The 57,671-nt window shown below is 43.6% G+C and carries 49 protein-coding genes (2 of these 49 only partly in view); 14 read left to right on the top strand and 35 right to left on the bottom strand.

The features are described from left to right. Positions 1 to 964: the 3' portion of a DUF2914 domain-containing protein gene (locus ACT3ID_RS05525; RefSeq protein WP_491540997.1), read on the top strand. The gene continues 128 nt to the left of window position 1, outside the view; 964 of the gene's 1,092 nt are visible here — the last part of the coding sequence; the start codon falls outside the window, past its left edge; the stop codon is at positions 962 to 964. A 95-nt stretch (positions 965 to 1,059) separates the two neighbouring features. Continuing rightward, positions 1,060 to 1,497 carry an FKBP-type peptidyl-prolyl cis-trans isomerase gene (locus ACT3ID_RS05520; RefSeq protein WP_491540996.1) on the top strand — a complete coding sequence of 146 codons (438 nt, stop codon included), beginning with the start codon at positions 1,060 to 1,062 and terminating at the stop codon, positions 1,495 to 1,497. A 55-nt stretch (positions 1,498 to 1,552) separates the two neighbouring features. On the opposite strand, the gene ACT3ID_RS05515 is transcribed toward ACT3ID_RS05520, so the two are convergent. Then, complete coding sequence (locus ACT3ID_RS05515; RefSeq protein ID WP_491540995.1) at positions 1,553 to 2,179, bottom strand: O-methyltransferase; 627 nt, start codon at positions 2,177 to 2,179, stop codon at positions 1,553 to 1,555. A gap of 378 nt (positions 2,180 to 2,557) precedes the next feature. Between ACT3ID_RS05515 and ACT3ID_RS05510 the strand changes: the two genes are divergently transcribed. From ACT3ID_RS05510 to ACT3ID_RS05490, 5 genes are all read left to right on the top strand, one after another. Next, positions 2,558 to 3,475, top strand: a complete 918-nt coding sequence (locus ACT3ID_RS05510; protein WP_491540994.1) for a tyrosine recombinase XerC — start codon at positions 2,558 to 2,560, stop codon at positions 3,473 to 3,475. A 22-nt stretch (positions 3,476 to 3,497) separates the two neighbouring features. Then, positions 3,498 to 3,797, top strand: coding sequence for a ribosome hibernation-promoting factor, HPF/YfiA family (hpf, locus tag ACT3ID_RS05505; protein WP_491540993.1), 300 nt, complete (start codon positions 3,498 to 3,500; stop codon positions 3,795 to 3,797). 6 nt (positions 3,798 to 3,803) lie between these two features. Further along, a complete protein-coding gene (hprK, locus tag ACT3ID_RS05500) occupies positions 3,804 to 4,832 on the top strand; it encodes an HPr(Ser) kinase/phosphatase (RefSeq protein ID WP_491540992.1) in 1,029 nt (342 codons plus the stop codon). A 125-nt stretch (positions 4,833 to 4,957) separates the two neighbouring features. Beyond that, entirely contained in the window at positions 4,958 to 5,932 is a 975-nt protein-coding gene (locus ACT3ID_RS05495; protein ID WP_491540991.1) for a peptidoglycan DD-metalloendopeptidase family protein, read from the top strand. A 106-nt stretch (positions 5,933 to 6,038) separates the two neighbouring features. Continuing rightward, the gene (locus tag ACT3ID_RS05490) at positions 6,039 to 7,421 is read left to right on the top strand and encodes a M28 family metallopeptidase (RefSeq protein WP_491540990.1); all 1,383 of its coding nucleotides are present in this window, start codon (positions 6,039 to 6,041) and stop codon (positions 7,419 to 7,421) included. 195 nt (positions 7,422 to 7,616) lie between these two features. Here the strand turns inward: ACT3ID_RS05490 and ACT3ID_RS05485 are convergent, their stop codons facing one another. After that, positions 7,617 to 8,303, bottom strand: coding sequence for a TrmH family RNA methyltransferase (locus tag ACT3ID_RS05485; RefSeq protein WP_491540989.1), 687 nt, complete (start codon positions 8,301 to 8,303; stop codon positions 7,617 to 7,619). 82 nt (positions 8,304 to 8,385) lie between these two features. Here ACT3ID_RS05485 and ACT3ID_RS05480 point away from each other — a divergent pair, with 82 nt between their 5' ends. Further along, positions 8,386 to 8,829: a CBS domain-containing protein gene (locus ACT3ID_RS05480; RefSeq protein WP_491540988.1), complete on the top strand. Its 444-nt coding sequence runs from the start codon at positions 8,386 to 8,388 to the stop codon at positions 8,827 to 8,829. On the opposite strand, the gene ACT3ID_RS05475 is transcribed toward ACT3ID_RS05480, so the two are convergent. Together ACT3ID_RS05475 and ACT3ID_RS05470 are read right to left on the bottom strand one after the other, a co-directional pair. Beyond that, entirely contained in the window at positions 8,830 to 9,507 is a 678-nt protein-coding gene (locus ACT3ID_RS05475; RefSeq protein ID WP_491540987.1) for a response regulator transcription factor, read from the bottom strand. Positions 9,508 to 9,606: 99 nt separating this feature from the next. After that, complete coding sequence (locus ACT3ID_RS05470; protein ID WP_491540986.1) at positions 9,607 to 10,296, bottom strand: alpha/beta hydrolase; 690 nt, start codon at positions 10,294 to 10,296, stop codon at positions 9,607 to 9,609. Between the two features lie 181 nt (positions 10,297 to 10,477). Between ACT3ID_RS05470 and bioB the strand changes: the two genes are divergently transcribed. Next, positions 10,478 to 11,482, top strand: a complete 1,005-nt coding sequence (gene bioB / locus ACT3ID_RS05465) for a biotin synthase BioB (RefSeq protein WP_491540985.1) — start codon at positions 10,478 to 10,480, stop codon at positions 11,480 to 11,482. A 25-nt stretch (positions 11,483 to 11,507) separates the two neighbouring features. Here bioB and ACT3ID_RS05460 read toward each other — a convergent pair whose 3' ends face one another. Then, positions 11,508 to 11,798 (bottom strand): hypothetical protein, encoded by a 291-nt coding sequence (locus tag ACT3ID_RS05460; RefSeq protein WP_491540984.1) that lies wholly within the window; start codon positions 11,796 to 11,798, stop codon positions 11,508 to 11,510. Between the two features lie 221 nt (positions 11,799 to 12,019). Here ACT3ID_RS05460 and ACT3ID_RS05455 point away from each other — a divergent pair, with 221 nt between their 5' ends. Further along, a complete protein-coding gene (locus tag ACT3ID_RS05455) occupies positions 12,020 to 12,487 on the top strand; it encodes a TspO/MBR family protein (RefSeq protein WP_491540983.1) in 468 nt (155 codons plus the stop codon). A gap of 61 nt (positions 12,488 to 12,548) precedes the next feature. Here ACT3ID_RS05455 and ACT3ID_RS05450 read toward each other — a convergent pair whose 3' ends face one another. From ACT3ID_RS05450 to ACT3ID_RS05420, 7 genes are all read right to left on the bottom strand, one after another. Continuing rightward, positions 12,549 to 13,649: an AI-2E family transporter gene (locus ACT3ID_RS05450; RefSeq protein ID WP_491540982.1), complete on the bottom strand. Its 1,101-nt coding sequence runs from the start codon at positions 13,647 to 13,649 to the stop codon at positions 12,549 to 12,551. A 41-nt stretch (positions 13,650 to 13,690) separates the two neighbouring features. Continuing rightward, positions 13,691 to 14,401 (bottom strand): PIG-L deacetylase family protein, encoded by a 711-nt coding sequence (locus tag ACT3ID_RS05445; RefSeq protein ID WP_491540981.1) that lies wholly within the window; start codon positions 14,399 to 14,401, stop codon positions 13,691 to 13,693. A gap of 129 nt (positions 14,402 to 14,530) precedes the next feature. Next, entirely contained in the window at positions 14,531 to 15,901 is a 1,371-nt protein-coding gene (locus tag ACT3ID_RS05440; RefSeq protein ID WP_491540980.1) for a TolC family protein, read from the bottom strand. Between the two features lie 97 nt (positions 15,902 to 15,998). Then, positions 15,999 to 16,418, bottom strand: coding sequence for a hypothetical protein (locus tag ACT3ID_RS05435; RefSeq protein ID WP_491540979.1), 420 nt, complete (start codon positions 16,416 to 16,418; stop codon positions 15,999 to 16,001). Between the two features lie 8 nt (positions 16,419 to 16,426). Next, a complete protein-coding gene (locus ACT3ID_RS05430) occupies positions 16,427 to 16,864 on the bottom strand; it encodes a phage holin family protein (RefSeq protein ID WP_491540978.1) in 438 nt (145 codons plus the stop codon). 1 nt (position 16,865) lies between these two features. Further along, positions 16,866 to 17,078 carry a hypothetical protein gene (locus ACT3ID_RS05425; protein WP_491540977.1) on the bottom strand — a complete coding sequence of 71 codons (213 nt, stop codon included), beginning with the start codon at positions 17,076 to 17,078 and terminating at the stop codon, positions 16,866 to 16,868. Positions 17,079 to 17,203: 125 nt separating this feature from the next. Beyond that, complete coding sequence (locus ACT3ID_RS05420; protein ID WP_491540976.1) at positions 17,204 to 18,388, bottom strand: 6-bladed beta-propeller; 1,185 nt, start codon at positions 18,386 to 18,388, stop codon at positions 17,204 to 17,206. Positions 18,389 to 18,515: 127 nt separating this feature from the next. On the opposite strand from ACT3ID_RS05420, the gene ACT3ID_RS05415 reads away from it, so the two are divergent. Continuing rightward, a complete protein-coding gene (locus ACT3ID_RS05415; protein WP_491540975.1) occupies positions 18,516 to 19,601 on the top strand; it encodes a 6-bladed beta-propeller in 1,086 nt (361 codons plus the stop codon). 723 nt (positions 19,602 to 20,324) lie between these two features. On the opposite strand, the gene ACT3ID_RS05410 is transcribed toward ACT3ID_RS05415, so the two are convergent. The 9 genes from ACT3ID_RS05410 to ACT3ID_RS05370 form a co-directional block, all read right to left on the bottom strand. Next, a complete protein-coding gene (locus ACT3ID_RS05410) occupies positions 20,325 to 23,513 on the bottom strand; it encodes an efflux RND transporter permease subunit (protein ID WP_491540974.1) in 3,189 nt (1,062 codons plus the stop codon). 121 nt (positions 23,514 to 23,634) lie between these two features. Continuing rightward, entirely contained in the window at positions 23,635 to 24,006 is a 372-nt protein-coding gene (locus ACT3ID_RS05405) for a MauE/DoxX family redox-associated membrane protein (protein WP_491540973.1), read from the bottom strand. A 69-nt stretch (positions 24,007 to 24,075) separates the two neighbouring features. Continuing rightward, the gene (locus ACT3ID_RS05400) at positions 24,076 to 24,294 is read right to left on the bottom strand and encodes a DsbA family protein (RefSeq protein ID WP_491540972.1); all 219 of its coding nucleotides are present in this window, start codon (positions 24,292 to 24,294) and stop codon (positions 24,076 to 24,078) included. Further along, on the bottom strand, positions 24,272 to 25,006 hold the full coding sequence (locus ACT3ID_RS05395; RefSeq protein WP_491540971.1) for a hypothetical protein: 735 nt from the start codon (positions 25,004 to 25,006) through the stop codon (positions 24,272 to 24,274). The genes ACT3ID_RS05400 and ACT3ID_RS05395 overlap by 23 nt, the downstream gene beginning before the upstream one ends. Before the next feature lie 235 nt (positions 25,007 to 25,241). Continuing rightward, positions 25,242 to 26,306, bottom strand: coding sequence for a BF3164 family lipoprotein (locus ACT3ID_RS05390; protein WP_491540970.1), 1,065 nt, complete (start codon positions 26,304 to 26,306; stop codon positions 25,242 to 25,244). Positions 26,307 to 26,417: 111 nt separating this feature from the next. Beyond that, positions 26,418 to 27,491: an efflux RND transporter periplasmic adaptor subunit gene (locus tag ACT3ID_RS05385; RefSeq protein WP_491540969.1), complete on the bottom strand. Its 1,074-nt coding sequence runs from the start codon at positions 27,489 to 27,491 to the stop codon at positions 26,418 to 26,420. Positions 27,492 to 28,063: 572 nt separating this feature from the next. Continuing rightward, positions 28,064 to 31,117: an efflux RND transporter permease subunit gene (locus tag ACT3ID_RS05380; RefSeq protein WP_491540968.1), complete on the bottom strand. Its 3,054-nt coding sequence runs from the start codon at positions 31,115 to 31,117 to the stop codon at positions 28,064 to 28,066. A 189-nt stretch (positions 31,118 to 31,306) separates the two neighbouring features. Continuing rightward, positions 31,307 to 31,531, bottom strand: a complete 225-nt coding sequence (locus ACT3ID_RS05375) for a hypothetical protein (RefSeq protein WP_491540967.1) — start codon at positions 31,529 to 31,531, stop codon at positions 31,307 to 31,309. Between the two features lie 109 nt (positions 31,532 to 31,640). Continuing rightward, complete coding sequence (locus ACT3ID_RS05370; RefSeq protein WP_491540966.1) at positions 31,641 to 32,885, bottom strand: glycosyltransferase family 4 protein; 1,245 nt, start codon at positions 32,883 to 32,885, stop codon at positions 31,641 to 31,643. Between the two features lie 318 nt (positions 32,886 to 33,203). On the opposite strand from ACT3ID_RS05370, the gene bshB1 reads away from it, so the two are divergent. Then, positions 33,204 to 33,947, top strand: a complete 744-nt coding sequence (bshB1, locus tag ACT3ID_RS05365) for a bacillithiol biosynthesis deacetylase BshB1 (RefSeq protein WP_491540965.1) — start codon at positions 33,204 to 33,206, stop codon at positions 33,945 to 33,947. Between the two features lie 80 nt (positions 33,948 to 34,027). On the opposite strand, the gene ACT3ID_RS05360 is transcribed toward bshB1, so the two are convergent. The 12 genes from ACT3ID_RS05360 to ACT3ID_RS05305 form a co-directional block, all read right to left on the bottom strand. Then, entirely contained in the window at positions 34,028 to 34,870 is an 843-nt protein-coding gene (locus ACT3ID_RS05360; protein ID WP_491540964.1) for an inositol monophosphatase family protein, read from the bottom strand. 135 nt (positions 34,871 to 35,005) lie between these two features. Then, complete coding sequence (gene dnaG, locus ACT3ID_RS05355; protein ID WP_491540963.1) at positions 35,006 to 37,072, bottom strand: DNA primase; 2,067 nt, start codon at positions 37,070 to 37,072, stop codon at positions 35,006 to 35,008. Between the two features lie 143 nt (positions 37,073 to 37,215). Further along, complete coding sequence (locus ACT3ID_RS05350; protein ID WP_491540962.1) at positions 37,216 to 38,295, bottom strand: acyl-CoA reductase; 1,080 nt, start codon at positions 38,293 to 38,295, stop codon at positions 37,216 to 37,218. A 411-nt stretch (positions 38,296 to 38,706) separates the two neighbouring features. Next, positions 38,707 to 39,777, bottom strand: coding sequence for a LuxE/PaaK family acyltransferase (locus tag ACT3ID_RS05345; RefSeq protein WP_491540961.1), 1,071 nt, complete (start codon positions 39,775 to 39,777; stop codon positions 38,707 to 38,709). Between the two features lie 162 nt (positions 39,778 to 39,939). Further along, the gene (gene purB, locus ACT3ID_RS05340) at positions 39,940 to 41,238 is read right to left on the bottom strand and encodes an adenylosuccinate lyase (protein WP_491540960.1); all 1,299 of its coding nucleotides are present in this window, start codon (positions 41,236 to 41,238) and stop codon (positions 39,940 to 39,942) included. A 193-nt stretch (positions 41,239 to 41,431) separates the two neighbouring features. After that, positions 41,432 to 41,683 (bottom strand): hypothetical protein, encoded by a 252-nt coding sequence (locus ACT3ID_RS05335; RefSeq protein ID WP_491540959.1) that lies wholly within the window; start codon positions 41,681 to 41,683, stop codon positions 41,432 to 41,434. A 55-nt stretch (positions 41,684 to 41,738) separates the two neighbouring features. Continuing rightward, complete coding sequence (locus tag ACT3ID_RS05330; RefSeq protein WP_491540958.1) at positions 41,739 to 42,983, bottom strand: DUF5343 domain-containing protein; 1,245 nt, start codon at positions 42,981 to 42,983, stop codon at positions 41,739 to 41,741. 439 nt (positions 42,984 to 43,422) lie between these two features. Next, positions 43,423 to 44,952, bottom strand: coding sequence for a M48 family metalloprotease (locus ACT3ID_RS05325; protein WP_491540957.1), 1,530 nt, complete (start codon positions 44,950 to 44,952; stop codon positions 43,423 to 43,425). Positions 44,953 to 45,021: 69 nt separating this feature from the next. Then, positions 45,022 to 46,923 carry a DUF2779 domain-containing protein gene (locus ACT3ID_RS05320; protein ID WP_491540956.1) on the bottom strand — a complete coding sequence of 634 codons (1,902 nt, stop codon included), beginning with the start codon at positions 46,921 to 46,923 and terminating at the stop codon, positions 45,022 to 45,024. 2 nt (positions 46,924 to 46,925) lie between these two features. Beyond that, on the bottom strand, positions 46,926 to 47,963 hold the full coding sequence (murB, locus tag ACT3ID_RS05315; protein WP_491540955.1) for a UDP-N-acetylmuramate dehydrogenase: 1,038 nt from the start codon (positions 47,961 to 47,963) through the stop codon (positions 46,926 to 46,928). A 256-nt stretch (positions 47,964 to 48,219) separates the two neighbouring features. After that, entirely contained in the window at positions 48,220 to 49,605 is a 1,386-nt protein-coding gene (locus ACT3ID_RS05310) for a hemolysin family protein (RefSeq protein WP_491540954.1), read from the bottom strand. Positions 49,606 to 49,768: 163 nt separating this feature from the next. Then, on the bottom strand, positions 49,769 to 50,215 hold the full coding sequence (locus ACT3ID_RS05305) for a single-stranded DNA-binding protein (RefSeq protein ID WP_491540953.1): 447 nt from the start codon (positions 50,213 to 50,215) through the stop codon (positions 49,769 to 49,771). A 339-nt stretch (positions 50,216 to 50,554) separates the two neighbouring features. On the opposite strand from ACT3ID_RS05305, the gene ACT3ID_RS05300 reads away from it, so the two are divergent. Together ACT3ID_RS05300 and ACT3ID_RS05295 are read left to right on the top strand one after the other, a co-directional pair. Further along, positions 50,555 to 53,269, top strand: a complete 2,715-nt coding sequence (locus tag ACT3ID_RS05300; RefSeq protein ID WP_491540952.1) for a S9 family peptidase — start codon at positions 50,555 to 50,557, stop codon at positions 53,267 to 53,269. 61 nt (positions 53,270 to 53,330) lie between these two features. Further along, positions 53,331 to 53,507 (top strand): hypothetical protein, encoded by a 177-nt coding sequence (locus tag ACT3ID_RS05295; protein WP_491540951.1) that lies wholly within the window; start codon positions 53,331 to 53,333, stop codon positions 53,505 to 53,507. A 557-nt stretch (positions 53,508 to 54,064) separates the two neighbouring features. Here the strand turns inward: ACT3ID_RS05295 and ACT3ID_RS05290 are convergent. Both ACT3ID_RS05290 and ACT3ID_RS05285 read right to left on the bottom strand, forming a co-directional pair. Continuing rightward, positions 54,065 to 55,753, bottom strand: coding sequence for an acyl-CoA dehydrogenase family protein (locus ACT3ID_RS05290; RefSeq protein ID WP_491540950.1), 1,689 nt, complete (start codon positions 55,751 to 55,753; stop codon positions 54,065 to 54,067). A gap of 728 nt (positions 55,754 to 56,481) precedes the next feature. Then, a protein-coding gene (locus ACT3ID_RS05285; RefSeq protein WP_491540949.1) for a phosphoglycerate kinase crosses the window boundary here: on the bottom strand, positions 56,482 to 57,671 show its 3' portion. The gene runs 4 nt beyond the window's last position; the window shows 1,190 of its 1,194 coding nt (coding positions 5-1,194); the start codon falls outside the window, past its right edge; the stop codon is at positions 56,482 to 56,484.

The following is a 57,671-nucleotide window of genomic DNA, read 5'->3' as shown; positions in this document are numbered from 1 at the left end:
TCTGATCGTCTACTTAATCTGCCTTACCATCAGTCTTTATATCTTTAATCTTGCTGATGACGGCCGCTGGAAAAATACATTTTTTGAATCCCATGTAGATTATGCTCCACTTGCTGTACAATTTTTTCTGGGCGGACTTGCCAGTGCATATGTAATTTTCTTTTTCCAAAGCGTCACTCTCACCAAAACTCTTGTCTTTTTTATAATTCTTCTTTTACTGCTGTTATCTAATGAGCTACTTAAACATCGAATATCAAATAAATATCTGCAGTTTGGCGCTTATTTTTTTGTCAATTTTACCTTCTTCACCTTTTTCCTGCCAATTGTTTTTGGGGCGATGAATACTTTTTTATTTATATTGTCGGGATTTATAAGCCTTGGCACTACCCTTTTTCTCATCGGATATATCTACAAAAAAAGCCCCTCGACAAGAAAAGAAGTTACCGGATGGAAAATCAGTGCACTAATCATCGGAATATATTTGTTCATAAATACATCCTACTATTTCAACCTAATTCCTCCGGTGCCACTCTCGCTACAGAATGGATTAGTGGCCTATAATATCGACAGACAAGAAAATAGCTTTCTCGTTGAATATGAAAAAGCTGGATTTTTTAGCTTCTGGGAAAGATATGAACAGACATTCAATTATTCCGACCGCGATACTGTCTTTGTATATACTTCTATTTTTGCTCCCACAGATTTAAAAAAATCCGTCCAGCATGAATGGAAATGGTTCGACAAATCTCAGAATAAATGGAACATTACTGACAAAATTAATTATGAGGTAATAGGTGGACGCCGGGGCGGTTTCAGAGGTTATACGTTTAAGGAAAACATCTGGCCGGGTCGGTGGCGCGTAAATGTAACAACTGGCGAAGGATTGGTGTTAGGTCGGATTGATTTCACAATAGTACGTGATACGTCATTCGATCGCACCACCTTGTCAGCCGAAAGCTTTTAGCGTTTAAACTCTTGTATACTCCTGAAACATTGGAAAGACGCTGTTATATGCTTATTTTTAAGAACTTTGAAATCTAAACTAAAGGAACTAGTATTTTGCCAAAAGTTAAAGAAGGTGACACTGTAAAAGTGCACTACACAGGAAAATTAACAGAAGATGGAACCGTGTTTGACAGTTCTCGTGAACGAGAACCTCTGGAATTCACTCTGGGAAATGGTCAATTAATTCCCGGATTTGAAGATGCGGTTGTAGGCATGGAAGAAGGTGACAGCACCACTGTTGAGCTGGAATCTGAAGATGCCTATGGCGAACGCCGTGAAGATCTGGAGCTTGAAGTTTCCAAATCTGACCTGCCGGATAATATTGATCCACAGGTAGGAATGCAGCTTCAGATGCAACAACAAGAAGATGGTCAAGCCATCCCCGTTCAAATTACGGCAGTTGAAGATGACTTCGTCAAACTCGATGCTAACCATCCACTGGCTGGCAAAGATTTGACGTTCGATATCGAATTAATTGAGCTGGTTGACTAATTCCAGTATCCAATTTTTGATTTTAGAGCCTGAATTCGTTTTACGGATTCAGGCTTTATTTTTTTCGGACGATAGTAACCCCGTCTCGTACTGTCAGCATCACCTGCTCTACAGAATCATCCTGATCAATCATCCTGTTCAACTCATCAATAGCTTTGCCTTTCTCTCCTTCGCCGGCAACAGCATCACCGCCCCACAAAACGTTATCTATAACTACCAAACCGTTAGAAGTTAATCGTGGTAGAACCATACGGTAGTAGTCAGGATAGTTTATTTTGTCAGCATCCAAAAAGATAAAATCGAAATTTCCTTCTATAGCAGGTATAGTATCAAGAGCTTTTCCCATTAGCAGCGTTATCTTTGACCCTGCTCCACTTCTTTCAAAAAAAGATCGTGCAATATTTTCATAGCGCTCATTATATTCGCATGTAAACAGTTCCGCGTCTTCGGGAAGTGCCTCCGCCATCGTAAGAGCCGAATAACCCGTGAAGGTCCCTATCTCCAGCACACGACGTGCTCCTGATGTCTTAATTAATATCGCTAATAAACGTCCCACCAATCGTCCGCTGAGCATATCGGTATGCTCGAGATCTTTCTCCGATACAGCTATAAGCTCTTGAATAAGTTCAGAATCTTCTGTTGTATGCTCGAGCGAATACTTTTCAATCGTCTGCAAGTCCATAAGGTTAAAATTGTTCTTGATTGGCAATTCTGTTGAGTCTAAAGATATTCAGGTGATTCTCCTTCAACAAAAATCAGTAAGAATTTTCATCTTATGAAGTTGTGTGAGGGTTTTACACCCATAATACCTCGGCAGTTCAACTCCCTCGGTGTAATGCTTTCGGTTCGGGATAAAATTCTTTTATAGCCAAGTGGTTTGTAATTGGCGGGAATTAATTCCCGCGCTCGTGATAATTGTACTAATTTTGTAAAATGGAATATGGGAATAAGAATAATTAATGATCGTTACTTCCAAAGGGAAGTACTGACAATTTCTTGGCTCATACTGTGACAAAGTAGCGGTTTATTTTTATCAGCAAAGTATCCATATTGACAATAGATGAAGAAAGCGATTCAAAAATATTTGCGGTACTTGAAGGTTGAGCGGAATGCTTCTCCGCATACGATAACCTCATATAAAAACGACTTAACGCAATTTCTGTCGTTCTGCAGCAACCATTTTGATTCTGATGAGGATAGCGTTTCTCTACACAAGATCGAACGAATTACTATACGTCTCTGGCTTGGAGAACTTGCGGAGCGCGGGTTAGCCAAAAGTACAATCGCACGAAAAGTTGCTTCAGTGCGTTCTTTCTTTAAATACTGCTTTAAGCGTGAAATGATCGAACAAAATCCTGCCCATCTTCTCATTGTACCAAAAAAAGACAAGCCACTTCCCAAGACAGCCAGTAAGGAAGACATCAACAGAATGATGGAACTTGCTGAGGGCAATAGTGCCGAATCGGCTCAAAATAGAGCTATTTTGGAATTATTATATGGAACTGGTATTCGGCTCAGTGAGCTAGTAAATTTAGATCAGGAAGAAATCAACTTTAAGCTGAATCAAATAAAAGTTGATGGAAAAGGGGCGAAACAACGCATTGTACCTTTTGGTAAAAGTGCGAGAGAGGCATTGCAAAATCATCTGGATACAAAATCACAACTTTATGGTGAAAGAACTGATGCTGATGCGCGAAAGGCGGCTTTCCTGGCCGCAAATGGGCAGCGGATCTACGCCCGGGCCGTTCAGCGGATCGTAAAAGACTACCTGCAACAAGCCAGCGAAGTCACCCAAAAAAGTCCGCACGTGTTACGGCATAGTTTTGCTACCCATCTGCTTGATCAGGGAGCAGATATCCGTATTATCAAAGAATTGCTGGGCCATGCTGATTTATCAGCAACCCAGGTTTACACACATACCTCAGTCGAACGACTGAAAAACGTATATGAATTGGCTCACCCCCGAGCCAAAAATTAAAAGCTAATTTAGGAGGCTAATTATGAAAACGACGTTCACAGCAAGACATTTTGACCCAAGCACTGAATTACGTGATTACGCTGAAGACGCCGTACAGAAACTCGACCAGTTTTATGATCGTATCTTAACCTGTGACATTATATTGGAACCCAGTCCGGATGATGACAATCCAAAAATTGCCGAGTTGAATGTAAAAGTTCCGCAAAAATTGATAAATGCCGAAGAAGAAGCCGCTTCATATGAACAGGCTATAAACAGGGTTGTAGAAACAGTTTCACGTCAACTCAAAAAGTATAAACAAAAAACGCTCCATCAGCGGTAATTAATTATGCCTTTTGGTGATCACGAACCCGTATCAAAAAAAGAAAAAATAACTGTTGCCTATCTAATAGAACGCCTTCAGGAACGCGTTCAAATAGATCTGACAAATTTCGCTGATGGCGGGAATATCGACCAGCGTTATGTGACCGAGGCGGAACTTCACCGCCCCGGTCTGGCGCTGGCCGGTTATATAAAACTATTTACACATCAGCGTATCCAGGTTATCGGCAATACCGAAACCCGATATCTGAAAAATTTATCCAAGCAGGAACAAAAAGAAGCGTTCAATAACTTAACGCAGTTTGAAATTCCGGTCCTCTTTATCACACACAATAATACGTTGCCCGATTATCTGCTGGATATGGCCGAAGAAGCCAATATTCCCATTTACGGAACCTCCCTTGAAACTACACGATTTATGCATTTAACCCGTGATTTTCTGGAGGACCAGTTTGCTCTTCAAACGATGGTACACGGATCGATGGTTGATGTGTACGGAATTGGGATCCTTATTGCCGGCAAGTCAGGTATTGGGAAAAGCGAAGTAGCGCTGGATCTTGTTGAGCGCGGACATCGTCTTGTGGCAGATGATGTGGTCATCCTTACAAAGAAAAATAATGTGCTGATGACATCAGCAACAGAGATGAATAAGCATTTTATGGAAATTCGCGGACTCGGCATTATCGATATCATGTCGATGTTTGGTGTACGTGCTATCAGGTATCAAAAAAGACTGGAAGTCGTCCTGGAACTCTCACTCTGGGATGAGTCGAAAAATATTGAGCGAACAGGTCTAAATCGTGAAACAACATCTGTTCTTGGCGTTGACATACCACTAATTAATTTACCGATTACACCGGGTAAGAATATTACTGTTATTGCCGAAGTTATAGCTATGAACTATCTGCTCAGACATTACGGCTACGATGCTGCAGAAGCATTTCAGGATAAAGTAAAAACGCATATCGCCGATAAAAAAGAATCCGGGGCGATGCCTCGCAGAGCGATAGAATATTTTGAAGGAGATATTGAATAAGCGTCTGAGGATTCTTTTTCGAATAAATTATTTTTATATGTAATTTAAATTTAAAACACATTTATTTGTAACAACTTAGTAGCATTGCTCTCTTGTATATAGACCAGTAGCAAAAATAAGGATATATGGGTTTGAACAACTATTATTATTACGATGAGCAAAAATGCGAGTTTGTTTCAATCAAGTACAATAGTTTAGAAAGAATTGTTTACACGGCTTCTGTCTGGATTTTATGCGGAGTTATCCTTTCTGGCTTTGGTATTTCGATTCTATCTTTTACTGTTGGAACACCCGCAGAAATTGCTCTAAAGGCTGAAAAAGAGGAACTTATCAATCAGCTTGAGCTTACTCAAAACAAAATTCAGGAACTAGATCAGCAAGTAAATCAACTAGCGCAGGCTGATAATGAAATGTACCGTTCTGTACTGGGAATGGAAGAAATTTCATATGATGAACGCGAAGCTGGTGCCGGTGGGGCCGATGTGTATTCTGAGTTTGATGTTCACAGCAAAGAAACGGCAGAAATTTTAAAAACTACTGCCGAAGATCTCGAAAAGCTGGAACGAAGTGTTAACATTCAGCAGCTCAGCTTTCAGGAAATTCAAAAACACTACAATAACAACAAAGAAAAAATGAAGCATATTCCTGCCATTAAACCCACTGAGGGGATCATATTGAGTGGTTTCGGAATGCGTTATCACCCTGTGCTTCAATATCGTCGGCAACACGACGGGCTGGATTTCAGAGCGAACGTGGGAGACGAAATTTATGCCACCGGAGATGGTGTAGTTGAACACGCAGCTTTAAAAGGAACCTATGGACGACTTCTTATCATAGATCATGATTATGGCTATGAAAGTTATTATGCCCATCTCTCATCATTTGCCAAAGATATCAAGCCAGGTACCAAGGTGAAACGCGGAGATCTCATAGGATTTACCGGTCAGTCGGGAATGGTAGAAGGCCCCCATCTTCATTATGAAGTTCATAAAGATGGGCAACCAATCGATCCGTTAAACTATCTCTTCGCCGATACTACTCCCGAAGAATATATGATGTATAAAGATATTGTTGAAAATAATCACAAATCGATGGACTAGTTATTTAGCTTCATTACTAACATTTTACCTGAGGCTGTTTTTCCGACAGCCTCTTTTTTTATTTTAGGATGTTTTAGTATTTATCATATCAATTAAATTATCAGTTATGACTTGTCGGCTATTATTCTCCATGCTGCTTCTATTTTCATTTTTAACTTTTAATACTGCCTCCCTTGCTCAGCCTTCTGTGGATATTGACTCTTACGAGGATGATGCCAACAGAATTATCGATGCGGCTTTAAATAACGATGATGCTTTCAAAACGCTCACCTATTTCGTCGATAAGTTTGGTCCCCGTTTCAGCGGGACGGAAAATCTTGAACAATCTATCGACTGGATTGTATCGGAAATGGAAAACCAGCCTTTTGATGAAGTAAGAACCCAGGAAGTTATGGTTCCCCGCTGGGTGCGTGGTGAAGAGTCAGCAACATTGCTGTCACCGCGTGAAAAGGATCTGCCCATGCTGGGGCTTGGTGGCAGTATTGGAACGCCCGAGGGAGGTATTGAAGCAGAAGTGCTGGTTGTAGAAAATTTTGCTGATCTTCAAGAAAAAGCCGGCCAGGCAGAAGGTAAAATTGTGGTTTATAATGTCCCTTTTACCTCATATGGTGAAACGGTGCAGTATCGATATCGCGGTGCCGTAGAAGCTGCCAAAGCGGGAGCTGTAGCTAGTCTCATCCGTTCTGTGGGGCCGTTTTCAATGCAAACTCCTCACACTGGTAATTCCGCTTATGAAAAAGGGGTTGAAAAGATACCACAAGCTGCTATTACGCTGGAAGATGCCGCCATGCTCCACAGACTTCAAAAAATGGGAGAAACAATAAAAATTCGTCTGTCAATGGATGCAGAAACAAAACCCGATGTTCCATCGCGAAATATTATTGCCGAAATTAAAGGCTCTGAACATCCCGAGGAGATTGTAGTAATCGGCGGCCATATCGATTCCTGGGATGTGGGACAAGGTGCTATGGACGATGTCGGGGGGTGTTTCGCCGCCTGGGAAGCTGTCATGCTGATGAAAAAGCTGGGACTGCAGCCAAAACGCACTATCCGAGTGGTAATGTGGACGAACGAAGAGAACGGGCTCCGTGGGGCCAATGCCTATCGGGATATGGTTAAAGAAAATGAGACGCTTGAAAATCATGTACTTGCTATTGAATCAGACGCCGGGGTTTTTGAACCACGCGGATTCGGCTTCGGCGGGTCAGATGAAGCCTATAAAATAGTTAAATCTATCGGTCAACTACTCGAACCTATCGGATCAAATATGGTTGCCGAAGGAGGCGGTGGTGCCGACATCGGTCCTATTATGCAGGAAGGCGTACCGGGTATGGGTCTGCTTGTGGACAATTCTCGTTATTTCTGGTATCACCATACGGCGGCAGATACGATCGACAAACTGGATGAAGGGGAATATAAGAAATGCATTGCCACAATGGCTGTAATGGCATATGTGGCGGCTGATATGCCCGACCGCCTGCCATGGTAATAAATGATGAATAATGAATTTGAGGAATTTTGTCCAGTAATAGATTAACAGATTAAATTTTTCACCCTTGTTTCTCAGCTAAAAAATTTTATCTCGTTGTGCTGCTCTGCGGAACAATGAACACCTCTACCCCATCCGGAGATGTAGACCAAATCATGGCTGAAGTTATAAGTCAAATAACTTCCTGCTTATAAGTTAGTTTTGCTGTTCAGTTAAGAATTTATCCACCAGTTTATCTGAGGCTCTGATCGATTTTTTTAACCATTCTAACTGAAGATCTGCTTCTTCATCTTTCTCTAACATCCAATCGTCTCTGGTCTTGCGTAGACGCGTGGAGAGTTCGTATAGGCAAAGGGCCGCTCCTACCGAAATATTAAAGCTTTCGCTGAATCCCACCATGGGTATTCTCGCATAGCCATCGGCATGATTAAGGGCATAGTCGGATAACCCTTTTAGCTCGGCACCAAAGACCAGGGCTGTTTTTTTATCCAAAGAAACTTCATCGATCGTGGTATCATTCTCATGAGGCGTAGTTGCAATTATTTGATAGCCTTTATTTCTGAGCCTGTTGTAACAGCGTTCTGTATTATTTTCATCCTCTTTACTGTAGGAGTACTGTGATATCCATTTATCGGCTCCTATTGTCACTCCTTTATTGGGATCAAACTCATTCCTGTTTTCAATAATATGCACATCCTGAATCCCAAATCCATCACAGCTTCGCAGTACCGCACTGGCATTATGGGGCTGATAAATATCCTCCAAAACCACCGTCATATACCGGGTGCGCTGATCCAGAACCGAATTTATGGTCTTCCAGCGATCTTCCGTGACAAACTGTTTTAAATAATGAATGAGCTCCAGCTTATCTTTTTTATCCATAGAAAATGTTAAGTCTGCTGTATTTATATCACAGAAATGTTATACTTTAAAAAGTGAATAGTTAATAAATATAGGAGGTCATATGCTCGTCAGAGATATTTTAAAAAGCAAGGGAACAAAAGTTTATTCTATTGCTCCGGATCAAACGGTTTATGAAGCCATCGCTAAAATGGATGAGCTAAATATAGGAGCACTGCTTGTTGTTAATAATCAGCGCCTTAAAGGCATCATAAGCGAAAGAGACTACAGAAGTAAAGTGATTCTAAAGGGACGTTCTTCAAAAAGTACTGATGTTAGTGAAATTATGACTGAAGATGTTTATTACGTATCCCCCACTGATTCGGTCAACAACTGTATGTCAATAATGACGGAGAAAAAGATACGTCACCTACCTGTAATGGAAGGTGACGATATAGTGGGGGTGGTTTCCATTGGAGACCTGGTGAAAAATATCATCTCACAACAGAAGTTTGAAATCAAGAATTTGCGTCATTACATACAAGGAGAGGGAACTTATCCCGGATAATTAGTCATCGCAGCGGATAATAAATCCTTTTTTACGAACCGTGTCGATGTATTCGTTTTCGGAGTGATTGCGAATCTTTTTCCGCAAATAGCTAATATAGACGTTAATATAATTGGTTTGTGTATCGAAGTGGATATCCCATACGTTTTCCGCAATTTCTTCCTGCGTAACAATTTGATTTTTCTTCTTTAAGAGATAAACCAACAAATTGTATTCGTTATTGGTAAGATCAACTTCGGTGTCATTAACGGTAAATTCCCGTTCCAGCATATCAACGCGGAGCTCACCACATTCCAGAATGCGATCACCATTTACTTCACCACTGCGACGGCTGATGGCTTCAATACGAGCCAACAATTCTTCTGTATCAAAAGGTTTGGTAATATAATCATCGGCTCCAACCCGCAAACATTTGATTTTTACATCGGTTTGCTGTTCAGCTGAAAGAACCAATATTGGGGTAGTAATTTCATTATCTCTTATGTTCTTAGCCAAGTCAAAACCATCTCCATCAGGAAGACCAAGATCCAGAATAATAATATCATAATTATTATCAACGGCATACTTTTGGCCGTTTTCTGCAGTCCCTGCTAGATCCACAGCATATTCATTTTTTTCCAATACTGCTTTAACAAGTGTTCGTACCGAAGGATCGTCTTCAATAACTAATACATTCATGATATATTTTATTCCCTAAGTTGAACCATATTTCAGTTAATGGAATTATAACCATCTGATAAGAAATATGCTAAGTTTATACTATAAAAATGTAGAGTCTTAAGCATAGCCCTGTAATAAAAACCAATCGTTCACTCTTTCTATAAATCTGCTGTTTAACGCATGTGATTCTTCCAATTCTTCGAAAATCACATTGGCACCCCACTTTGAGAGCTTATCACAGCTCTCTTTTTGAGGACTGCTTTTCACACTATCATCTTTTGATCCATGCAGTGCTAATACATTCATATGATCATAACTTCCCGTACGCCCTTCAAACACCTCTGTCTTTATTCTTCCACCAACGACGACCAGCTCATTTACATGCTTCCATCGCGAGAGTGCAAAATAACCGGCTTGATATCCACCCATCGAATATCCCAATATTGCCACCCGGCTCACCGAAATTTGATTTATAATTTTATCTGCCACTTCTTGTATAAATTCTGAGGTTATCTCCAGTGACTTTACAAACTGTTCCTGCTCCCCGTCGTATAAATACCAGGCGCGTCCCCACTCCTCTACTTTCTTTTCTCTTCTTCGGTCATAAATAGGATAAGGACCCTGGATAAATAAATGATAAGCTTTCAGGGATAATAAATCTTTCGTTAATTCCTGAAACTGCTTCATGTTCTGATTAAAGCCATGCAAATAGATCAGAAGTGGTTTTTTACCGGATTGTCCTGTTTCAATTACCTTGTAAGGTACTTTAATTCCAAAGGATGCTTTACCTGAAGCAAGTACGTTCATACTATTGATCTATTTTCAGTTAATGCAATCTTTTCTGAACTCTCATGGCTCTCAATATAAAAAATTTATACATGGTTGATGCTGTAATTTCTTTTCTACCGGCAAACTTTAAATTGGTATTTACGATTTATCACTATTACTTTTGTAGCAAATTAATATGCACTGAAGGATAAATTTATCTATGGCTGAAGTAAGAACAGACTGGACGAACGAAGAAATTGCTGATATTTATCATACACCGCTGATGGAACTGATATATCGGGCGGCAACAGTTCATCGTGAGCATCAAAAAACGGGTGAAGTCCAGGTCTGTACCCTTCTGTCTATAAAAACCGGGGGCTGTCCTGAAGACTGTGCCTACTGCCCACAGTCGGCACATCATGATACGGATGTTGAAGCCGAGGACATGCTGGAGCCTGAAGAGATTCTTTCAGCTGCTGAGCGGGCAAAAGAAGCCGGAAGTACCCGTTTTTGTATGGGAGCTGCCTGGCGATGCGGACGCGAGACTAAGGACTTTGATCAGGTTCTTGATATGGTTGAGGAAATTACTGATATGGGAATGGAAGTATGCTGTACGCTGGGCATGCTTACCGATGAACAAGCAGCCGAGCTAAAAGAAGCGGGACTGTATGCTTATAATCACAACCTCGACACCAGTGAAGACTTTTATAATCGCATCATATCTACCCGAAAATATCAGGATCGTTTAGATACCATTCAGCGGGTTCGGGATAATAATATCAGTGTCTGCAGCGGCGGAATTATTGGAATGGGCGAAACCGATGACGATCGTATCGAATTGATACATAATCTTGCCACGATGCCCGAACATCCGGAATCAGTACCTGTTAATGCTCTAATCGCCGTCGAAGGTACTCCACTCGAAGATCAGCCGAAAGTGCCGTGGTACGACATGGCCCGAATGATTGCAACCGCACGTATTACCATGCCCGATTCGATGGTCCGTCTCTCTGCCGGTCGCGTGGATATGAGCATGGAAGAACAGGCGCTCTGCTTTATGGCCGGAGCTAACTCTATTTTTACCGGCGACAAGCTGCTCACAACTGATAATAACAAGCTCAGCGAAGACATGAAGATGTTCGATATTCTCGGCCTAACGGCACGTGAAGCATTCAAAGATGCAAAGGACGAACATCTCCCGGAAAATATGGAAGCTGCCGAATAATAATTTCGGCACTGGTTAGACGAAATTATTTCCTGCTTTCGGTATCTTTAGCAAAGATTGAATCCAGCCAGTCCATAACGCCGCGTTGAGTAGTAATATCTTCTGAAAGGTTGTTATGGAGCTCGGTTTCTATTTTTAGAGCCTTCTGCTTATCTGTGATATTCCGGCGATCAGTATATTCATTTATCACACTCAGAACTTCTTTTCCGTTTTCCCGGTCAAATAGATTACTGTCAGCGTCCTTAGGGTTATCTCCCGGACTTTCTGAAGGCCAGGAATAATCATGTTTTAAATCTCCTTTTTTGATTAAAGCCATAGTATCTTCTCTCTTTATTTCGATTCAGTCTGCTTATTGAACAATGTTCAAACGTCCTTTGTTCTTATATTTTGCAAATTAGTTGGAATTCCATGTCACAACCACCCACAGTTCTTTGCAACGGATAGATTTCAGTAATATCTAATGAAACCATTCACTCGTTATTTATACTTTGGTTAAAAACCAGAAGTGAATCCATTAATCTTATATGCAGGTCCAGAATGAAAAAATCGAAACAGATAGCCGGTCTTGTAGGCTGGATCCTCATCTGTAGTTTAGCAGGTGTTTTCGGTGCCCAGTTCGAACCCGGCGGATGGTATGAGTCATTGCAAAAACCAAGCTGGACACCACCCAATTGGGTTTTCCCGGTTGTTTGGCCTGTACTTTATGTCCTGATGGGATTTTCTGCCTGGCTCATGTGGAAGATGAGAGAAGTTACACTCACCGATAAAGAATTTACCTGGTTTTTTGTGCAGCTCATTCTCAATGCCCTGTGGTCGTGGATTTTCTTTGGTATGCAGCATATTTCTACGGCCCTGGCAGAAATATTTCTGCTGTGGGTTGCAATTGCTTTTACCCTCCTTCTTTTCTGGAACAGAAATCGTATCGCAGGGTTACTACTTATACCCTACCTACTGTGGATCAGTTATGCTTCTGCTTTAAATTTTGCTATTTGGCAACTAAACTAAGTATACGGAATACTAGGTAGATTACTTAATGTATATGATAACCCTGAGCGATTCCAAAAGATTAGCCATTACTTCCGACAGTCCCTTTTTTCTCCTGCTCAGTTGGCATATCCCTGGCCTTTTCTTGGCTGCCTAATAAATATCCATAGGGCTTAAGTCCTTCAACCTGATCAAAAACACACTTCAAAATTCCCAGCATCGGTACAAAAAGTATCATTCCCGAAATGCCCCAGAGCTTTCCGCCGATCAGTAATGCTATAAGTGCCATAAACGGATTAATGCTCACACTCGATCCCACAACATTGGGTGTTATAAAATTACCTTCCAGAAATTGCACTATACCAAAAACACCGATTACAGCTAAAGGATTTAATAGTGATTCGGTAAACAATAAAGCAAAAAGAACGGCCGGCAAGCTTCCGATGATAACACCGATATAGGGAATAACTGCCAGTACTGCAGCAAAAGATGCAAAAAAAAGCGTGTGTTCAATCCCTACAATCCACAGCCCTATCGTATTGAGAATCGCAAGTATTGACACCACTATTATCATCCCTACAATATAATTTTGTGTTACCTGCTGCACATTATCGATAACCGCATCGATAGCCTGTCTCTTACCTTCCATTACTTTATGTAAAAAAGTACGGTACGTTTTTTTGTAGTACATCAAAAAGAAGATAAAGATCGGCAGGAGCCCGAGAGTTGTTAGCACACTGGTTGTAGCTCCCAGAGCTGTACTGATATACTGGCCACTTTCATCAATAACCGTTTCTAATCCACGCTCTAAAAATTCTACCTGACGACTCGGTGTTAAATTAAACTGACTCTCAAAAAATCGAATAAGATCGTTACCAACAGACTGAATCCTCTCATTTGCTGCAGGCAAGCGATCGGCAAATTGCATCAACTGGTAAGAAAGCAGGGAAATTATCCCGCCCAAAATCAATCCCAGCACTGTTAAACTGATAATAATTGATAAGACGCGATTAATTCTATACTTCTCCAGCCATTTCGAAATTGGTTCCAGCAGCATCGCCAGCAAAGCAGCATAGGCTAGCGGCATAAAAAGGAATTTGCCGTACGATAAAAGAAAAAGCAACAGTAAAACTCCCAGCAGAATAGTAGTGCCTTTTAACCAAAATGGATACGAGTTACTCATATATACCCTGATTTTTTAGTGATACGTCCTGCCTTCGGATACTAATCCCCGAGTTGTTCTCCCAGATCAGACAACGGCGGATCAAAATTCTCCTGAAATATTTCAAAAGGTACTCGGCTCCCCACCTCTTCTTTTACATTGCTGTCTTCAATCACCTGTTGATAAGTCTCGTAACAGTCCAGGGCATCCAAAAACTTTTGATAATCCTCGTCCGCAGCCTCAATCCAGCAGTCAATATCTTCCGGTTTTGAAGATGTGAGATTAAACTTACCACTGCTTTCATCTTCGCTATAATGGGTATAAAAAGCCAGGCGCCGCGGATAGGTATGGCCATCTCGTACCATGTCGCAGTAGACGCTTTTAACCACGGCATGACAAACCAAGTGGTCTTCGAAGCCGCTGACTCCGTGAATTGCATAGGTCACCAGCACATCGGGTTTAATTTTCTCTACCTGATCCCGAACCACTTCTTCAATATCAGCAGGAACCATCTCTTTAAGTCCGCTGTCGGGCAGATCAAAGACAGTCATACCATTAAGATCGAGTACCTGTTTGACACATTGCATCTCCTTATAACGGATCTCTCCCATCTCTTTTTTATCAACGCCCAATCGAAAACGCTGTTTCGTAGCCTCCCCTTTTGTTAGGGTAAGTAAATATACCTCGTGCCCCTTGCGACGCTGAGCAGCAATCGCCGGAGCCGGACCAAAGGATTCATCATCGGGGTGCGGAAAGACGTATAGTATTTTCATAAAGTTTTCCTAATTAGTCATTATTTACTTATTCAATAAACAGCAAATTGTTCTTAACAAAAAATCCCTTGTCCTTTCAGAACAAGGGATCATAATTCTCAACTACAATGTTTTCAATTAAATAAAATATTATTTGATCTGAACATCCTGATCTAGCTGCCCGAGATAATAATTCAACAGTTTCTCCTGGAAAATGAGATTGTAAAGTGCATTCGCCAGATTCGACTGTGCTTCGGTATAACGTGCGCTGGCATCAGTCAATTCAATGAGCGTACTAGAGCCCACCTCATACCGCTGTTGCTGCGTTTCGTAGCTACGCTCGGCAGCACGCAATGATTTCTGTGATGATTCCAAACGTTTGGCATATGACCGGTAGTCGTTATAAGCTTGTCGCACTTCTTCACGAACCGCATATTCCTGGTCTCTTAAATCTAACTGTGCATTTTTATAATTAACCTGTGCCTGCTGAATACTTACCCGTCGATCCCAATTGTTAAAAATAGGAACACTTATTTGAAAACCGGCATAACGATTAATTCGCTGATCAAAAAACTGATCAACAAAACCGACTGATCGGATTTCTCCTGTTGCAGGATCAGGAATGCTGTATAAATCTCCATAACCAGAGCTTATTCCTGCACTTACAGAAAGAGTTGGAAATAAAGCGTATCTTGCTTCCTTTAAATCGTTATTTAAAGTTTCAATCAACAGCTCTTGTGAACGAAGATCTTTACGGTTAGAAAGTGCCTGTTCAGTTAGCTTCTGCAAATCCAGCTCTTGTGGTTCCACATCTTCTACTGCTACTTCAGGCATCGCAAACTCATACGACTTCAAAGGATCAAGCTGCAGATTTCTTATCAATTGTGTTCTGCTTAACTCTAAAGCGTTTTCTTGATTAATAACCTCCAGCTCGTTACTAGCTACCTGTGATTCCTGATCATATAAATCAACAGTGGGGCGGGAACCTACCTCTACCTGAGCTTCTACTTGTTTAAGTTGTTGCTGTGAAGCCTCTAGATTTTCCTCTGCAATCTCTAAAAGCTGCTTGTCAAGTAATACCTGCAGATAACTGCTTGCAGCATTAAAAATGACTGTTTCGCGAGTACGCTCCAGAGAGTTTTCCTGACGGTCAATATCTTTACGACTGTTACGGAGATTCAATATATTACTAAACCCTTGAAAAATAGGCATGCTGGTACTTATTGATCCGCTGAGCGTATTACTCGTCACCTCTTCAAAAGCAATCTCACTTTCAATAAACTGTCTACCTACACTTTGTCGACCACTAAATGATCCGTCCACTGAAGGAAGGAAATTAGCTTTGGCACTAAAGTTTTGGGAACGTGCCAAATCCAGATCATTAGAAGCTCTTTTCAACTCTAAATTATTTTCCAATGCAATATCAATGGCATCCTGCAGAGTTATTTTCTCCGTGTCCTGTGCCTGAAGTGCAGCCGTCAAAAACATACTGATAAACAGTAACAAAATCCCTTTCCGCATGAGTAGTAGTATGGTTTATTGTAATTGTAGATTAGAAATTTTACACGAGACAACATACAAATTGTTACAGCTGAAAAGGTTATTTTAGCTAAAAGATTTAAGGAGTGTCTCGCTGATCTTCTTTTCCATTTGTAGATGAAAGATGTTCTTCGGCTTTTTGCTCAAGTAAATCTTCAATATAGTCCGTTGCAAAGGATACAGCTCTTCTTGTAGCTCTGTGCTTTAATTCAGAAAGGAGAGCACTGCCGAATTCACCGGCTGTTGATCTTGAGGAATTTGTCTCAGATGAGTTTTTATTGTTGTTTTTACTTCTGTGCCCAAGCAAAAAACCCAACAACGCTGATGCACCAACAATAGGAAGTGGATATTTTCGAATAAAGGTTTTGGGATTCAGCTGCGAGCTGACATCATCACGCACTTGATCCAACGTTATATCTAGTTCATTCTGAAGCGCATTCAGTTCGCTCTGCAGTTGCTGTTTCTTTTTTTCCAATTCATCAATCTGATCTTTCGCCATAATAACTATTATTCGTCGCTATTTGTGGAACTTTTCATTTCAGCTGATTCAATTTTCTGCTGGGCACGCTTACTACTATGTTCAATGGCTTCAATAACTTCTGCCTCAAAATGCTGTTTCACTTTTCTAAAAACAGCGGGCGGTTTCAAATACAGGAAAAGAGCTCCGCTAATAAGCAGCAGAAAACCAACTGCCACATATCCCAGACTTTCGCTTTCAAGCAGATGCCCAAGGTAAATAGCTAGTGCCAACAATAAAAAAAAGAATCCCAAAAGCAATAGTAATGCCCCCGCACCCTGGAGCACAAGCTTGGCCATCCAGCCGGATACGTAATCTCCGGTATTCAACAATGTTAACTCAATTCGCTTTTCGAGATACTGTTTTAGATCAGACGAGATAGTTTTCAAACGTTGTCCCAGCTGATCTTTCTTTCTCTTTTTTTCCATCTCAATCGTCTCTACTCAATATTTTTCCAATTAAAAAACCCAGAAGCAGTCCCCCTGCTACACTTTTTACAGGGTGTTTACGAATTAATGTTTCCGATCTTTTTTTTAGCTCATCAATTCGCTTAGCCAAGTCTTCCTCTTCCACTATTTTGCGCCCGCGTTCCAGGGCATCATCCAGTTCTTTATTCAGATTACTAATAATTTCTTCATTCATAATATCGGCAATTGTTTAATTCTGTTCTCTTCAATGATTATAAGAAATTATACGAAGATTAAATATCGTACAAATTACATCTTCATCCGCCAGTAACAATTCTTGCCGCAAAATAATGCCACAGATTATAAAAACTGAACTGTATATCGCACAACTTGCTCCAATCCGGTTTCTTCATCCTCTCCCCTGGCATATAGATAACCATTGCTGACTTCAACCAGACTTCGGCTTTCGGGCCAGGCAAACTGCGCCAGCAGTTCCCCACTTTCACCAATCACCCACCAATCATACTCATCACGATTATCGGTAATCGTTGAGATCCATAGGCGACCTTCCTCATCAACATTCATAGAGTTAAGGGTCGGCCATGTATCAGGGGCCTCTGCATTACGGACAATCTTTCGTTGGCGTTCCCCTTCATAATCCTTTAATATTTCGCGCTTATCCAGCTCACTTTTTTTATAGGGATGATAAATTGCCCTTTCATACGAACCGTCCGGTGAATGAACTTTAATCAGAAAGTCTTCGCTCCAGGCAGTATAGATTTTATCGTCCTCGGCCAGCGTTAACATAGACTTTCGACCAAAAGGCAAATACATAACCATAAAGCTGTTTCCGCTCTGATCGGTATGAACTTCCCGGGATTGCTGCTCAATGATTTTTTCAGAAGGATTTCCATCTCCATCCACCAGGTAGTGAAGTATTTTCCGTTCCTCCTCAAGATCATCCGGTCCAAAAAACTGACTAAAACTGACAAGCAAACTTCCATTGTTTCGTACATAAAACTGGCTGGGATATAATCCGTTAAGCTCATCAATACTCTGATCCTCCTGTAGTAATGAGATGGCATGAGAAAATTCCAGCGATCTCAACTCAAAAACATTTATCCTGCGCTGATTATAATCATACCCGTATAGATATTGATCATCAATTTTTAAGCGTCCAATATTTCCAAACTCACCTGGTCCTTCTCCCTCATTTCCTACATGAGTCAAATAATCACCATTTGGCTGGTACACATGAATCAAATTTTTATCGCGATCGGCAATGAAAACTCGTCCTTCACTATCCACAACCGTACTTGTAATCTGACCGAGAATCACATCTTCCGTATCACTGTAAATAACATCTTCATCAGGCTCAATAGAATGAGCCGGCTCGGCATCGGATGGAATTACCGTCAGATTATCGAGCTGAGCAATATCCTCCGGAATTTCATCGGCGGGTGATGAAGAACAGGCTGATATAGATATCAGTAAAAAAATGATAGTGATAAATTGATAAACAGCGTAAGATCTTGATGAAAACATATTTATTTATTAATTAATGCTAAATAGAACAATACTATTATAGAAAAATGGATTATTCAAATAATTAGCCACTGCGCTACTTTTATTTCTATGATAAAAGATCCCCTTCTTTAAACAATATAAATTTATGAATAGCGATCAATCACAGCATAAATCATTATTCGTCAGTATCATTTTTATATTTCTTCTGATTGGTGCTACAAATTGCTCATCAGAGCTAGAAGATACTAATCAGGATTTAAGCGAAGTTGAGCACATTTCCATCGACAGCCTGAAACTGATTGCAGGTCCAGCTACCAGCCAGAAAATAAGCAGTCCCAGCTATATGGACATATTGCCGGACGGCAGGCTTGCCGTATTGGATACGGATCAATTGCACATACTTCTTGTCAGTAGCGATGGTACTGTGGAGAGCTCATTCGGCAGAAAAGGCAAAGGTCCCGGTGAGTTTGTTGCCCCAAGAGGAATCAACGTTCGCGATACCATTATCAATATCATAGATGTAGGCTTGAAACGAGCAAATCAATACGATCTGGATGGGAATTTCATCCAAAACTTTCCATTGAAAAGAGAAACTTATCATTTTGGCTTTGTCACGACCGGAGTGGAGATGGAATTTTATTCTGTGGCTAATGGACACAACGGTAAATTAGTGGGATATAATGATGCTGCTACCGATTCATCCCGCTATTTTGGAGAAGCACCGATAGAAAATCCTCCGCCTGTCAGCGATCAACAATCTTTTCGGAGTAGCGCTGCCAATGGCGAAGTACCTGAAGCCATACGCAATGATATTATGATGGATTACCAAAACGGCGATCTTTATGTGTTTCTCAAAAATATGAGCCGACTGCAGAAATATACCGATGGAAATCTCGAATGGGAGAAAGAGCTCTGGTTACCTGCCAATAATATCATTTTTGATGATTTTTTAGAAGAGGCTCATCAGTCAGGCTTTGGTGTATTGCGATATATCTCTGATTTAATAGCTACTGACAATCATATTTATCTGCTCTGGAATGGCACGCCTGAACATCCTCAAACAGTTGTTCAGATAGATATAGAAGGGGAGGTTCAAACAATATATGAGCTTCCGGAATCGGATGAGCGTCAGTCATTCAGAAATATGGCTGTAGATTCCAACAACAACCGGCTATATCTCTGCGACTCGGGGGCTGCAGAAATATATGTCGCGGAACTGGATCGGCTGTAAACATTTTAGAATTATTTCTATTAACTTCTGGCCACAGATCTGCACAGATTTTCCTGATTATTTTTCAAATAACTAACTGAAACCCGGGGGTAATCGCTACCACGAGTACGCTGAGAAATACGCAGAGTTACATGGAGCTGTTCCTTTATAATATCTGTGCAAGCCTGGGACTTAAACAAACCTGGGCGGTCAAGTTATCCGCTCTACAAATAACACTTCTTTGTTCAGCTGCTGTGTGGTTTGACTTTTCCAGCGCTTCTGTTGTCGAAATTATAAACACTGCTTCAAATACAGAACATTTACTGTTTCACAGAGATACACAAAGAAATCACAAAGTTACACGGAGCAACTTCTGCTAATTCTCAGGGTAACTTGATTCTATGGATCAAAAAATTAATATGATTCTCCTTTAAACATCCATTTATATCTGTGTAAATCTGTGGCTTAAATAAACCCCAGAGCAAGCAAAATGACCGTTCTGCAAAACAACGCTACTATCTTTGTTCAGTCGCTCACCGAAGTTTTAACGCAGGAGAGCTCCACGGCTGAACTTAACCCGGCGCTTTGCGTCGTTGATTATAGGATAGATCAAACGCAGAGCGTTTATTTCCTAGTCCCGACGCAGAGCTCAACTACGCCTTAGCTTCGAAGAACAAGCATCGGGACAGATAAAAGTAAAAAGTACACGTTCAGCATATTCTGCGGTAATCCACACCATCCGCCTTATAAGCGTTCTGTTTCAGTTTTCTCATAAAAGGTCGGCTCCCAAAGCCCCATCAGCAGCAAAATAAGCAGCGTGCTGGTGCCGAGCCCCCAGACGACAACCGTGGCCAACAGCTCCCAAAAATCACTTCCCTCAATCAGCATAAGCGGCAGCAGTCCGCCGATAGTAGTAAGCGTGGTGATCAGTACAGCTCTCATCTTATTTTTATAGACATAGAGCCAGCTGCGCAGACAATGGATGCCCAGTTCACGACAGTACTGCTTTTCATGCATCAACAGGATGGAGTTGTTGACTACCACGCCTACGCAGAGCAGCGTACCGGCTATGGCCCCGCGGTCGAACGCCAGGTCGTGATACAAGGTGCCTAACATCACACCCAGCAGGCTGAGCGGGACGGCAAGAATTACCACCAGCGGATCTCTCCACGACTCAAGCAATGCTGATACGATCATCCATACGCTTAATATTGTCAATCCCAATAACAGCAGCAGGTTTCGCGAATTGTCATCGCCCGAACCAAAAATGAAGCCACTTCCAAACTCCATGCTCATGCCCACTGGTACAGGTGTTTCTTCAATTACGCTTTCCACATAATCACGCCCCAGCCGGTATGGACCCAGAAAATCCACATTAACAATCCGCTGATACGATTGGTCTTCGCGGCGGATCATCGACTGACTTTTCTCTCGTCCCAGCTCAGCCACCTCGGACAGCGCAAACATTGTGCTGTCGAATGGGGAAAAACGCTTCTCGCTCATCAGCTGCTCACTTTGGTTTTGCTGATTCAGATTGCGCCCGATGAGATACATCTGCTGTCCATCCAACTCTACCTGTCCGAAGGTGTTGGAGGGATTGACATCCAGTGAAATAGCCGATAGCACGTCGCGGCGGTTCAGCCCCCGTAGTGCCATTTGCTGATCATTCAGCTGCAAATAATACTGGTACAGATCATCGCGACTCCGCCAGCTGCCCGTCCCGTGGATATCCACCTCTTCCACGCGCCGGTTTTGCATCAGCCGACTACGCAGATCCCGCGCCAGGGCCAACAGCTCATCATAGGAATAACCGGTCAGCGAAATGCGATGACTCGAAGAACTACTGCCGTAACCCGTGCTGATGCCGTCGCCCAGTCCGCCGACTGAGATGGCTGAGTTACCGATACCCGCGGCCAGAAATTGGGCTTCGGCATAAAAGATATATGGTTCGGGACGACTCAGGTATTCGTTTTTGATATAGAATGTCAGACGTGCCCCGCTGTATTCAGATAACTGAGTTTCGTAAAACGAAAATGCCTCTTCATACGGCTCTGCAATCTTCTCATAATTTCGGGCCATCTTGTCCATCTCCTCCAGCGGCGTGCCCTGCGGCGTACGGATATTCACATAAATTCGCTGCTGCTGGTCACCGCCTCCCCACGGACTCCCGAAATAGGTGTCGTTAAAAAACTGATAGGTAATACCGCCCACCCACGGATCGATGTCATCGCGGTTATCAAAATAGATCTGCGTGAACTCCGGCCAAGCCGTCCCCTCCTCCCAATCGGGCGTTTCAATGGCAAAAAGCGGGATGCCGATTGCAGCAATGAGGGCCACGTAAAAGAGCCAGCGCAGTTTGTAGCGCCAGACAAAAAGCTGCATCACAAAGCGGCGGATCACTCCGAAAAAGCCATTTTTCAGCTGTCCCAGCCGGGACGATTCTTTATCGACGTGCGGGACAATCCAGACGAGGGCGTATGGAATCCAGCTCAGGGAAATGAGCACCGAAGAAATCAGCGTCAGCGAAAGGGCTACGGCCAGCGGCACCAGAAAAAGCTGCAGCTCTTCCATGGCAAAAAAGAGCGGGATAAAAATGCCGATGGTCGTAAAGGTACTCCCCAGCACCGGTACAAGCGCACGCGGTAGCTGCTTCCGAATGTGAGCAATGCGATCGTCTTTGCCCTCCGGAAGATTCGGATTTACCTGCTCGAAAACGACCACCGCATTGTCGATGATAATGCCCAGCGAGACCGTAAGTCCGGCCAGTGTAATGATGTTGAGGGTATAGCCGATAAAGTACAGGATGCTCACGCTCATCAGCAGGGAAAAAAGAATACTGCCTAAAATAACAAACGGCGCGCGAAGGCGGCGGATAAACAACAGCAGCACGCAAAAGACAACGAGCAGACTGATTATCGCCTGGTACGGCAGGCTGCCAAACTGCTCGCGGAGCTTTTCGGTGGCATCCTGCTCGAGCTGTATGGTCATGTCGGAGGGAATTCTGGAGGCAATATTCTCCATCTCGGCCCGTATCTGCTCAGCCAGGCCGATGGCGTCGGCGCCGCTTTCTTTGATAAACTCTACACCAAGCGCCGGACTCCCGTTAATGCGCTTCAGACTCTTGGCAGGATAATCCTGGATACTTACCTCCGCCACATCATCCAGCTTTACCGTACGCGGACTTCCGGGAATCTGCAGTGGCAGTTCGCGTATGGTCTCGAGCTCCGAAAACTGCGGCTCCACCAGCATGCTGATGCGACGGCCCGACGACTCCACATAGCCGGACGACCGCCACTGCAGGTTTTCACGAATGGTGTTGAGTACCTGCCGCGGATTGATGTCGTAACGCTCCAGCAGATCCGTATCAAATTCTACAGTTAACGCCGGATCGCGTGCGCCGTTGATTTCCACTTCGGCCACACCTTCGAGTCCCATCAACGGCAGACGAATATTCTGGCGGCCGTATTCCAGCAGCTGACGCACCGGACGATCACCGCTAAGCGAATAGACCACAAACGTTTGCATATCCTGGAGCTCATCAGGCACACGACGGCTAATATTAGGCTGACGTACATTGGCAGGCAATTCATCCTGCAGTGAAAACAGGTACTCCTGCAGCTCCATTTTGCGGTATTCAACCGGGGCTTCCCTGTTAAACGTGATCGTCACGCTGGCCTGTCCCTCCCGCGAAATCGATTCGATACGCTCTACATCACGCAGCCGATTGGCCGCCTGCTCAACGCGGCGGGTCACTTCCTGCTCCATCACTTCGGGTGATGTGCTGCCCCAGTTGTAGCTGACCGTTATCGATGGCAGGCTAAGGTCGGGCGACATCTCCAGGGAGATGTTCTGCCACGCCACCACTCCGATGACCACTACCAGCACATAGCTGAGCGAGATAAAGTAACGTCTGTTGAACAATCCTGATAACATACTAGTAAGATAGTGGGATGAGCGGGAATATCAAGGCTGTTTGAAGTATTGGAGCCGCGGATTTTAGCGGATAGTTTTAAACTTTCAGATCCGCATTTTTTTTGAGACTTTGCGGATCTAACTAATCATCTGCTTTCAACTGAATTATTCCCAGTAAAATCATCAGAACAGTATTTTCGACAAACAATCGCCAGTTATTCTTGCGTTCTGTCAGCTCGCCAAAACAGCCACAGTCAGAAACCTCTCCATTTTGAAATTGTATAAAAGCCACAACAGTAAAGATAAATACCATAATAAATAATGAGGAACTTACCTTTTGTATCTGAAAGGCAAACAACAATAGTAAACCTAACCCTATTTCAAGACCGGGAATCCCATAAGTAAAAAAGGTGACAAAGAAGTCGGGCAGGAAATCATGTTTTGAAAGTATCGCAGCAAAAGATGAAAGAGACAAAATTTTGCTCCCCCCGAAAGCACAAAAAAAGAACCGCATATAATACGTATAGAAGACAAGACATAATCTGAAATAAATTGTCGGTAAGAGCTATTCATGTTATATAAATTACCTATTCTCAGCAAGAGCGCCTTGTACTAAATTCTCAAGCCCTTGCTCAGTCAACGCTCCCGATATCAATTTACCATTGATTAAAAAAGTAGGGGTACCATTAATACCAAGCTGTTCAGCCAAATCGAGACCAGAATCAATAATAGAGGCAGTCTTCTCATTTTTTAGACAACTATTAAAAGAATCAATATTCTCAACCTGTCGCCAAACTATCATATCGCAGATTTCCGATTTGATCTTGGTTAGTAAACAAGAAGGAATGGAAGTCGCTAAACTGACCCTGCTTGCCAGCACCCGTAAGCAGTTCTATATTATCGGATTCCCCATCCCAAAAAGCTAACTCTTCATCTGGCAATAAAGTCCATCTCGGACTTCCACTAAATGGAGGCTTTATACTAAATTTATTTGTAACCCTTACAGAAGAAAGAGACTTAAATTCCATGATCTGTCTCAGATCATCCATTTTATACAAGAAATAGCCGTCTCGATTGATTTGCCCCTCACTGCCTATCCTCATTTTCTCACCACTAATAATACCTGAATGATCATTACATACAACGGAAACAGCCAGATTTATCTCATCCAAAGATCTTTCTTTTATAGGATCTCCCGAAAATGAAAAGGACAGCAATCGATTATTACCAAGCTGAGAATCCAGTACATAAATAACATCCCCATCTGTACAGCTACTTCTTGGACTCACCATCTCATAAGGTCCGCGTCCCTCCCTGCCAAAAGAACGCACTTCTTCATCCTGATAAATGTGAATATTGGGTTCATTACCTGTGAGAATCACCGAAAACTCTTCATGAATAACAACATCTTTGATATCAAATAATTCTTGCTCCTTGCCTATTATTTCCCCGGGATTTGGGCTAACCTGGAATAAGGAGAATAACAACAAGAAGCTACTAATAAAAGTATACATGTGGGTTCTGCTTATTCCAAAGATTAAAAAGTAGGTTTAGGTTTTTAATAGTAAAAGACTATCAGAAAGTTCTTATCTACAAAGTTCGGAACAGATTTAACAAGTCGTTTACGTACTCAGGACGAATCCCGATCAGCCGATACACTGCACCCAATCAAAAAAACTCATCTATTATACTTGACTTTCCACATCAACAGCAAAAAAAATCCACACCCAACCCGATCCTGATCACTGTTCACTGATCACGTAAACTGCCAACTGCAAAATCATACGCCTGCACCTGCGCCAACTCCGAATTGATCAAATACAACCGTTTATCTGTAGCCAAAATATCGCCTGCAGGAGACGGCAGTTCCAGGGAATGCAGATAGCCGCCTGTTTCAAGGTCATATACATCTACAAAGTGACCGGGTAGTTCGTTGTCTTCATTATTATTTTGCAAAAGTTCATATATATAATGACCGGATATCTTCAGATCGGATGTTTCCAGCTCTGTTTCCGGAGGTCTTGAAATCTGCATATCACCTTGGGATTCCTGAACAGGCTCAGAATAGGGAATACGATCAGGCGTGCTTATGGTTTTGGTGCGATTGCCCTCACTATCAAAGAAATAGAGATAACTGGCATATCGTGGAGAAAAAACAAATCCGGTATCATTCTCAGTAGCATAGATATCCCCTGCTACAGACAACCCATTTTGCTGCTGGTTTTCCATAAACTCTCCAAAACGATGTGCCACCTTTCCCTGAAAATCAGAACGGTAAAACAGTTTCTCTGCCATACCTGATTCTATTACGAGCTGTTTATCAACAACTACCAGCCGGTATGGGTTTGGTTCGGTCTGATACTCATTAATAAAATCAGTCGTTCGGGCATCAAATGTCATCAAACGTATTTTTCTTCCATCAACTAGATAGAGCGTATCTGAATTAGAAATGTCAAAACCCATAATAATCTGAAATTCTCCCGGGCCTTTTCCTTTACTGCCAAAACTGTCGATATATTTCCCATCCAAGTCAAAACGTTTGAGTCGCATATCCCCAAAATCGGACACATATAAATATTCTTTGTGTCCATTTATCACCAATCCGTTTAGCAGGGAGTCTGTTATATCGCTGTGCAAAAAAATCTCTTCGCCGATCAGTTCATTCTCCCAGTTTCTTTCTTCAGGAGCCAGAATTGCTCCCTGTTCATTTTTTTCAATGGTATTCTTCTCAGCCTCTCCACTGGAACATGATAGGAAAAGAGCGGGAAGAAGAAGCCCGATTATTAATTGCAGCATTCGGGTTGTAAGATTCATAGCACCTCCCATTTGATGTTGGTAGTAGTAAACCTATTTAATAGCGAGCTAAATCATTGCATCCTGAATCCTGTATTCTGATATACTGATAACTGTTAACTGAAAAACTGATCACTGATCACTGGAAACCTGCATACGCGGATCCACCATCTGCAGGTGACTCAGGGCAAAATGCTGGTCCACGGCAATCGTATCTCCCGGCGCTATTTCTTCATGATTGATAATCGCCCACTCACTATTTTGAGCTTCCGGTTCCACATACACCCACTGCACCTCATTATTTTCCGGCTCCAGCTTAAACAAGAGCGTACGCCCGCCGTCGCGGGACAAGATAGCCGACCGCGGCACGCGCACTTTGCCATCCTGCTGCAATGTCTGAATACGTCCCTCTACCGTCATACCCGGCAACAAAACCTGATCGCTATTATCCGCCCCCACAATCACCGAACCCGTTTTCGTCTCACTGCTTACCACAGGCGATACCGCCTCTACCTCTCCCAGCAGCTGTTCGCCATTGGGCGCGGTAAGCTCTACATCCATTCCCGGCGATATATCTCCCAGCTCTGATTCCAGCACATCAAAGCGGATGCGCACCGTACGGTCATCCACCAGCTCACCCACTTCTGTACCGGCGTTAATATAGGTACCGGATGAAAGCCGGCGATCTGTAGAGAGCGTCCCGGTAAACGGTGCTTTCAACACGGTATAAGAGAGATCCAGTTTGGCCTGCTCCAGCTCAATCTCCGCCTGCGCCAATCCGGTGGTAATACGTACCATTCTGTTATTGGGATCATCACCGCCGTTGGTTCCATTCGCATTATTGTCCGAACGCATGCCCATCTCAATCTGATAGGCGTTGAGTGCTTCTTCATATGCATTTTGAGCCTGCTGCACAGCCATCTCCCATTCGCGTCGGTCAAAAGCCAGCAGCGTATCTCCCTTTTGTACTCTCCGACCTTCAACAATGTTCGACTGCTCGACATATCCGCTTATTTTTGGCTTTAATTCTACGGATTCATTAGCCTCTACCACGCCCTGGCTCTCAACATACTGATAGATCGGCTCATCGTCGGCCACGGCAAAGATTACTTCGGGACGCACTTCGGCGGATTCCTGTTCTTCTTCGGAGATCGGGTTTTCATCTTCGGATTCGCTGCTCTGGCAGGCACTTAAAAATAACCCCACACAGCATATGATTGTTAATACTTGATGAAATACGGGCGGAAAATTATTCATGAAAATAGCCTATAGTTTTATCTCAATAGTATTTGCAATGTATAGAGAAGGAACGGACTGGGCAAATGTGGATTTGATTCACCACTCAGTCACTCAGAACACTAAGGGTTTAGGCCACAGATCTTCACAGATTAAAACAGATTTTTTGATTATGATTTTCGTCCCTCCGTACTTGTAGGGGGGGGTACTATAGGGTGAGTCAAATAGATTATTCCACAAAGAAACACCAAGGAGACACAGAGTTGCACAGAGTTTTAAAAATCCATCTGTATTCCGTCAAGCATTTTTTTCAAAACTCCTTCGTTAAGCTAAATTGTCTTAATATCTCCTGTTGATAAATCCTGAACGAATATTCTGTTTTGTGAAACTCAATCCACGCCAGGTAATCACTGCTCGCATCAAAAGCCTGTCAAGCTACCCGTCGGACGGCAAAACCAGCCGCCAGACGGGCTTTGTGAATCATTTATTTCCAATCTCCAACATCAAACTTCTAACTTCCATCATCTAACATCTAAAATCCATCATTCTACATTCCCAACACGCAACTGCTCCACCCATTGAAAGATAATCGGCACCAGGTAGAGTGTCAGCAAGGTACTCGTTACCATTCCGCCCATGAGAGCTATCGCCAGCGACTGACGAAAGGCATAGCCGTCGCCGATGGGCAACAGCATAGGAATCAATCCAAAAATAGTAGTAAGACTAGTCATCACGACAGGACGAAATCGATGAAGTCCGGCCTGTGTTATCGCCTGATGCAGATCACCTGTATCAGCAAAGTATCTGCGCATGAAATCAACTTTGAGGATGGAGTCATTGACAGCAATTCCGGTTAGAATAAGGATTCCCATAAAGGAGAGCGCATTCAGACTGATACCGGTGAACCATAAGATCAGCACCGACCCTACCCATGCAAAGGGCACTGCCACCAGAATGATGAGCGGGTGACGCAGGCTCTCGAATTGTACCGACAGAATGATATAAATAATAATAACACTGATGAGCAGCAACAATCCCATATCCGAAAGCAGCGAAGCAATGCTCAGTACAGCGCCACCGACCTGAACTTCGGTGCCTGTTTCCCGGGCAAAACTATTCAGCGTTTGTTGGATCTCTTCGCCGTGCCACCACCAGTCAGTAAAGCTGATGTCACCCATGTAGCTCAGAACCGGGGTTTGGTCGACCCGCTCGAGCTGCTCGGGCTCTGATGTTCGCTCGATCGCTACCAACTTTTCCAGCGGCACTCTCAAATTATTCAGCTCCAGGATAATATTTTGTGGATCAAAAATCTGTCGGTCGTACCCTACCATCCGAATAGGCACGTTTTCATTCTGACGATTCCAGTCGGTAATTAAACTGCCGCGCGTTAACGACTCCAGATATTTAATCACTTCCTGTTCATCGATCCCTAACTGCAACAATTCCTTTGTTTTAAATCGCATCTGATAGGTATCGAGCTCCTGCTCATATTGTTTGGATAAACCGGTATTCAATCCCGCTCTCTTCAGCCGTTCCTCCAACTGTCCCGCCAGCTGCTCGCTCTGACGTCGATCCTCATCCACCAGGCGAAAAAGCACCGGCGGCTGATTCGCATCGGGAAGCACATTCATCGCGTTTTGTGTCGCCAGCGGCTGATGAGACCATCCGGGCTGGCGATCCATAAATTCGGATACAGTCTGCCGCACACGATCCGCCATATTATATCCCCCAACCGGAATATTAATCGTAAATTTATTAAGTCCCTCTTCAGAGAGATTTGTTAAATTGGTTTGATCGGTATAGCCGCCCAGAACCTGGATGGGGCGATCCTGCGCTTTCTCATCTTGAACATTTCGAATTAAGGCGCCGGCGGCATCACGTGTAGCATGCAGTGAGGTATTTCCCGGCAGTCGCACCTGGTATCGAACCTTCTCGGGCTCAGTTTCGGGCAGTACATTTTTACCAACCATGGTAAACAAAAATCCAGCTGCAACCAGCAGTATAATCATTCCGCCTAAAAAGAGTCCCTTATGCTGTAATGCCCACTGCAGACTTTCTTCATAGCGGCCGCGCAGACGGTCAAAGATCCGGTTAAATCCCAGCACTTCGGAAGATTCTCCCTTCTTTTGAAACTGTGTAACCAAAACCGGAAGAATGAGCAGGGCCACACCGAGCGATGCCAGCAAACTGATCGACAGCGTCCACGCCTGATCCTGAAAAAAAGCACCTTCAAATCCCCCTAAAAACACGAGGGGCAGAAATACAGAGATGGTAGTGAACGTGGAGGAGGTAACGGCCAACGCAATTTCGCGAGTGCCGAGGTCTGCGGCCTCAAAAATAGATCCGGTACCCGAACGGTGACGGTTGATATTCTCGAGCACGATGATGGCATTATCCACCAGCAGACCGATGCCGAGGGTGAGTCCACTTAGTGAGACGATATTGAGTTGAATATCGGAGAGATACATCACAAAAAAAGTCAGAAAGATACTCACAGGTATAGCAACCCCGATGGTGAAGGGCGTGCGCCAGTTATCCAGGAACAGGAACAGCACGATAAATGCCAGCAGGGCTCCGTAGAGCAGGGTTTGCAGCAGGTTGCTGATGGCGTTGCGGATAAAGCTGGCGTTCTCCTGCAGCACAGTAATCCCTATACTGGGATTCTGGGCCTGGAGCTCATCCAGTAAAGGCCGTAAAGTATCATAAGCCTCGACAGTATTGGCTCCGTATTCTTTTTTGACCAGTACACTCAGCACTTCGCTGTTATCTACCAGAGAAAATGAGGTGGGATCGGCTTCGTCGAGACGAACTTCGGCAACGTCACTAAGGCTCAAAACTCGTCCGGTACCCAGGGTTTTAACAGGCACCTTCTCTACATCCTCGATCGACTGGATTCGGCTCTGAATTTTCAGCGAATAGCGATACCAGCCGTCGCGAAGCTCTCCGGTGGCAGTAAAGAGATTAGACTGTGATACCAGATTCTCCACTTCGCTAAGCGATACGCCGTAGCGATTCAGCGACTCAGGACGATACCTGATTTGTACTTCGGGCTCTACTTCTCCCACTAAAACTGTCTGGGCGATGCCGTCCGCCTGCTCCAGACGACGGGATAATACCTGCTCGGCCCAGCGTTTAAGGTTGAGACGCATCTCAAAATCAGGATTCGACTGATTGACACTGGTGATGCCCAGCACAGCAATCGGTTCGTCGGAGGCGGTGTTCTGTACCAGCTGGGGACGATCAGCTTGCTCGGGAAGTGTAAATTGTATTTGGTCTAACTTTTCGCGGACATTCAGGAACGACAGGTCCATATTCTGTCCCCACTTGAACCGCAGCGAGATAATGCTCTGCCCCTGACGAGCAAAGCCGTGGACGCTTTCCAATCCTTGTACTGTGCTCAGAGCAGCCTCCATCGGTTCATTGATACGCTGCTCGATCTCTCGCGGGGCGGCTCCGCTCCAGTCGGTTTGTACCAGCAAGCTCGGGGAATCGACCTCCGGTAACAGATTGACAGACAGTTCACTCAAGGCGATCGTCCCAAAGATGAGTGTCGCCAGGATGAGCATAAATGCGGTTATGGGACGTTTTAGCAGCAAGAATCTTTGATGATGTTATAATTGATACGATAATTATAGTAGTTGAAGAACAGAGATACAAAACGTTTTCTGGTTTGGTGATTTTCTATCACTAAGGCACGGAGGGCACTAAGAAGAGTCTGTTAAAATCTAATTTTTGAAAATCCGAATGGGCAGACTTCTTTACTCGTATTCCGTGGGTATTATTAATTACTGAATAACTGCTGATTTCAACTCACCCCACCCAGGCAACTTTTCCACGGTTTTCAAAACATCCGGCATTAGGGTTATGAGGATTCTGGCTGTGCGGATGAGCGCTGAGGATCGAAATAATTTCTGTGTGAAAGCCGCCGGTCTTGCGGCTAGAGTTAAATTATTTCCCGAAGCGGGAAGCAGCACAAATCCGAAGAACCCGTAGCCGGTGAGTTTTTTCATACCTTTTTTGCTCATCCAAAAAAGGTATAGAACAAAGAGGTGTATAACGCGTGATGTTTAAAAGCACTTCCTCCAAGGAAGATGATTCATCGCTTAAGAATAAAAACAACTACCTCTTATTCTTCTCCTCTATCCAGCGCGACATATATTTCGTACTGGCGGTAGTGTGATGCATCAGCATTTGTCCCATGAAATTATTGAGACGATGATTCTCCAGGTTACCGGCAGTTTCTTTTATCCTGTTAACAAGCCGATTGCCATATCTTTCTTTTGAAAATCGTTTGTTAATTATTTGAGTGCCATTTTCCTGTGCCTTCTTCCAGCGGGACTCATCCGTAAATAACTCCACAGCCGCCTCTGCAAAATCACGCGGTTTATTTGCAATCTCTCCACTCCATGGAAGATCACCGTTGATTCCCTCCGCTCCGATATCAGTCGTTACACTGGGCGTGCCGCACTGCATCGCTTCCACCAGCTTGCCTTTGAGTCCGGCACCGAACCGCAGCGGTGCCAGACAGACTTTGGCACTTCCGATAACCTCCTCAGCACTTTCGGCTCGACCTTCAATATAAAATCCGTATTCGGGATCGTGCATCTGCTCTGCCCTGCTATTAGCATATGAGCCATAGACACGCATTTTGACCTGCGGCAATTCCATTCGGATCAGCGGCCAAATTTCATTCCTCAAATATTCCACAGCATCCATATTGGGTTCGTGCTGAAAATTTCCGATCGTCATAAAATGGTCGCGGGATTCAAACGGCAGCCAACTATCCGTTATCTCTTCACTAAGCGGCTCAAGCAGATACGGTAAATATTGCAGTATATTTTCATCTACTTGAAAAACTTCTTGCAGAAGATCTATTTCGGCTTCCGAAATAATCAGGGACAGATCGCTCCGGTAGATACTGGCTATCTCCCTCCTGGCATCATCTGTTGATAACAGATCTTGTTCCGTTAATTCACTATCTTCCTTATGAGCCTGTTTTCGGGCCCGGCGCAGGCAGTGCAGATCCTCGGTATCCAGCACGCGAACGGCGTTGGGGCAGTGCTCTGCCACACGCCAGCCGAACTGCTCTTCGACTACAAAACGATCAAAGATCACAACATCCGGCTGCAATTCTTTGATAAAATCATCAAATGTAGAGCTGTTTACTTCAATCGACTTGGTTTGGAGGCCCCGGCTCTCCAAATCGACTGAATACTCGCTTTCTGCAGCCGTGCTGGCAAAGGTTATCTCCCATCCTTCGCACTGCAAAAGATCAATCAGCTGTATCATACGAGTTCCCGCCGCCGACGATCGGGGCTCGGGCCAGACAAAGCCGATGATTAAAATACGTTTAATGTCGTTCATCTGAACTGCTTATGATTCGGAGAATTTCGTGACAAAGAATAATAAATATATGACGTTGAAAGAAATTCAAGACATTTGCATTTTAATTACTCTTTGAATAAATGTGATCAGGATTTTTCCATGGCTTATGGTACTTGAATAATTCTTCTTACAAATTTGAAAGAGAACGACTTTTTTACCACAGAGAAACTGGAGGAAACCGCAGAGTAACGCAGAGATTTTTCCCGGCCCTCTTCGTAATCCTCTGCGCTACTCTGCGGTTTTCATTAGCCTGTTTTTCAAGCCAATTGTTTAATAATTACTTTAAAAAAATATCGTATGAAACTAGATGTCTTAGCACTTTCCGCTCATCCCGATGATACTGAACTATGCTGCGGGGGGACGCTGGCCGCACTGGTCAACCAAGGTAAAAAAGTAGGCGTGGTGGATTTTACGCAGGGAGAAATGGGAACTCGCGGTACTCCGGAACTACGACTGCAGGAAGCTGAAAATGCCGCTGAAATAATCGGTCTTGAAGTGCGCGATAATTTGGGACTGCCTGATTCCAGGCTTGAGAGCAATCGAGATTTTCAAAAGAAAATCATCCAAAAAATACGCGCGTACCGTCCGCATGTCTGTCTGATAGGGGCACCATCGGATCGCCATCCCGACCACGGTAACGGAACACAGCTCGCGCTTGATGCCATCTATTTTAGCGGATTGGCAAAAATAGAAACTTTTGGCAGTGATGGAAACCCACAGGAGCGGTGGCGTCCGTCACACACGCTGCATTTTATGCAGGATCGTCCCTTTAACCCGGACCTCATTTTCAATATCACGGATACTTTTGATATCAAAAAGGAAGCTATTCTGGCTTTTGAGTCGCAATTCAATGTAACAGACACAGATGATGAGCCGGAAACGTACATTTCAAGTGAGGAGTTTTTTGAAGGCATCGAAGCTCGGGCGCGTCACTATGGGCACTTGATCGGAGCTAAATATGGTGAGCCGTTTAAGTATCAGAATGGTCCGGTGCCGATGGGCTCGTTTGATGCATTTTTTGAGACGAATCCCGCACGATGAAATAGAACACAGATAAAGCAGATAGAACGGATTTTCGCTGATTATACAGCAAAACTATTTCACATTTGCCATCTGCCATTTCACATCTCACGTCTGCCGTCTCCCGTTTCCCCGCCGTTAATCTCCTCTTTCGTAAACAACTCCTGAATCCCTTCCAACAAAAAATTATGTATATCGGAATTGCCGGCTACAATGCGTTCGCCAAAAAGCCAGTCGTCACTGCCCGACCAGTCAGTTACAATTCCACCGGCTTCCTGCACGATCAGGGCAGCAGCTCCCACATCCCACGGACTCAGTGAATACTCATAGAATCCATCAAACCGTCCGCACGCCAGGCAACACAGATCAAAAGACGCAGCACCCGGACGTCGAACGCCCTGGGTGTCACTCATCAATCTTCGGAAGAAATCGATATAATGATCCACAAGGCTCAAATCATTATAGGGAAAACCAGTGCCAATAAGTGCATCCTGCGGATCTTCGCATTTTGATACGGTAATGGGATTGCCATTGAGGAATGCCCCTTTCCCTGCCAGCGCTGTAAAACATTCATTTTGCGGAACCTCCAGGACCAATCCCATCTTCGGTTCTCGATCCTCCCATAATCCAATAGAAACACAGTAAATAGGAAATCCGTGTGTAAAATTGGTCGTACCGTCGATAGGATCAATCAACCACGACCGCCCTTCGGGAAGGGAAACTTTTTCTGTCGTCTCTTCCGCCAAAAAATGATCATTCGGATACTCGCTGCGTATGCACGACAAAATCTCTTCCTCCGCCTTCACATCCGCTTCTGTAACAAGATCATTCTTCCCCTTAAAATCGACCGAAAAATTACTCTCTCTCTGATATTTTTGAATGATTTCGGCAGCCGACTTTGCGGCTCTTTTAGCAATATTTAACTCAGCAGTGTAATCAGCCATCTCTTAAGAAACATTTTATAAAGTGTACGTTTTTATTTTTTCTTTAAAAATCTGCGTTATCTGCTTAATCAGTGAGAGACAGTATTCCCGCAGATGGTGCAGAACTCGCAGATTATCCAGTCGATTATATTAGGATTATTCTTTCCGCTCGCTCTTCATTTTATATTCAAATACTTTGTCGGATACCTTTCTAGCAGCATCTGAATCGGGATCGGGAAACAGTTCATCAATCGGTGACTGCTGCAATAACGTACGTTGTCGCCCCGCCTCTTTCATCGCCTTCATCACTTTTTGGCGTTGATCTTCCTCTTTGGCAGAATTGTATCGCTCGTATAAATCAACCTGCAATCGATCCAAAAAGTGAATTTTTAACGCCTTAAGTGCCCCTTTGGCCGTACGATAGGGGTTTTTATCCTTCTTATACTGTACGCCAATTTTCTCGTGATGACGATCACTCACCGAATGCTCTTCTAAAACAATTTCACCTACTAGCTCCGGATAGGGATGCTCCCGCTCGGCATATTTTTCGACCGAAACCTTCTCCTCATTTTTATAACGCTCGATAATATCCACATAAAATTCTCTTAGCTGCGGATCCTCAAACTGCTGCTCATTACACTGCGATCCAATGTAGTCGATCATATCTCGATCGTACATCAGCATCAGGCGAATGAGCTCCTTCTCATAATTAGGTCGTTTCTGAGGCGGTTCAGGTTTTCTTTTTTTGTGGGATTCGTTTCCTGTCCTTTCACTGGATCCCACTGTATGAGGATGCGGTGCCTGTGGACGACCATCCCTCTGATCAGATTGTTGCTGCTCACGTTGCTGGCGTGCTTCCCGCTCCCGGCGCCGCTTTTCTCGCTGTTTCGCCTTCTGCCGCTCCTCCTTCACGCGTTTTCTGATTTTCCCCAACTCATCAAACAATGCCCGGTCACCGACCTTGGCTTTGCTGTTCAAATGTTGCACAAAGGTTTCCCGCGAGACAGGATCGGGCATATGAGCAATACTCTCAAGGATTTCAGAAATCACCTTCTTCTTTTCGGTCGGATCCTCCCACCGTCCATCTTCTTTTGCTTTGTGGATTTGGTACGTCAGAAAATCTTCTGACTCTTCGCGCTTCATTTCCAGGAACGAATCTTTGCCAAACTGGCGAACAAAAGAGTCGGGATCCTCCCCCTCGGGCAGCTCCAGCAGTTTCACATCCATCCCCTCACGAAGTGCAATATTGATACCGCGCTTCATTGCCCGCTGACCGGCTGAATCGGAATCATAGATCATTGTTATTCTATCACCGTAGCGGTGCAGCAACTTCATCTGTTCCGGCGTTAGTGACGTACCACTGGAGGCAACCACATTGTCCACCCCGTACTGCTGTAGCGAAATGACGTCTGTATATCCTTCTACTAAAATTACTTCATCGGTCTTGCGGATCTCATTCTTCGCAAAGTTAATCCCGTACAGAACTTTACTTTTATTATAGACTTTTGTCTGCGGAGAATTAATATACTTGGCGGTCTTTTTATTATCGCCGAGTACTCGTCCCGCATATGCAATCACTTTTCCGGAGGGGTTAAAAATCGGGAACATCAGCCGTCCCCGGAAGGCATCGTAGTATCCTTCACCGCGTTTGCTCGGTTTGATTAGCCCCGCCTCCAGCAGATATTCTTCATTGAGTCCAGAATCCAGTGCCGTTCGATACAGTTTTTCCCCATCACCCGGGGCATAGCCGAGTCCATACTTTTTTATAATTCCGCGGTCGTATCCCCGCTCCTGCAAATAATCCCGGGCCGGCTGTGCTTCATCAGTCTCCATCAGGTGACGAAAAAAGAATACTCCGGCATATTTCAAAGCATGATAAATTCCCTCGCGCAGATTGTGTTCTTCGTCGAACTCCTGTGCTCCCTCTTCCGGCAGCGATACACCGTATCGGTCAGCCAGTGATCGCATCGCTTCCACAAAACCGACGCCTTCCATCTCCATAACAAAATTGAAAACATCGCCCGACTCACCGCATCCAAAACATTTATATATTCCGAGATCGGGTGTTACATGAAAGGATGGGGTATTTTCATCATGAAAGGGACATAATCCCTTCCAGCTGCGTCCCGATCGCTTCAATTTTACGTAGTCCTCGACCACCTCGACGATATCCGCCGCGCCGCGTACTTCTTCTTTTTTTTCATCGGGAATCATGGTTGCCATAGCAAAGAAATGATAAGATAATTCCGCATGATTTTCATCCTTTAATCAGGTGGAAAAAGAACACAGATAAAGCGAATATTTTTTTACTATCAAAAGGCAATTGTTCCAAATCACAAATTTGCACCAGTTTATAAGGGTACTTTTTAGTCCGTTTTTGCCAACCACTCTAAAGTATCCACACCATCCGGCTTCCAGGAGATCGGCGGCCGTTGAGCATCGGAGAGATATTCGGTGCGTTCTTGCCAGCCGGGGATCTCAACATCAGGATGCGGTACATATAAACTTTGTAGCTCATCACTGTATCTGTCAGCCAATTCTGCAGCCTTTGACTCCTCTCCCGGCACCCAGTAGCACACAAAATCCTGATCCAGCTCTATACCACCCTCCTGCAGTAGAAAATAATCCAGCCAGGCCTGCGGACGTTCAACAGCTTTATTATAAGCAAATTGCTGCCTCAACTTTGGCTGCGGTGTTTTGTGCTGAGGATTTTCGAGCCAGAAACTCTCGATATAATCTGTTAACTCACATTTTACAGAATCCAGGGAATATGGTGACACTACGATAGCTGCCGAACGACATCCCATTCCTCCATAGCGGAAAATGGCTTCCACCAAATCTTTCATCGATCGCTCATTCTTCCGGTCGAGATAAGCGATAGAAAAATGAGCCGTTCGTATAAGATAGCGTGCATTGTCTTTTGCTAAATTCCATTTTTTGATAGCCCTTTTTACACCCGGCACCGAAGATTCCGATCCCGCAAAAATGATGGTGTCGTGTCGCATATCTTCAAAATCATTTAAGCGATGCGTCCACTGCACATCTCTGTCTGTCCATAGAGCTGTTTTCTTTACTTCATTTAAAAATGTAGGCAGCAAATAGGGATCTTTTCGGGAAATCTTTCCGACATAGCGCCCGCCGCTCAACAGCGTAGCAAAAGCATCCTGGAATCCCACCAATGGCAGATTTCCCGCATGCAAGCACAACACATTTTGTCCGTCGGTATCATGTTCATCATCAATTCCTGCTCGTTCAACCCATTCTTCAAGTGCTGTTTTATTAATGCTTTTCTTGACTGCCCGAATCGCAAATGTAACATCCTCAAAACTGAAATACCCCTCTCTTACAGTCTTGTCTATGGCGTCCATCAGATAATGGTTGTCTTTTTTGAGCCAGCTTTCGGATGCTTTTAACAGAGTTTCTATGCGTGTTTGTATTTCTGCCATTGTTTTGTTTCAATTCTTTGCCAAACTTTGTGCACCTTCGTGTAGCTTTGTGAAAAACGTTTCACAGAGAGTCACAAAGCAGACACGGAGTTACACCATTTACGGTTTAGAATTAGATAAATTCTGAATTCAATTATTATTTTCCATCTGACCCACCCCTTACTCCCCTCCTAAGGAGGGAGAATAAACCCCTTCCGAATTTCTATGGTTCTTTAAAATCCGTGAGAATCCGTGGGCATTGTATAGCCAGATACTGTCCCAAGCGAGACTCTTGCGACAGCTCGTGCTGAGTAATTCCTCATTAAATCCTTCAGGTGTTGCATCACCTTTTACATCTCCCCTTTTGTAAGGGGAGATAAATCTTTATCAATTCCGTACCAATCCCATCCTTACTTAAGGAGTGGTTGGTAATCAATCCTCATCAATTAAAAAGTTACAGCCACGCAAGTCTTTTGGATTCCACCGCCCCAGTACCCTAAAGCGATTTTTATTATCCATTACGCCTTTATCACCAGTCAATAAAAAAGAGCAACTGTGGACATTCGCTAAATCAATTACACCAATCAAGCCCTCTTCGTTCGGTGACTGTTCCCGGAATGGATCATCCGTATTTCTAATTGTCACCTTCATCCACGGCACGGTCCGAAACCACTGTCCACCGGTCGCATAGGCCTGGCTCAACAGCTCGGCCATGCCATACTCTGAATGGATGCGACTCCTATCCAATCCAAAGCCGCTGGCCAGACGCTTATGTAATTCCTGCTTTGATACTTCGCGCCGGTGTGTTTTCATGCCGCCGGTCTCGATGACAATGCTATTGGATGGCAAATTTACCTTTTGCATCTCCAACAGGTCCAGAAGCCCAAAAGCGGCACCAAACAAAATCAGCTGCTTACCCTGGCGCTCAACTTCGTTGACAGCATTTTTTTTCAACGGCTTATCCAGTGGAAGAAAACGACTGAGTCCGCTGTTATCCTGCTCGATAAGTTTCTGAATCATGTAGATCAATGACGAATGAGGATTGTCGGCGTATCCGGGCGTATATCCCCAGACAACAGCATTATCGTGATTATAGAAATGACGAAATCCTTTGAGAATTGACTGATCGTAGATCGATGCATCCAGCACCCGGTGCTCACTTCGCTGCATATCCGTGGTGCCGCTGCTTTTGAAGGTTATATCGGGCTCTACGTTGGGTTTGGTCGTGACATTAGCATCTTTAAAGGCTTTAATCGGAAGTAAAGGGTAACCCAATGTGTCATTCCGAACTTGTTTCGGAATCTTTTGCTTTTTGTTTAAGTCATCAGCTTCAGATCCTGAAACAAGTTCAGGATGACATGAGGCTTTATCTAGTGTTGTGCCCAATGCCTTACAATAACGACGGTAAACGGGATTATTCTCAAACTGGTATTCGAACACCTGTTGGGCCTTCTCTTCAAAGGATATTTTATCCGCAAAAATAAAATTCGCCCAATTTTTCATCCGAAAAAATAAGTTTGTTATACCACAGAGTTACACAAAGGAGCGCAGAGAACCACAGATAAAATCTCGCTTTGTGTCTACTTCTTGAATTTTTGTGCAACAGATTTTCTAATATCTCAACCTGCGAAAATTTACTACATCCGCTAAACCAGCGTTTCTATTCTATTCCAGCCCCACCCGCTCAAAGATTCGCTCGATATTCCGCGTGTGATGATCCAGGTCAAAAGCTTCGTCAATATCTTCATCACTGAGTGTGGAAGTAATGGTCTCGTCGGCCTCCACCAAATCGCGGAACATGATTTTTTCTTTCCACGCCTTCATCGCCAGCGGCTGGACAGTGTCATATGCCTTTTCTCGGGATAATCCACCCTCATCGATCAGCATGTGCAGCAGACGCTGTGAGAAAGTGAGCCCGTACGTTTTGTAGATATTTTCTTTCATATTCTCCTCATAGATCGTCAACTTTTCGACCACACCGGAAAATCGATTGAGCATATAATCCAGCAGAATGGTAGCGTCGGGCAGGATGATACGCTCAACCGAAGAGTGCGATATATCACGCTCATGCCACAGCGGTATATTTTCGTAAGCCGACATCATATACCCGCGCAACACGCGTGAGCAACCAGATATATTTTCGGAGCTCACCGGATTCCGTTTATGCGGCATCGAGGATGAACCCTTCTGTCCTTCCCGAAAGTACTCTTCGGCTTCACGAACTTCACTGCGCTGCAGATGACGAATTTCCACGGCCATTTTCTCCATGGTGGATCCGATAAGTGCCAGCGTTGAAATGTAATCGGCATGTCGGTCGCGCTGCAACGTCTGCGTAGAAATCGGGGCCGGACTCAATCCCAATTCTTCACAGACCGACTCTTCCACTTCCGGCGGAATATTCGCAAAGGTTCCTACGGACCCGCTCATTTTGCCGAATTCTACAGCGTCGGCGGCTTTCTCAAAACGCTCAAGGTTGCGCTTCATTTCAGCATACCAAAGCGCGCATTTGAGTCCGAATGTGGTCGGCTCAGCATGAACCCCGTGGGTACGTCCCATCATCACAGTATATTTGTGCTCTTTGGCTTTTTCAGCCAGTATATCAATTATATGCTCAATATCTTTTCGCAGGATTTCATTGGCCTGCTTCAGGCGATAACCATTAGCTGTATCTACAACATCAGTTGATGTCAGCCCGTAATGTACCCATTTTTTCTCGTCACCGAGCGACTCCGAAACCGACCTCGTAAATGCCACGACATCGTGACGCGTTTCCTTTTCGATTTCTTTAATCCGATCGACATCAAATGAGGCATTTTCATACAGTTTTTCGACATCTTCTTTGGGAATTTTACCCAGCTTGCTCCAGGCATTACAGGCAGCCAGCTCGACCTCGAGCCAAGCCTGGAATTGATTTTCCAATGTCCAGATGTCGGCCATTTCTTTGCGGGAATATCGCTCAATCATGAAATATGTAATCAGCTAAATTTAATTTTTATGCTGCTCAAAGATATTGGAAATATTGATAAAAATAAGAAGAGATCGTCCCCAGACAATTGTGGCTTTTGAATCAAAAAACATTTGAAATGAATCAGTGGTATTCGATAGTCCAGGCGTTAACGCCTAGACTATCTATACATTCGGCATAGCTCTTTGAAACCTAATTCTTGTTTCGCCCAGATTCCAAAAGCCCCTCTACTAAATCATCGTAAGAATTGATTTCTATATCTTCCCGTGGCGTTTTTAAATAGATGCTACCATTTAATACCAATTGGAATTTCTTCGATTTGTAGTTAAAATCAATAATTCTATGATCATCTTGCGGATTAAAATATGGCCTGCTAACAGAATTAATAAAAAATATTTCGTGTTTTAGCTGTTGTCCCAAAGATAAAAATAGACGTTCTTTCATCGCACTCACCTCTTTTATTTAGTTATTTCTCTCTTTTTAATTGTATCATAGCGAATTACGCAAAAACCATTAAAATATCATCAAATGCCTCTAATGCTAATTCATCATTTTCTAACTGTTCGAGCAACTCTGCTTTTGTATACATTGCTTTTGCCAATAAACCTTTATTTTGCTGGGTTTCCTTAAATCGAGGGACAGCCTCATCTAGTATTTCCAATGCTTTTTTAAGTTGTTCATCTTCAATTAAGATTTCTGCCAGTCGTATAAACGCGTGATCCACTGCTTCAGTAAATTCTTTCTTTTCAGCAGTTCCCAGCCGCTCAATAACTTTAGGATAAATAGAGATCAGGTAATCTTTTAACTCTAACTTTTCCGCCGTTTTCATCTTTTTTATGAGCGCAACGGATGCCCATTCGTAAAGTTCTGACTTATCAGAGTTGGCAAATCTTTGATACACTTTATCCAGAGCTGGCAGTGCCTCTTCATATCTGCTCAGCTTGTATAATAATTCTGCCTTTTTGATGTACGCTTTGTTAACAAAAGTAATTATTTGATCCTCATCACTTTCGCCATTTGATTTACCATTAACTTCCGGATTTATCTGTATAGATGAGCTATCTGGATTTTGGGATAAAGACTGTTCTTTCCCATTGTTTGCTTTGTCCACCGTGCCGTTTACTGATTCAGATACTGTACCACCCTTTTCTGTGGATTCTGTCGATTCTATCTCAGCAACAACGGCCTGAGATTTCTTTCTCTCGTTAAGAGGTTCATCCTGCTCCTCTTCCGACTTTTCTTCATCGGCATCAGCTTCTTGGGATTCGATTTCAGAAGATGTATCAACTTCCTTCTGTTCCAGTACGGTTTCAAATGTTTCCGGCCCTACATAATCTACCAAGACCTTGAAAGTATTAACCATATAGTTGATTATGATACTGGATTTTTCCTCGTCCAGCGAAGACTCTAATAATTTCAGAATCTCTTCTTTCGGCTGTCTATAAATGTCAGGATTCTCTTCAAAAAGATCTCTGTACGCATTTACAACTCCGGTTACTAATGCTTCTTTTGATGTAGCAGAGCCCCTGAATTTTTCTAGCAGTGGAGTCGGAGTATTGTCGTCATTCAAGAATTGCAATTCCTTAAAAAAGTTCAGGATAAGACCATCAGCCGGATCTGCATAACCTAATCGCTCTAAATAATTTTTATCTATTTGATCCGGAAGAGTATCGGTATTACGCAGAACCTCTGCAATCTCTTCAAAATTAGAAGTATTAGTAAAATATTTTGCTGTTATACCCATAGCTCTCCTGATGCTTTTTAACCTTTATTTTTTGCTGAAACCTGATCCTCTTTTAGTCCATCAAATCGTGTACCAATTCGTGTTTTTATATCGTTAGAAAATACTTAAATAATTATCGGGTATAAGAAGCTGCTTAGAAATTAATCACCAAGATGTCATATAATAAAAGAGGCGGGCCAGTCTAGTAATTATTACAACAGGAGTCGCGAATAAATTACACGTTATTAATAATTTCTTTAGATGATGAGAAAAAAGTTCTCATTCACTCATTCAATGAAGGGGCCCATTCATCACAACGAGTCAATACTTCAATTAGCTCATATGATGAGCCATAGCTTTCTTATTTTTACGAGAATGGACTTATCAACAACTGAAGTGCTAAGTCCCAGCCCTCTCAAAATTCCTGTGTGCAGAGATTCACCGGCTATATCTTTCTCCACTATTTGTCATTCTCAAAAAAATCATCATCTCCCTCACCTCCTTCAAGAATTTTTATCCAACTCCCCTCTTCTATAGTCTCATCCACTTCGACCTGATTGGCTATGGCAATGTCCTCTTCTGTGATATCCCGAGGCAGGTTATCCGGCAGAAATGAAGATATTGTCCCCGACTCATCTACTTGCATCGTTTGCAGACGTGTCGGCTGAATATCCAGAATATCTTGATCTGTCAATGACTCAAAAGAATTGCTCGTTTCTTCGAAGTCTCGCTGATAGTTAGAAAATCTATCTGTCGAAGTGTATGAAACGAATCGGTAAATATTATCATCATATTCAACTCCAAATACATAAAACCCATATTCATTCCCTTCCTCATCAACAGCTGAGGCAACTGCTTCGTGGGCTTCTAATCCGTTCGTACTAGTAGAATTTTGCATCTCTACACTAAATCCTTCCTGGTTGACATAATTAGCTACCGAAGCTTCCGGTGATTCAGCCTCATTATCAATCTGCATAATTATAACGGCATCTTCCTCTTCACTTATAACCCCCACCAAATTGGGACGATTGACGAGTTGCCAGCTGGATGGATAGCTGAACTGGAATTCAAGTTCGGGATGATAAAACGTGCCGTCCTCGGCAAATCCTTCGCGGGGATTTTCTCCGAAGATAAGTCCGTCAATCTTCTCCATATATTCTTCAGTATCTTCAATATTTTGCTCATACCCTTTTTCGCGCCATTTCTGCGCCAGTTCGGGAATGGTGTTGGCCCGCTCTGAAGGGTCGGGATGAGATGATTGCCAAGTGGGAATATCCTGTCCAGCTTGCTCGGATATCCGCTCCAGAGCGCTGAAAAAGCCCGCGCCGTCTGCAGCATCATAATTATTCATAGCCGCATATTCTACGCCCAGTCTGTCAGACTCCCGCTCATCATCACGGCTGTACTTCAAAAATAAAAACTGTGCAGCTGCACCCCCCAGCTGCAAAACGTCTTGTCCGGGTATACCAAGCAACTCCTGCCCGGCTACCGCACCGCCGATCAATGCAAGCTGTCCCATCTGCTGCTCAAAAGCACGCTGCGAGGCATGACGCGCCGCAACGTGTGCTATTTCGTGTCCCAAAACTACCGCCAGTTGCGCCTCATTTTTGACATGAGCAAGCATCCCGCGCGTGACATATATAAACCCTCCCGGCAGGGCAAAAGCGTTAGGAACGGGACTGTTTAAGACCTTAAAACTAAACTCAGTATTTCGATATTTTTCGTCCGTATCTTCGCGGCGCATGTGGCTTTCCTCAAGTACGTCCTGCCCTACTGTCTCAATATAATGCTGCAGCTCTTCATCATCATACACGCCATATTGCTGCTGAATTTGCTGATCCGCTTCCTTCCCTATTTTAACTTCTTCCTCCCAACTGTATCCGTACGCTCTTTTGGACCCTGTCACCGGACTTCGCTGCACTGTACAAAAACTCACAAACAGTGCAAGGATTACAAAAATTGTAAGATGTTTTATGTGGGCAGTCTTCATCACGAATAGTTTCTTTTAAGGTTAACAACATATAAATTTAAGCATTTCAAAGATGTTCCCAACTATAAATTAACGTGACTTCATAACATCTTTCCAATGCTGATAAATCATCACCATAGCCAATGTATCGAGCTCACAATATTTGAGAAGTGCCGTTTGATATGCCTGTCGCTCTTTAACCGCTAAATTGCGAGCAATCATTTTTCCATAGACAACCATCGCCTCGGTACCCCGGCTAATCGGTGAGTCCCCGGTTTCCCGCAGCAAGTTATAGGGATTACGGGCTTTGCCTTCCCCATTAGATTGCCACCAAATTATTTCGTCAAAATTCTCACTGGAATAAGGCTTGCTATACTTCTTCTTTAGAAATTCACTATGATCCATCACCGATCGTAACACATCTTTTATGCTGAGTGAGTTTTCCATTTCGCTGTTATAGTAAAAATCTTTCACCAACCGGCTCAAATCAGCCAGATATGGAGACTCGTAATGTGATGAGTCATGGCGGTTGATGATAGGCGTAAGCCACTCGATCAGCTGCTCGGCATCGTGCACCTCTTTTTGTTCTTTGATCAGTTCGCGACGAATTGTTTTTAAGGCATGACGTTCAAAGTTTGAATATTGTACGATCGTACCCTCTGTAATTTGCGGCACTTCTTTTAACGCTCTTATCAGCTCAAAATTAGGATAGCTGTTATTGGGTTCACTGATAAACTGATGGTGCTTCCAGCTTCCATCCTGATATAAAGTGTGGCAAGAAAACTGAAATATCACGAGATCATACGGAGATCGATTTTTTCGGATCGGAACAGCATAATTTCCGGCTTCAAAATCCAGAAAATGAAGTGGATACTCCCATCGCTCCAACTCTTTAAGAAGATCGGGACGAATGATCTGCTCCGGAATCGAATGCCCCTTTGCTTTATGAATTTGAAGCGACTGACGCATCAGGTGGGTTAAACGTCCATTCGAATTTTCAATTTGATCCGGCGACATAATATTATCCGCCGAAATATTCCGCTGATCATAGATCTCTTGCTCAATCCACTGTTGTGTACCCGGACCGATAAGATCAAACAGATGTGACTGCGAGGGATTATCACTCTTCATATACGGCTGCCAGCACTCATTAAATCCGCTTACAACCCCGTTTGCAGCACGATCTTTTTCAATCCTGAATTCACACTCCTTGCATTTCAATCCGATATCTGTCACTTCACGGGATTTACTAAAATAAAGCTCTCGCAAATACAGAATAGAATCCTCAAAAGTATCTTTCGGCAGGTGTTCATCGGAAAACGAGGGATCAGTCATCACTTTTACAACCAGATCAGTAACATCAATTTGGGCCAACAGCTGTTGGTTGGTTGCATCAACTATAACAGGTTCCTCATTATCATCGAGCGGTTCAAGCAGTGAAATCAGATTATTCGTATAGCTCTGGCCATTCTTCTCGGGTAGTAATAAAAATGGTTTGATTTCGAGATCAGGGAAATGACGGCGGACCAAATAAACCTGGTAAGCAAAATCGATTAGATAATCGCGCCACTTGCTGTAAATACCCCTCTTTGCATCAGCCAAACGATGTTTGCGCGAATCAAATGCTTTGGTTTGAATATGAAACAGCGTAAGCTGGCTATCCTGTTTGTGTACGATAGGCAATCGCCCCATCATTTGCCGGTGCTCAAAAATAGCGTTAAAAAGCACCACTTCATCCCGATTGAGAAGCTGCTTGGTTTTTGATGCCGCCTCTGACACGTTCTCATCCCTGATAAAAATCCCATCGGGATATACCGAGCGCGCCAGAGCTTTTAACAATCGTTTATTATAAACCGCGTGCTTAATAAATGGTACACTCCGAAGATCCTCCGGATAATTCTGCGCATAATAATACAACCTCGTAGGACATTCGATACCGGTTCCAAAAAGATGCTTTGTGAAATAGTCCGTTTGTTGAGAAGTGGCGATCATTATCATTCAATTATATTCACTTCGGGTACCAGCTCTATACCAAATTGATCCTTTACCGATGCGCGGATTTCTTTGGATAGCTGCAGGATCTCTTCGCCTGTTGCCCCGCCGTGATTGACGATCACCAGCGCCTGTTGCTCATACGTACCGGTATTTCCCACAACCTTGCCTTTCCATCCGGTTTCTTCGATCAACCAGCCCGCTGGAATCTTAAATTTACTCTCATTCATCGGATAGGCGGGCATATCGGGATAATCCTGATGTATTCGTTCATATACCTGTTCCTTAACTACCGGGTTCTTAAAAAAACTGCCGGCATTGCCCAGCGTTTCGGGCTTCGGAAGCTTACTGTTTCGGATCTCAATCACAATATCGCTAATGTCACGAATAGTAGGATTCGTAATGCCTTTTTCCTCAAGTTTATCCTGTACTGCTCCGTACGAAGTATTGAGCTCAGGATTTTTAGAAAGCCTGAGCACCACATTGGTGACGATCACGATACCTTTCAATTCTCCTTTGAAAATGCTGTCGCGATAACCGAATTCACAGTGCTCTTTTTCGTACTTCCGAGTTGCACGCCCTTCGATATCCACTGCTTCAAGCCATTCGAACACTTCCTCCAATTCCACGCCATAGGCCCCAATGTTCTGAATGGGTGCTGCTCCCACCGTCCCGGGAATGAGCGACAGATTTTCAATGCCGCCCCATCCTTTTTCCACACAGTAGCGAACGATATCATGCCAATTTTCACCGGCTCCGATTTTTAACCAAACGTGTTCGTCAGTTTCTTTAATCACTTCGCGTCCCATAATTTCAATATGCAGCACCAATCCTTCATAATCATCAACAAAAAGTATATTGCTTCCTCCGCCCAATATCATGATTTGAAGATCAGAAGAGCCGGGATGCATCAATATTTCTTTCAGCTGTGATTCGCTTTTAACTTTGGCAAAATACTTTGCTTTAGCAGAGATATTCAGCGTGTTATAAGACTGCAAATCAACATCAGTCTCTACTAATGATTCAAAAGAAGCCGTCATTAAGAAAATTAACCTCGCTATTTGTGTTTACGCAATTTGGGATTAGGTTTAAAGGCCTGAGTACGCTATTGTGTTTTATCCGAACCCACCCCTGCCCTTGTGGAATCTCCCGATACATCGGGAGGCCACTTTTGTGGCATTCCACAGGGCCTGTCTCCTTTCCGAAAAGCTTTCGGGAGGGATCTAGGGGTGTATCATCATCTATTATTCATTATCTCATTATCATAATAACTCTATGTTTTACTCACACGATCTATTAGTGATGTTCTTTTGGTGATTTGGGTCGATCCTGGACCTTCACGCGCAGCTTTTTTACCCGGTTATTTTCGACCGAATGGATAGTAAGCTCCAGGTTTCGGTAGTAAACGCGTTCACCGACATTGGGTATACGTTCGGTGAGATGATAAATTAATCCGCCGAGCGTTTCATAATCATCTTCATCGGATGTCAGATCGCATTCCAGAATTTCTTCCATATCATCAAGATCGATTCGGGCATCAAAAATATAGACACCGCTCTTAAATTTTGTATAGAGCTGTTCTTCCATCTCATCATACTCATCCGAGATATCGCCGACGATCTCTTCCAAAATATCATCCAGTGTAACCAACCCCTCGGTACCTCCGTACTCATCCACGACGATAGCAATATGCGTTTTCTCCTGCTGGAAATCGCGCAGCAGATCATCCAGTTTCTTTGTGGATGGAATAAAAAGTGCCTTGCGGGCAATCGTTCGCCAGTTTATCGTCGTGCGGTCAATATCGGAATTAATATACGGCAATACATCCTTAGAATGGATCACGCCAATAATATTATCGAGATCATTCTCATAAATTGGCATCCGGGAAAGCCCCTTAGCCCGAATTAAATCCAGCACCTCTTCGAGTGAGTCATTGGTTGAGATCGCTACAATATTTATGCGGGAAGTCATAATCTCGCGTACTGTAGTACTGCCAAACTCGATCACATTTTCAATAATTTCCCGTTCATCGCTCTTAATCGATCCCTCCTGCTCGCTGACCTCCGCCATTGTCATCAGGTCTTCGGTCGTCATTTTGCTGTCGGGCTTCGGAAGTCGTTCTTCAAGGCTCAATGTACTGTTGGCAATCATTTTAGAAAACGGTTTAAAAAGCACGAACAGCACATAAATAAACCGGCTCATTCGCCGCGCTATCTTCAAAGGATCATTGATGGCCATCACTTTGGGAGTAATCTCGCTGAGAATCAAGATCGTAAAGGTGAGCACAACTACTTCGACGACATAGACAAACACCTCAGAAAGTCCAAAATATGCAGCCAAGTTGCCCGTTACGACCGCTGCAAGTACTGAAGCTATTATATTCGCGAATGTGTTGCCGATAAGGATGGTGGCTAACAAGCGGCGTGGACGTTCGAGCATCCGAATGATTAGACGGTCAGCTGTACCCTTAAACTCTCCTTCGGAAAGCAGATCCTGCTTATTTACCAGAGAGAAGAAAGCCACTTCCGAACCCGAAAATAGAGCCGAGAACAGCAGTCCAAGTACGATAAAAGCTATTTGAACAGTTAATTCGACAGGATTCAGAACGGGATCAAAAAGAACAGTCTCCTCGCCCTGTATAACAAATTCAATAATAAGTAATAAACTACTCGGGTCGTCCAATTACCTTGGCTTTCTGCTTGTTTTACTTAAAGCTATGTACTAAGAAGTTGTCGTGCAAGAATAGAAAAAGCGGTAAAGCAATAACGCCTTACCGCTTTTAACCCAAATTATTCACAATAATAAGATTTCTTGGAGAATATCCGGGTTAATATTTTATAGTTTACTAAAAAGGCAGATCGTCATCGATATCATCAAAATCTTCGTTCAGATCTACGCTGCTCGATACCGGCTGTGAACTATCCGGTTTCTTGGGCACATCAGCATCGCCCGCACTGTCGCCCTTGCTGTCGAGCATCTTCATCGTCAGCGCTTTGATTTCTGTGGTATAGCGGGTTTGACCTTCTTTGTCTTCCCACTTGCGTGTCTGTATAGGTCCTTCGATATAAACCTGAGAGCCTTTCTTCAAATACTCCTGGCAAATTTCTGCCAGACGTCCCCAGGCCACCACGCGGTGCCATTCTGTGTTCTCTTTCCATTCGCCCATGTTGTCTTTGTACCGCTCAGATGTTGCCACTGATAAATTAGCTACTGCAGTATTTGACTGAGTATAACGTACCTCCGGATCCTGCCCCAAACGGCCAATAATCATTGCTTTATTGAGTGAACTCATAATGTTTTCCTCGTTTGTTTTAATTGTTTCGCTCTAAAGGTAAGATATATTTCGGAGGAAATCCTTACAGAAAATTTTTGATTTTTACCAATTACCTATTTGTAAATAGGTAAAAAAATGAATTTTAGAGGTTAAAAATACCAATTTTCTCCCGATGTCATGATCCGGGATCTCGTAAGGTCCGGGTAAAGTTTATTTTTGAATTACAAAGTAAAAATCAAAAGGCGCTTTTTTGCTAGAATCTAACCTTATGATGATAAAAAATTTATTATAATAGTCTTTTTGGCTTTCTTATTAATAGCATCATTCCTTAACAGATCTAAAAACAAATAATCTGATATGAAAAAACTGTGTGCTCTCCTCTGCGTTGGTTTATCGCTTTTTTGTTCTACAGACATAATGGCTCAATCCGAAGAATGGTCGGTGCAAGATGTAATTAACCAAGAGCGTGCTTCGTCGCTGGAATTTTCTCCGGATGGCAATTTGCTGGTCTGGGTAAAATCGAGCCCCGACAAAGAAAAAGACGCTATCCAAAGTGACCTTTACCTCACGCATCTGAATAAACAAAAAGATGGAAAGTATAAAACGATTCAGCTTACGCGCGGAAATGAATCTGATCACAGTCCGCTATTCTCTAAAGACGGGGAAACAATTTATTTTCTTTCCTCTCGTGATGACGGCAAAAAGCTCTGGGCTATGAGTACGCTCGGTGGAGAAGCCTATGAAGTTCATGAATTTGAAACGGGCATCTCTGATATCCAGTGGCTGGATGACAAGAAACTGGCTTTTGAATCCAACGAGGGGAAAACGCTCTACGAACAAAAGCTGGAGGAGAAAAAAGACAACACTGTAGTGGTTGAAGATACGGCTCATTATAAACCGAGTCGCATCTATTCGTTTGACCTGGAAGAGAAAGAGATCACACGGCTTACGGATAATGACTATCCCGTTGGAGAGTATGAGGTATCAAAGGATGGCAAATGGTTGATCACTTCTCACATTATGTCGCCTACTTACGCGGCCGATGCGCAGGACAAACCGGAATATTATTTGTGGAATCTGGAAAACGGAGCAAAAGAGCAGGTTTTAACGGATGGATATCAGACGCCGGGTAACTTTGAATTTACGGCCGACAATGAAGGCTTCTACTTTATATCTGTTAAGTCTTCTGATCCGGAATGGAATGGCGCCGGGAAAAGTGTGTTGCACTATTTTTCGCTGAATAATAAAAACGTTACTGATGTACCGATCAATTGGGACTGGGGCCTGGGCTCCGGATTTGACGTTTTCGGTAACGATGTGATGGTTGGTCTGGCTAACGGACCGACGGTAAAACTAGCTTATCTCGAAAAAGAAGGCGACAGCTGGAATAAAAAGTCTGTGGATGCCGGATCAATGAACGAGCATATCACCGTAACGGCCGTGGGCCAAGATCACCAAAAAATGGTGTATGTATATTCTACGGCATCTCTTCCGCCGCAATATCGCATCGCTGAACTGGATAACGGCCAAAGCTCTGTCTCTATCCCCGAAGGAAACGAAGTGATCAAACTGAATGAATATCTGGACAAGAAGAAAAAAGCAAAAACCGAAGTGGTGCGCTGGACCGGAGCGCTGGATGAGGAAGTAAACGGCATTCTGTATTATCCCCATGATTATGAGGAAGGTCGGAAATATCCGCTTGTCGTAACCATTCACGGGGGACCCTCAGGCGTTGATATGGATCGATGGAATGAGTCATGGACTGATTTCAATAATATTATGGCGCAAAAAGGGGCTTTTGTGCTACAGCCGAACTATCACGGTTCGGGTAATCACGGACAGGAGTTTGTAGAATCAATCAAAGGCAACTATTACGAGTATGAGCTGCCGGATATCGTCTCGGGTGTCGAAATGCTGATTGATGAGGGTAAAGTCGATCCTGACTCTCTGGGCGTTAAAGGATGGTCGAACGGTGCTATCCTAACGACGATGCTCACCGTAAAGCATCCCGATATGTTTAAAGTAGCCGCACCGGGAGCAGGCGACGTCAACTGGACCTCCGATTACGGCACCTGTCGCTTTGGCGTTTCTTTTGATCAAAGCTACTTTGGCGGTGCTCCGTGGGATGACACCGATGGGAAGATTTTTAACAACACCTATATTCAAAAGTCACCGCTTTTTGAGATGGAAAAAGTCAAAACGCCTACGATCATCTTCCACGGAAGTGAAGATCGGGCCGTTCCGCGTGACCAGGGATGGGAATACTACCGCGCTTTACAGCAGGTTGATCAGGCACCAGTGCGTTTTCTGTGGTTCCCCGATCAACCGCACGGACTCCAAAAAATCACGCATCAGACACGCAAAATGGAGGAAGAAATCCGCTGGTTCGATAAATATCTGTTTGGCGACTATGAACCAGAAAATGAAGCATTTAAGGAAGAGAGTCCTATCGCAGAGCTTCTCAAAAAGGATAAAGCTCAAACCGATGATGGACTGTTCGGTGTGATGCAGAATGGTATACTCGTACCCGAAACTGTAGTAATAAAAAAAGATTCTACCTCTATTGGTCGCTTTGAAGTAACAAATGCCCAGTATGCGGCATTTGCTCCCGGGCATTCGTATGCTGACGTACGGGCCAATTATCCGGTGACGGGAATCAGTCAGGATGAAGCCCGCAAGTATATTAATTGGCTTAATGATCAAACAGGAGAAACGTATAGACTACCAAATAAAGATGAAGCAGAAAGTCTGAATAAGGAAGCTAGAAAAGTTGCTGCCTCAGAAAATACACTTAACTACTGGGCCGGATACGATATCACCCTTGATGAGGTAGCGGAATTTCGCCAAAAGATGGAAGAGCTCAACCATACGCTGCTAAAGGAAGCGGGATCGTATAAAAGCACAAAAGTCGGGGATGCGCATATCTTTGATCTTGGCGGTAATGCTGCTGAATGGCACAGTGGGTCTGACAACAGTACTTACGGATATTCTGCGGTTAACTTTGTTGATAAGCGCAGCAATACATCTACTGCTCCTGATGAGTATACTGGATTCAGAGTTATCAAAGAATAGTTAATAAGCTGTACTAATAGTTTTTAGGGGCTCGATCCGCCACAAACCCAAACATCTCGTTGTGCCGCTCTGCTACACAACGTACCTTCGTCCCGGAGCAGAGCACCGGGACGAGATGTTGCTATTTTTTATCGAAATTCAGCATTGGGGATTAGAAGCTGTTATGTTTTCGTTTAGCAAATCAGCTGGTGTAGGCTTAACCAACGATGGTGATGCAACGTTGATCAGCATGTCTTAGCCGCTGATCTACAAATTTCATCATGGATAATGATATTGCCGCACGGGATCCTCCCGACAGCTGTACGGGACGGGATGACGTCGTGTGGCATTAAATTTTCACCTCATTGCGAAGCCCAGCTTCGGAACGGCAACGATGAAGCTCTGCTTCCAACAGATAATTACATCCCAAGCAGGAGCTTTGGTTATGATTATTCCTAGAACCTGAAGGTGAATCATCAGGCTAAGAAGCAGAAAACCGAAGCTCACTTGAAGTGAGCTTTTAAATGAAATTCGTAGCCCATGGATTCATCCGTGGGTAAAGTATTGTATTCCAAGTAACGGGATCAAAGCTCCCTCAAAACTACAAAACAGATAATATAAATATATCTGTCACGCACCAGAGGTACTAATTCTCCACCCGTGTCATTGCGGACCCGCCTATGCTGAAGCTTCGGAGGACAGGCTTGATCCGCAATCTCGTACGGCAAAAGACACAAGTCTGCCAATAACCAGGTCAGCGTTTTCTACAATACATGAAAGCTCCGCTTAATATTTGTATAAGCAAAAAGATCTCCGTTAGTATTCCCAGCCAACCAGTTCTTCAACTTTCTCCAATGACAACGGAGTTCGCATATCCGCTGACTGATCGAAGGAATCCGCCAAATACTGCAACGCAATTTCAAAACGACTACTATCGGCAACTTCTTTCTCTTCGATTAACAGCGCCATCTGAAAAAGCTTGATCAACTGCTTGAACATCGGCCTGGCGGTGGCTTCAACTTTATCTTGGCTATCTGTTTTTTGGATAGATTTCCAGATCGATTGCACCTTTGCAAGCCTGTTTGCCAACAAATCTCCATGATCGAGAGACTCTCCGGCGGCCTCTTCGATAAGTTCAAATACAATCTGCAGGCCTTCTGATTTGGTAGCAGCACGGAGCATATCCAGCACAATAATGTTGCCCGATCCCTCCCAGATCGGCAGCACATTTATATCCCGCAGCAGCTTTGGCATCACAAAATCCTCGATATAACCATTACCACCCATTAGTTCCATGCATTCACGAACAGCATAAACTGCCTGCTCGGCCGATCTCCATTTGGCCATCGGAGTAAGTATTCGCAATAAGCTTTTCTCCCTTTCATCCCCTGTTTCAGCGGCATCCATCGCCCGCAGACCGCGCCAGACCAGTACAAAATCTGCCAGATATTCCGATCCCAATTCATGAAATTTCTCGCGGATCAGTGCGTGCTTAACGGCTCGTTTTCCAAACGTAACACGATGATTCAGATACTGCCAGGCTTCGATAATCGCTCGTCGATTCCCTGCCAGCGCACCCACAGAATTATAGTTCCGTGATATGTTGATCATCTGAGCCATAATTTTGAATCCCTGGCCCTCTTCACCCAGCCGTTTGCCAACCGTATCTGTAAATTTCACTTCGCCTGTGGCCATCGATCGCACGCCCAACTTATCCTTCAAACGAATAATCTCCATCGGGTTTCGGCTGCCGTTCGGCAGGGATTTCTCCACCAGAAAAAGTGATAGCCCACGCGTACCCTCTTTGAGCGGACCTGTTCGCGCCAGTGCCATGATGACATCCGCATTTACATTACTGCAAAACCATTTTTCACCATTCAGCCTGTAGCGACTGCCCCCTATTTTATCAGCTGTGCTAAGGTTAGCACCAACATCTGATCCACCCGATTTTTCGGTCAGGAACATTGCTCCTGAAAATAGTTCGCTTCCACGGCGTGCTCCCATTTTTGGCAGTAAACGTTTTTGTTCATTTTCACTCCCAAACTGCTCAATCAAATATGCTGCACCGTCAGTCATACAATGAGGGCAGTACTGTCCCAGCTCGCTCATTGCATAAAGCTGTCCCAAGCCAAAACCCATACAGTGACGAGCACCAGAGAAGTCCCCTTTTTTGTCGGGATGATATTTCAAATAAAACATTTCCGATTCGGCAGCGATATCCATCAGTTTCCAATAAGCCGGATGGAATTCGACGCTGTCTATGTCCTGCCCCAGTTCATTTCGCTTTTTTAGCACCGGTACATGCTGATCAGCCTGTTGAGATAATTCGTTCATAATTCCGGCAGCTAGTTCACCCATTCGCACCAAATGTTCACTTAAATATTGGCGTTGGGATTCCGTTAAATGCCGTTTTAAATATGAACGGAGAATCAGATCGCTTTTAAAAAAGTTGATGCTTGGGTGATAATCATCGGTAAGAACTTTGTTTTTGGGATGATTTGTCATGGCGGGCTCTCCAATGTTTTATTCAGAATCACTAATAAATACGAAAGTCTGCAGCATTTTTAAAGATAAGGAATAAACCCCTCTTACGTCTCCCCTTGTAAAGGGGAGAATTTTTATGAGCTGACTTTGTAAATTTTCTCCTGTAAAAGTTGAGTCAGTTACTGGTACACTTTAACTTGCACCAGTTAGAGATTTTAGTCGGCGGAGAGATCTTTGTTTTTGATACGAAGTGACAAACAGAAGCCTTTGCAAAACCATCTGATGGCTGATTTTACCATCCGATGGGTGTGACAGAGCTTTGTTGACCCATCCGATCGCAAATTCAGCGGTCGGATGGGATAGTAATTAAAAAACTTCAAACAAAGATTTCTCACTACGCTACGCTCCATTCGAAATGACAGGATGGAGGTATAGCCCAGATTCTCACAAATATTTATGATATGTTTTTGTAACTTGATACGCATACAGTTACATCGATATTTAGAGACAAAATTACAACAGTATGTTTTTGCTGCGAAAATTGGGTTAGTTATGGAATAATTGTACCAATAACAGCAATTACTCCGTGCAGCTCTGTGTCTCCTCCGTGGATCTTTGTGGAAAAGCCATAGTCATCACATTAAAAGTCCTTATTCTGCGAAAACAGCTTGATTATTATGTAGGTGCAAAACCACCAAACAGGCCTACCTTCAATCAGTTCTAATCTGTGCAGATCTGTGGCCCTTAAATTACTTATCCGTCAATGCAACCACACCCGGCAGATCTTTTCCTTCGAGGAACATTAAACTGGCCCCACCGCCAGTTGAAACATGCGAAACCTCGTCATCAAGTCCTGCCTGCTTGATGGCTGAGGCCGAATCACCACCTCCTATAATAGTGGTTGCACCTAAATCGGTAGCCTCCGCCAACGACTCTGCAACAGAGTTGGTTCCACCGGCAAAATTGTCCATTTCAAAAACACCCATCGGTCCATTCCAAACAACCGTTTTGGCATTTTTAATAATATTTCCAAACGCTATAGACGACTGGGGACCAATATCTACGCCCATCCAGCCATCTTCAATACCATCTTCACCCACAACTTTGTGTTCCGCGTCATTATTAAATTCTTTGGCAATAATAGAATCCACAGGAAGAACAACATTTACGCCCTGTTCATCAGCTTTTTCCATAAGTTTCCGGGCCAGATCTACTTTATCTTCTTCAACCAGAGAATCTCCGACAGGTAATCCTTTGGCTTTATAAAATGTATAGGTCATACCGCCGCCAATTAAAATAGAATCCACTTTACTAAGTAGATTTTCGATGACACCGATCTTGTCAGAGACTTTAGCTCCACCAAGGATAGCTACGAAAGGGTGTTCAGGATTATTGACTGAATCATTCAGGTACTTAATCTCTTTTTCCAACAGATACCCCGATACGGCCGGCTGCAGAAAGCGAGTAACTCCAGCTACCGAAGAATGGGCGCGGTGGCTGCTGCCAAAGGCATCATTGCAAAAAAGGTCGCCGTGCTCGGCCAATTGCTTGCAAAAGTCTTCGTCATTGGCTTTTTCGCCCTTGTGAAAACGAACATTCTCGAGCAGTACAATCTCTCCATTTTTGGCTTGATCAATGACTGATTTTGCTTTTTCTCCGATGCAATCTTCTGCAAAATGGACTTTGGTATCAACCAGCGTTTGCAAGTGCTCGGCTACCGGCTTCAGGCTCAGCGATTTATCAACTTCCCCGCCCGGGCGTCCCAAATGACTCATCAGAATAAGTTTACCGCCGTTTTCGGTCACATAATTTATCGACCGTAATGCTTGCACAATCCTGTTGTCATCTCCAATCTCTCCATTTTCAATCGGAACATTAAAGTCTACACGCATTAATACTTTTTTTCCTTCAATCTCTACATCTTCCAGCGTCATCTTGT

The organism is Fodinibius sp. GM108 (assembly GCF_058386985.1).
This window is presented reverse-complemented; position numbering and strand designations above follow the sequence as displayed.

Coding starts and splice junctions, on each gene's coding strand:
- ACT3ID_RS05515 (WP_491540995.1), bottom strand. CDS start 2,179: ATGGACTTGCAGACGATTGAAAAGTATTCGCTCGAGCATACAACAGAA.
- ACT3ID_RS05510 (WP_491540994.1), top strand. CDS start 2,558: ATGAAGAAAGCGATTCAAAAATATTTGCGGTACTTGAAGGTTGAGCGG.
- hpf (WP_491540993.1), top strand. CDS start 3,498: ATGAAAACGACGTTCACAGCAAGACATTTTGACCCAAGCACTGAATTA.
- hprK (WP_491540992.1), top strand. CDS start 3,804: ATGCCTTTTGGTGATCACGAACCCGTATCAAAAAAAGAAAAAATAACT.
- ACT3ID_RS05495 (WP_491540991.1), top strand. CDS start 4,958: ATGGGTTTGAACAACTATTATTATTACGATGAGCAAAAATGCGAGTTT.
- ACT3ID_RS05490 (WP_491540990.1), top strand. CDS start 6,039: ATGACTTGTCGGCTATTATTCTCCATGCTGCTTCTATTTTCATTTTTA.
- ACT3ID_RS05485 (WP_491540989.1), bottom strand. CDS start 8,303: ATGGATAAAAAAGATAAGCTGGAGCTCATTCATTATTTAAAACAGTTT.
- ACT3ID_RS05480 (WP_491540988.1), top strand. CDS start 8,386: ATGCTCGTCAGAGATATTTTAAAAAGCAAGGGAACAAAAGTTTATTCT.
- ACT3ID_RS05475 (WP_491540987.1), bottom strand. CDS start 9,507: ATGAATGTATTAGTTATTGAAGACGATCCTTCGGTACGAACACTTGTT.
- ACT3ID_RS05470 (WP_491540986.1), bottom strand. CDS start 10,296: ATGAACGTACTTGCTTCAGGTAAAGCATCCTTTGGAATTAAAGTACCT.
- bioB (WP_491540985.1), top strand. CDS start 10,478: ATGGCTGAAGTAAGAACAGACTGGACGAACGAAGAAATTGCTGATATT.
- ACT3ID_RS05460 (WP_491540984.1), bottom strand. CDS start 11,798: ATGGCTTTAATCAAAAAAGGAGATTTAAAACATGATTATTCCTGGCCT.
- ACT3ID_RS05455 (WP_491540983.1), top strand. CDS start 12,020: ATGAAAAAATCGAAACAGATAGCCGGTCTTGTAGGCTGGATCCTCATC.
- ACT3ID_RS05450 (WP_491540982.1), bottom strand. CDS start 13,649: ATGAGTAACTCGTATCCATTTTGGTTAAAAGGCACTACTATTCTGCTG.
- ACT3ID_RS05445 (WP_491540981.1), bottom strand. CDS start 14,401: ATGAAAATACTATACGTCTTTCCGCACCCCGATGATGAATCCTTTGGT.
- ACT3ID_RS05440 (WP_491540980.1), bottom strand. CDS start 15,901: ATGCGGAAAGGGATTTTGTTACTGTTTATCAGTATGTTTTTGACGGCT.
- ACT3ID_RS05435 (WP_491540979.1), bottom strand. CDS start 16,418: ATGGCGAAAGATCAGATTGATGAATTGGAAAAAAAGAAACAGCAACTG.
- ACT3ID_RS05430 (WP_491540978.1), bottom strand. CDS start 16,864: ATGGAAAAAAAGAGAAAGAAAGATCAGCTGGGACAACGTTTGAAAACT.
- ACT3ID_RS05425 (WP_491540977.1), bottom strand. CDS start 17,078: ATGAATGAAGAAATTATTAGTAATCTGAATAAAGAACTGGATGATGCC.
- ACT3ID_RS05420 (WP_491540976.1), bottom strand. CDS start 18,388: ATGTTTTCATCAAGATCTTACGCTGTTTATCAATTTATCACTATCATT.
- ACT3ID_RS05415 (WP_491540975.1), top strand. CDS start 18,516: ATGAATAGCGATCAATCACAGCATAAATCATTATTCGTCAGTATCATT.
- ACT3ID_RS05410 (WP_491540974.1), bottom strand. CDS start 23,513: ATGTTATCAGGATTGTTCAACAGACGTTACTTTATCTCGCTCAGCTAT.
- ACT3ID_RS05405 (WP_491540973.1), bottom strand. CDS start 24,006: ATGCGGTTCTTTTTTTGTGCTTTCGGGGGGAGCAAAATTTTGTCTCTT.
- ACT3ID_RS05400 (WP_491540972.1), bottom strand. CDS start 24,294: ATGATAGTTTGGCGACAGGTTGAGAATATTGATTCTTTTAATAGTTGT.
- ACT3ID_RS05395 (WP_491540971.1), bottom strand. CDS start 25,006: ATGTATACTTTTATTAGTAGCTTCTTGTTGTTATTCTCCTTATTCCAG.
- ACT3ID_RS05390 (WP_491540970.1), bottom strand. CDS start 26,306: ATGAATCTTACAACCCGAATGCTGCAATTAATAATCGGGCTTCTTCTT.
- ACT3ID_RS05375 (WP_491540967.1), bottom strand. CDS start 31,531: ATGAAAAAACTCACCGGCTACGGGTTCTTCGGATTTGTGCTGCTTCCC.
- ACT3ID_RS05370 (WP_491540966.1), bottom strand. CDS start 32,885: ATGAACGACATTAAACGTATTTTAATCATCGGCTTTGTCTGGCCCGAG.
- bshB1 (WP_491540965.1), top strand. CDS start 33,204: ATGAAACTAGATGTCTTAGCACTTTCCGCTCATCCCGATGATACTGAA.
- ACT3ID_RS05360 (WP_491540964.1), bottom strand. CDS start 34,870: ATGGCTGATTACACTGCTGAGTTAAATATTGCTAAAAGAGCCGCAAAG.
- dnaG (WP_491540963.1), bottom strand. CDS start 37,072: ATGGCAACCATGATTCCCGATGAAAAAAAAGAAGAAGTACGCGGCGCG.
- ACT3ID_RS05350 (WP_491540962.1), bottom strand. CDS start 38,295: ATGGCAGAAATACAAACACGCATAGAAACTCTGTTAAAAGCATCCGAA.
- ACT3ID_RS05345 (WP_491540961.1), bottom strand. CDS start 39,777: ATGAAAAATTGGGCGAATTTTATTTTTGCGGATAAAATATCCTTTGAA.
- purB (WP_491540960.1), bottom strand. CDS start 41,238: ATGATTGAGCGATATTCCCGCAAAGAAATGGCCGACATCTGGACATTG.
- ACT3ID_RS05335 (WP_491540959.1), bottom strand. CDS start 41,683: ATGAAAGAACGTCTATTTTTATCTTTGGGACAACAGCTAAAACACGAA.
- ACT3ID_RS05330 (WP_491540958.1), bottom strand. CDS start 42,983: ATGGGTATAACAGCAAAATATTTTACTAATACTTCTAATTTTGAAGAG.
- ACT3ID_RS05325 (WP_491540957.1), bottom strand. CDS start 44,952: ATGAAGACTGCCCACATAAAACATCTTACAATTTTTGTAATCCTTGCA.
- ACT3ID_RS05320 (WP_491540956.1), bottom strand. CDS start 46,923: ATGATCGCCACTTCTCAACAAACGGACTATTTCACAAAGCATCTTTTT.
- murB (WP_491540955.1), bottom strand. CDS start 47,963: ATGACGGCTTCTTTTGAATCATTAGTAGAGACTGATGTTGATTTGCAG.
- ACT3ID_RS05305 (WP_491540953.1), bottom strand. CDS start 50,215: ATGAGTTCACTCAATAAAGCAATGATTATTGGCCGTTTGGGGCAGGAT.
- ACT3ID_RS05300 (WP_491540952.1), top strand. CDS start 50,555: ATGAAAAAACTGTGTGCTCTCCTCTGCGTTGGTTTATCGCTTTTTTGT.
- ACT3ID_RS05290 (WP_491540950.1), bottom strand. CDS start 55,753: ATGACAAATCATCCCAAAAACAAAGTTCTTACCGATGATTATCACCCA.